48 protein-coding genes (1 of these 48 cut by a window edge) are annotated in these 57,494 nt (G+C 71.3%); 33 read left to right on the top strand and 15 right to left on the bottom strand.

All coding sequences use genetic code 11. The features are described 5' to 3' along the window. From ABZT02_RS28995 to ABZT02_RS28985, 3 genes are all read left to right on the top strand, one after another. Window positions 1–110: the 3' portion of an exodeoxyribonuclease III gene (locus ABZT02_RS28995; protein ID WP_356022433.1), read on the top strand. It extends 670 nt beyond the left edge of the window; only the last 110 of its 780 coding nucleotides appear in the window; its start codon lies beyond the left edge, outside the window; it ends in the stop codon at window positions 108–110. A 384-nt stretch (window positions 111–494) separates the two neighbouring features. Beyond that, window positions 495–902 (top strand): DUF6278 family protein, encoded by a 408-nt coding sequence (locus tag ABZT02_RS28990; protein ID WP_356022430.1) that lies wholly within the window; start codon window positions 495–497, stop codon window positions 900–902. A gap of 126 nt (window positions 903–1,028) precedes the next feature. Further along, window positions 1,029–1,775 (top strand): amino acid ABC transporter ATP-binding protein, encoded by a 747-nt coding sequence (locus tag ABZT02_RS28985; RefSeq protein ID WP_356022428.1) that lies wholly within the window; start codon window positions 1,029–1,031, stop codon window positions 1,773–1,775. A gap of 170 nt (window positions 1,776–1,945) precedes the next feature. Here ABZT02_RS28985 and ABZT02_RS28980 read toward each other — a convergent pair whose 3' ends face one another. After that, complete coding sequence (locus ABZT02_RS28980; protein ID WP_356022426.1) at window positions 1,946–3,511, bottom strand: CocE/NonD family hydrolase; 1,566 nt, start codon at window positions 3,509–3,511, stop codon at window positions 1,946–1,948. 116 nt (window positions 3,512–3,627) lie between these two features. After that, window positions 3,628–4,386 (bottom strand): hypothetical protein, encoded by a 759-nt coding sequence (locus ABZT02_RS28975; RefSeq protein ID WP_356022423.1) that lies wholly within the window; start codon window positions 4,384–4,386, stop codon window positions 3,628–3,630. A 144-nt stretch (window positions 4,387–4,530) separates the two neighbouring features. On the opposite strand from ABZT02_RS28975, the gene ggt reads away from it, so the two are divergent. Next, a complete protein-coding gene (gene ggt / locus ABZT02_RS28970; RefSeq protein ID WP_356022421.1) occupies window positions 4,531–6,327 on the top strand; it encodes a gamma-glutamyltransferase in 1,797 nt (598 codons plus the stop codon). A gap of 45 nt (window positions 6,328–6,372) precedes the next feature. On the opposite strand, the gene ABZT02_RS28965 is transcribed toward ggt, so the two are convergent. After that, a complete protein-coding gene (locus ABZT02_RS28965) occupies window positions 6,373–8,892 on the bottom strand; it encodes an ATP-dependent Clp protease ATP-binding subunit (protein ID WP_356022419.1) in 2,520 nt (839 codons plus the stop codon). A gap of 212 nt (window positions 8,893–9,104) precedes the next feature. Continuing rightward, window positions 9,105–9,872 (bottom strand): type I methionyl aminopeptidase, encoded by a 768-nt coding sequence (gene map / locus ABZT02_RS28960; protein WP_356022417.1) that lies wholly within the window; start codon window positions 9,870–9,872, stop codon window positions 9,105–9,107. A gap of 32 nt (window positions 9,873–9,904) precedes the next feature. On the opposite strand from map, the gene ABZT02_RS28955 reads away from it, so the two are divergent. From ABZT02_RS28955 to ABZT02_RS28915, 9 genes are all read left to right on the top strand, one after another. Next, on the top strand, window positions 9,905–10,156 hold the full coding sequence (locus ABZT02_RS28955) for a helix-turn-helix transcriptional regulator (RefSeq protein WP_356022415.1): 252 nt from the start codon (window positions 9,905–9,907) through the stop codon (window positions 10,154–10,156). A 135-nt stretch (window positions 10,157–10,291) separates the two neighbouring features. After that, window positions 10,292–12,700, top strand: coding sequence for a hypothetical protein (locus tag ABZT02_RS28950; RefSeq protein ID WP_356022412.1), 2,409 nt, complete (start codon window positions 10,292–10,294; stop codon window positions 12,698–12,700). 181 nt (window positions 12,701–12,881) lie between these two features. Continuing rightward, window positions 12,882–13,724, top strand: a complete 843-nt coding sequence (locus tag ABZT02_RS28945; protein WP_356022410.1) for a nitrilase-related carbon-nitrogen hydrolase — start codon at window positions 12,882–12,884, stop codon at window positions 13,722–13,724. Then, a complete protein-coding gene (locus ABZT02_RS28940; RefSeq protein ID WP_356022407.1) occupies window positions 13,721–15,010 on the top strand; it encodes an aspartate aminotransferase family protein in 1,290 nt (429 codons plus the stop codon). Before ABZT02_RS28945 ends, ABZT02_RS28940 begins: the two co-directional genes overlap by 4 nt. Before the next feature lie 23 nt (window positions 15,011–15,033). Continuing rightward, complete coding sequence (locus tag ABZT02_RS28935; protein ID WP_356022405.1) at window positions 15,034–16,590, top strand: PucR family transcriptional regulator; 1,557 nt, start codon at window positions 15,034–15,036, stop codon at window positions 16,588–16,590. Window positions 16,591–16,745: 155 nt separating this feature from the next. After that, window positions 16,746–17,588 carry a nitrilase-related carbon-nitrogen hydrolase gene (locus ABZT02_RS28930; protein WP_242763426.1) on the top strand — a complete coding sequence of 281 codons (843 nt, stop codon included), beginning with the start codon at window positions 16,746–16,748 and terminating at the stop codon, window positions 17,586–17,588. A gap of 31 nt (window positions 17,589–17,619) precedes the next feature. After that, on the top strand, window positions 17,620–19,014 hold the full coding sequence (gene hydA, locus ABZT02_RS28925) for a dihydropyrimidinase (RefSeq protein ID WP_356022401.1): 1,395 nt from the start codon (window positions 17,620–17,622) through the stop codon (window positions 19,012–19,014). An 11-nt stretch (window positions 19,015–19,025) separates the two neighbouring features. After that, on the top strand, window positions 19,026–20,045 hold the full coding sequence (locus tag ABZT02_RS28920; RefSeq protein ID WP_356022399.1) for a TIGR03842 family LLM class F420-dependent oxidoreductase: 1,020 nt from the start codon (window positions 19,026–19,028) through the stop codon (window positions 20,043–20,045). 161 nt (window positions 20,046–20,206) lie between these two features. Beyond that, window positions 20,207–21,757, top strand: coding sequence for an NCS1 family nucleobase:cation symporter-1 (locus ABZT02_RS28915; protein ID WP_356022396.1), 1,551 nt, complete (start codon window positions 20,207–20,209; stop codon window positions 21,755–21,757). A gap of 52 nt (window positions 21,758–21,809) precedes the next feature. Here ABZT02_RS28915 and ABZT02_RS28910 read toward each other — a convergent pair whose 3' ends face one another. Further along, window positions 21,810–22,478, bottom strand: a complete 669-nt coding sequence (locus ABZT02_RS28910) for a hypothetical protein (protein ID WP_356022394.1) — start codon at window positions 22,476–22,478, stop codon at window positions 21,810–21,812. A 148-nt stretch (window positions 22,479–22,626) separates the two neighbouring features. Beyond that, window positions 22,627–23,631: a carboxymuconolactone decarboxylase family protein gene (locus ABZT02_RS28905; RefSeq protein ID WP_356022392.1), complete on the bottom strand. Its 1,005-nt coding sequence runs from the start codon at window positions 23,629–23,631 to the stop codon at window positions 22,627–22,629. A 167-nt stretch (window positions 23,632–23,798) separates the two neighbouring features. Between ABZT02_RS28905 and ABZT02_RS28900 the strand changes: the two genes are divergently transcribed. From ABZT02_RS28900 to ABZT02_RS28890, 3 genes are all read left to right on the top strand, one after another. After that, window positions 23,799–24,917 (top strand): sensor histidine kinase, encoded by a 1,119-nt coding sequence (locus ABZT02_RS28900; protein ID WP_356022390.1) that lies wholly within the window; start codon window positions 23,799–23,801, stop codon window positions 24,915–24,917. A 274-nt stretch (window positions 24,918–25,191) separates the two neighbouring features. Next, the gene (locus tag ABZT02_RS28895; protein ID WP_356022387.1) at window positions 25,192–25,854 is read left to right on the top strand and encodes a response regulator transcription factor; all 663 of its coding nucleotides are present in this window, start codon (window positions 25,192–25,194) and stop codon (window positions 25,852–25,854) included. Window positions 25,855–25,897: 43 nt separating this feature from the next. Beyond that, window positions 25,898–26,722 carry a class I SAM-dependent methyltransferase gene (locus ABZT02_RS28890; RefSeq protein WP_356022385.1) on the top strand — a complete coding sequence of 275 codons (825 nt, stop codon included), beginning with the start codon at window positions 25,898–25,900 and terminating at the stop codon, window positions 26,720–26,722. A 27-nt stretch (window positions 26,723–26,749) separates the two neighbouring features. Here ABZT02_RS28890 and ABZT02_RS28885 read toward each other — a convergent pair whose 3' ends face one another. Next, entirely contained in the window at window positions 26,750–27,742 is a 993-nt protein-coding gene (locus ABZT02_RS28885; protein WP_356022383.1) for a phospholipase D-like domain-containing protein, read from the bottom strand. Between the two features lie 288 nt (window positions 27,743–28,030). On the opposite strand from ABZT02_RS28885, the gene ABZT02_RS28880 reads away from it, so the two are divergent. From ABZT02_RS28880 to ABZT02_RS28855, 6 genes are all read left to right on the top strand, one after another. Next, the gene (locus tag ABZT02_RS28880) at window positions 28,031–29,860 is read left to right on the top strand and encodes a gamma-glutamyltransferase (protein ID WP_356022381.1); all 1,830 of its coding nucleotides are present in this window, start codon (window positions 28,031–28,033) and stop codon (window positions 29,858–29,860) included. A 232-nt stretch (window positions 29,861–30,092) separates the two neighbouring features. Then, window positions 30,093–30,938, top strand: coding sequence for an inositol monophosphatase family protein (locus tag ABZT02_RS28875; RefSeq protein ID WP_356022379.1), 846 nt, complete (start codon window positions 30,093–30,095; stop codon window positions 30,936–30,938). Window positions 30,939–31,849: 911 nt separating this feature from the next. Further along, window positions 31,850–33,262 carry an NAD(P)/FAD-dependent oxidoreductase gene (locus ABZT02_RS28870; RefSeq protein ID WP_356022377.1) on the top strand — a complete coding sequence of 471 codons (1,413 nt, stop codon included), beginning with the start codon at window positions 31,850–31,852 and terminating at the stop codon, window positions 33,260–33,262. Window positions 33,263–33,303: 41 nt separating this feature from the next. After that, window positions 33,304–33,813, top strand: a complete 510-nt coding sequence (locus ABZT02_RS28865) for an O-acetyl-ADP-ribose deacetylase (protein WP_356022374.1) — start codon at window positions 33,304–33,306, stop codon at window positions 33,811–33,813. A gap of 213 nt (window positions 33,814–34,026) precedes the next feature. After that, the gene (locus tag ABZT02_RS28860) at window positions 34,027–34,590 is read left to right on the top strand and encodes a hypothetical protein (protein ID WP_356022372.1); all 564 of its coding nucleotides are present in this window, start codon (window positions 34,027–34,029) and stop codon (window positions 34,588–34,590) included. A 224-nt stretch (window positions 34,591–34,814) separates the two neighbouring features. Then, complete coding sequence (locus tag ABZT02_RS28855; protein WP_356022369.1) at window positions 34,815–38,672, top strand: glycoside hydrolase family 2 TIM barrel-domain containing protein; 3,858 nt, start codon at window positions 34,815–34,817, stop codon at window positions 38,670–38,672. 42 nt (window positions 38,673–38,714) lie between these two features. On the opposite strand, the gene ABZT02_RS28850 is transcribed toward ABZT02_RS28855, so the two are convergent. Further along, window positions 38,715–39,848, bottom strand: a complete 1,134-nt coding sequence (locus ABZT02_RS28850; protein ID WP_356022543.1) for an MFS transporter — start codon at window positions 39,846–39,848, stop codon at window positions 38,715–38,717. A gap of 16 nt (window positions 39,849–39,864) precedes the next feature. Continuing rightward, window positions 39,865–40,227, bottom strand: a complete 363-nt coding sequence (locus ABZT02_RS28845) for a metalloregulator ArsR/SmtB family transcription factor (RefSeq protein ID WP_356022367.1) — start codon at window positions 40,225–40,227, stop codon at window positions 39,865–39,867. A 68-nt stretch (window positions 40,228–40,295) separates the two neighbouring features. Here ABZT02_RS28845 and ABZT02_RS28840 point away from each other — a divergent pair, with 68 nt between their 5' ends. The 5 genes from ABZT02_RS28840 to ABZT02_RS28820 all read left to right on the top strand — a co-directional run bounded on the left by ABZT02_RS28840 (window position 40,296) and on the right by ABZT02_RS28820 (window position 45,702). Further along, entirely contained in the window at window positions 40,296–42,350 is a 2,055-nt protein-coding gene (locus ABZT02_RS28840; RefSeq protein ID WP_356022365.1) for a heavy metal translocating P-type ATPase, read from the top strand. A gap of 61 nt (window positions 42,351–42,411) precedes the next feature. After that, window positions 42,412–43,881 carry an AlkA N-terminal domain-containing protein gene (locus tag ABZT02_RS28835; protein ID WP_356022541.1) on the top strand — a complete coding sequence of 490 codons (1,470 nt, stop codon included), beginning with the start codon at window positions 42,412–42,414 and terminating at the stop codon, window positions 43,879–43,881. Between the two features lie 9 nt (window positions 43,882–43,890). Beyond that, window positions 43,891–44,373, top strand: coding sequence for a methylated-DNA--[protein]-cysteine S-methyltransferase (locus ABZT02_RS28830; protein ID WP_356022362.1), 483 nt, complete (start codon window positions 43,891–43,893; stop codon window positions 44,371–44,373). Between the two features lie 87 nt (window positions 44,374–44,460). Then, complete coding sequence (locus ABZT02_RS28825) at window positions 44,461–45,294, top strand: FHA domain-containing protein (protein ID WP_356022359.1); 834 nt, start codon at window positions 44,461–44,463, stop codon at window positions 45,292–45,294. Window positions 45,295–45,315: 21 nt separating this feature from the next. Then, window positions 45,316–45,702 carry a hypothetical protein gene (locus tag ABZT02_RS28820; protein WP_356022357.1) on the top strand — a complete coding sequence of 129 codons (387 nt, stop codon included), beginning with the start codon at window positions 45,316–45,318 and terminating at the stop codon, window positions 45,700–45,702. Window positions 45,703–45,762: 60 nt separating this feature from the next. Here ABZT02_RS28820 and ABZT02_RS28815 read toward each other — a convergent pair whose 3' ends face one another. The 3 genes from ABZT02_RS28815 to ABZT02_RS28805 all read right to left on the bottom strand — a co-directional run bounded on the left by ABZT02_RS28815 (window position 45,763) and on the right by ABZT02_RS28805 (window position 48,312). Beyond that, window positions 45,763–46,500, bottom strand: coding sequence for a Sir2 family NAD-dependent protein deacetylase (locus tag ABZT02_RS28815; protein ID WP_356022355.1), 738 nt, complete (start codon window positions 46,498–46,500; stop codon window positions 45,763–45,765). Window positions 46,501–46,620: 120 nt separating this feature from the next. Further along, window positions 46,621–47,115, bottom strand: coding sequence for an NUDIX hydrolase (locus ABZT02_RS28810; protein WP_356022352.1), 495 nt, complete (start codon window positions 47,113–47,115; stop codon window positions 46,621–46,623). Window positions 47,116–47,238: 123 nt separating this feature from the next. Continuing rightward, complete coding sequence (locus ABZT02_RS28805; RefSeq protein WP_356022349.1) at window positions 47,239–48,312, bottom strand: ADP-ribosylglycohydrolase family protein; 1,074 nt, start codon at window positions 48,310–48,312, stop codon at window positions 47,239–47,241. A 167-nt stretch (window positions 48,313–48,479) separates the two neighbouring features. Between ABZT02_RS28805 and ABZT02_RS28800 the strand changes: the two genes are divergently transcribed. Further along, entirely contained in the window at window positions 48,480–49,598 is a 1,119-nt protein-coding gene (locus tag ABZT02_RS28800) for a glycerate kinase (RefSeq protein WP_356022538.1), read from the top strand. 31 nt (window positions 49,599–49,629) lie between these two features. On the opposite strand, the gene ABZT02_RS28795 is transcribed toward ABZT02_RS28800, so the two are convergent. Continuing rightward, on the bottom strand, window positions 49,630–50,826 hold the full coding sequence (locus tag ABZT02_RS28795; RefSeq protein WP_356022347.1) for a helix-turn-helix domain-containing protein: 1,197 nt from the start codon (window positions 50,824–50,826) through the stop codon (window positions 49,630–49,632). 181 nt (window positions 50,827–51,007) lie between these two features. Between ABZT02_RS28795 and ABZT02_RS28790 the strand changes: the two genes are divergently transcribed. Genes ABZT02_RS28790 through ABZT02_RS28770 form a run of 5 tightly spaced genes read left to right on the top strand, consistent with a single transcriptional unit; the run spans window position 51,008 to window position 55,799 of the window. Next, window positions 51,008–51,802 carry an ABC transporter ATP-binding protein gene (locus ABZT02_RS28790; protein WP_356022345.1) on the top strand — a complete coding sequence of 265 codons (795 nt, stop codon included), beginning with the start codon at window positions 51,008–51,010 and terminating at the stop codon, window positions 51,800–51,802. A 5-nt stretch (window positions 51,803–51,807) separates the two neighbouring features. Further along, window positions 51,808–52,572 carry an ABC transporter ATP-binding protein gene (locus tag ABZT02_RS28785; protein WP_356022342.1) on the top strand — a complete coding sequence of 255 codons (765 nt, stop codon included), beginning with the start codon at window positions 51,808–51,810 and terminating at the stop codon, window positions 52,570–52,572. Continuing rightward, window positions 52,569–53,459, top strand: a complete 891-nt coding sequence (locus ABZT02_RS28780; RefSeq protein WP_356022340.1) for a branched-chain amino acid ABC transporter permease — start codon at window positions 52,569–52,571, stop codon at window positions 53,457–53,459. Before ABZT02_RS28785 ends, ABZT02_RS28780 begins: the two co-directional genes overlap by 4 nt. Next, entirely contained in the window at window positions 53,452–54,534 is a 1,083-nt protein-coding gene (locus ABZT02_RS28775) for a branched-chain amino acid ABC transporter permease (protein ID WP_356022338.1), read from the top strand. Before ABZT02_RS28780 ends, ABZT02_RS28775 begins: the two co-directional genes overlap by 8 nt. Further along, entirely contained in the window at window positions 54,531–55,799 is a 1,269-nt protein-coding gene (locus ABZT02_RS28770; protein WP_356022336.1) for an ABC transporter substrate-binding protein, read from the top strand. Before ABZT02_RS28775 ends, ABZT02_RS28770 begins: the two co-directional genes overlap by 4 nt. A gap of 97 nt (window positions 55,800–55,896) precedes the next feature. On the opposite strand, the gene pssA is transcribed toward ABZT02_RS28770, so the two are convergent. Beyond that, complete coding sequence (pssA, locus tag ABZT02_RS28765; RefSeq protein ID WP_356022536.1) at window positions 55,897–56,715, bottom strand: CDP-diacylglycerol--serine O-phosphatidyltransferase; 819 nt, start codon at window positions 56,713–56,715, stop codon at window positions 55,897–55,899. 22 nt (window positions 56,716–56,737) lie between these two features. After that, window positions 56,738–57,394, bottom strand: coding sequence for a phosphatidylserine decarboxylase (locus ABZT02_RS28760; protein WP_037706416.1), 657 nt, complete (start codon window positions 57,392–57,394; stop codon window positions 56,738–56,740). Between the last annotated feature and the right edge of the window lie 100 nt (window positions 57,395–57,494).

Below are 57,494 nucleotides of genomic sequence, written 5' to 3'. Positions count from 1 at the left end.
GCAACGCGCCGTTCGCGAAGGCGGTCACCGACGCCTACGTCGACCGCGAGGAGCGCAAGGGCAAGGGCGCGTCCGACCATGCGCCGGTCGTCGTCGACCTGGACGTCTAGATCCTTCGACAACACCGGCGACAACACCGGGGTCGGCGACGAGGCCCGGCCCCGCAGGGCGGACCTCGACGGCTCGGCACCTCGCTGTCGGCACAGGGCCTCACGGCAGCCGACCGGACGCCGGGCCGTACCCTCACCGTGCCGGGTGCCGCGCCCACTTGGCCGGACCGGCGGTCGGACGCACAGGGACGCGAACAGAGGCCGCCGCACCACCCCGGACACGTCGGTGCCCACCCGTCTCCCGCTGCTCGCGAGGGACGAAAGGTGCATCACGCAGGCAAGGCGACATCAGCGGCACGTGCACGCGCCCTGCGTGAAGCCGACGGGCAACGACGGCCCGCGCGCCTGTGGTGCACGCGGCCGGGTGAGTGACACGCTGGGTGTATGAAGATCCCTTTTCTGGGCGGCTGGAGTGAGAAACCGGGGACCCGCGATCCCGAGGGAATCGCCGAACTCCTCTCCGAGTGCGAGCTCCTGCGCTCCCACGCCTCCCGTTCAGGTGTCCGACTGGACGACACAGCGGCCTCGTTGGAGGCGCTCGACCAGCTGGTGCCGGGCTGGCGGGACGACGAGGAGATCCTGCTCTGGCTCGGCAACGACGCGGGGCTCTACCTGGGCACGGTCATCGTGCGGACCGTCCCCGGGGCGGCCTGGGATCTGCGCGCGGACGGCCAGCCGGTGATCCGGCTGGCATCGGGCCGTGAGTTCGACGTCGTGGCCTCCGGTCACGAGTGGGCCGCGAGCGGGGTGCCCGAGCTGTCGCAGCTCTACGCCGAGGTCGCCGAGGAGTGAATCCCTGGCCGTAAGTACGGCGTAAATACGGCTAATGACCGAAAAGTGCGTGTCGTTCCTTAAGTGCGATCTTGCCTCGATAAGTTGCGGCAACCACGACACAGCTGAGAGTAAGTAGGGCTGGGTATGGCCGTCGTCGATCCGTTGATCGAACTGCGTGACGTCAACAAGTACTACGGGGAGCTGCATGTCCTGCAGGACATCAACCTCACCGTCGGCAAGGGGGAGGTGGTCGTGGTCATCGGCCCTTCGGGGTCGGGCAAGTCCACGCTCTGCAGGACGATCAACCGCCTGGAGACCATCAAGTCCGGTTCCATCACGCTCGACGGGCAGCCGCTGCCCGAGGAGGGCAAGGCCCTCGCGAAGCTCCGTGCCGAGGTCGGCATGGTCTTCCAGTCCTTCAACCTGTTCGCCCACAAGACGGTCCTGCAGAACGTCTCGCTGGCCCAGGTCAAGGTCCGCGGCCGCAAGAAGGACCAGGCCGACCAGCGTTCCCGCCAACTCCTCGACCGGGTGGGCCTCGCCGACCAGGCGGACAAGTACCCGGCCCAGCTCTCCGGCGGTCAGCAGCAGCGCGTGGCCATCGCCCGCGCCCTCGCCATGGAGCCCAAGGCCCTGCTGTTCGACGAGCCGACCTCGGCCCTCGACCCGGAGATGATCAACGAGGTCCTGGAGGTCATGCAGCAACTGGCCCGGGAGGGCATGACCATGGTCGTCGTCACCCACGAGATGGGCTTCGCCCGCTCGGCCGCCAACCGCGTGGTGTTCATGGCCGACGGCCGCATCGTCGAGGACCGCGCCCCCGACGACTTCTTCACCAACCCGGACAGCGAGCGCGCCAGGGACTTCCTCTCCAAGATCCTCAAGCACTGAGAGGGGCGACGGCCATGTCCTCGAGCCTCGACTACGATGGTTCGCTCACCCCCACAGTGGCGGCGGCCGATCCTCCAGGGGCGCTGCTGCCGGGTGGAGGTCCCCCCACGGCCCGTCAGCCGTAGGGGGCAGCAGTCACAGAGCCATACCCGCCCGGCGCCGGCCGGAGATCACTGCTCGCGCAGCGGAATCGACACGTACGACGGGTCGTTCGCCGGCGAGGAGAAGGTCAGCTGGGCGCCGGACGGGTTGTGCTCGATGTAGAGCGGGTCGACCGTGTCGACCACCAGGGCCAGACGGTGCCCTGCCGGGACGTCGTAGGCCGTGGAGAACAGCTCCAGGTCGACGTCGAACGGCTTCCCGGGTGTCTGTCCGTGGAAGGTGTACGGCGCGTTGGAGACCAGCTTGCCGAGGCCGAGCGGCCCCACGTCGTACAGGTAGGCGACGAGGGTGCCGCTCTCCTTGGTGGGGGTCAACGTGGTGTGCAACTTCGCGGTGCCGCGCACCTGTTGGGCGCTCGCGTACTTCTCCGACTGCCATACGGCGGCCCAGCGGCGGGGCAGCAGGGGGATCGAGGCGACCGGGGGAGCCTGGGCGATCTGGTCGAGGATGCTGGACAGGAAGACGATCCCGCCGTCCGCGCCCGAGTCGACGTTGGTGTGGATCGTGGTGGTGCCCGAGAGGGCGATCTTCTTCCGCGTGGCGCCGACGGACTTCCAGTCGGGATAGGCCTCGTAGCCGCCTGTGGAACGGGACTTGAGCCGGACCGGCTGCTCGCGGTCGATCCCGTTGTCCTCGCCCTTGAGGTAGTGGTCGAACCAGCGCCCGGTGTCGGTCCACACGTCGTTGGGGAGGCCGAACAGGCCGGTCAGCTCGGCCGTGGCGTGGTCGCCGGGTCGCAGCTCCAGTCTCTTCGGGCCGGTCAGCTTCTCGTAGAAGTCCGCGTACTGGTTGGGCGCGAAGACCGTGTCGCCCCACGCGTTGGCCATCATGACCGCCGCGCCGTTCTGGTTGAGTTGGTCCACGTATGTGGCGGCCGAACGTTTCTTCCCCCAGTCGATCATCTCCTGTTCCTTCGACAGGTTCGACGCGTAGAAGTTGTCGAAGATCTGCCGGATCTCGGCGCTCTGGCGGCCGGTGACCAGGCTCGCGCCGTCCAGCACGGCCGCCGCCTGGACATGCTGGGTGCGCCCGGAGTAGATCGAGTCGATCAGGTCGGCCCAGCCGCTGAGGGCGGCGACGGCCTTGATGCGCTTGTCGTGCGCGGCGGCGAGGAGGCTGATGCCGGCGCCGTACGAGACGCCCGCCATGCCGATGTGCCGTTCGTCCGCAGGGGTGTTGGCGAGCGCCCAGTCGATCACCTTGGAGGCGTCGGCGGTGTCGGGTGGGCCCGCCACTTCTATCTCCCCGCCCGACTGCCAGAACCCGCGGACGTTGTAACTGACCACGATGTACCCGGAGTTCGCGAGCTTCTGGGCCTGGGCGAGGTACTCGACCTGGGGCAGGCCCCAGCTCGTGGGCAGGACGAGCAGCGGGTAGCGCTGTGAGCCGTCGGCTCCGGCGGGCGTGATCACGTTCGCCTTGAGGACGGTGCCGCCGTCACCGGCGATGTCGACGAAGCGGACGGCGTCCGCGGCCTGGGCGGTGGGGGCGAGTCCGAGGGCGCTACCGGCGATCAGGGTCGCGGAGACGGCGCCCACGGTGGTCGTACGCAGGGCCTTGCGAGGGTGTCCCACGGGTCACTCCCTACTCGTGTCAATGCAAAGTGACCAGACGGTAACCTCGCTGCTTTACCGGAGGTAACCCGTCGGTAAGTTACGTGGGAGTAACGATTGTTGTGGTGTGAATCAATTCAGGAGGCGCGGTGGCTGTTCCGTGGAGCCGCGGGCGCCGGAAGGGGCGTCTTGGCCTCCCGCGTCACGTCCGCGACCAGCTCCACGACGTCCGGCCCGTACGCACCGGAGTTGACCACCTTCAGCAGCAGTACGAAGCTGCCGTCGCCGTACTTGCGGGTCAACCGCTCGTGGTTGCGGGCCAGATAGCGGGTCGTGGCCTGGTTGGTGATCGCGGTCTGGCCGCAGAAGAGGAAGACGGGCCGGGCGCCGTTGCTCTGCTCGACGGTGAGCCGGGCGAGGAGGGCGTACTCGGAGGTGCCGACCTCCACGCGGTAGCGCTCGGTGCCCACCTGGAAGGCGCCGCGGTCCGGGCTCGGTTCGGCGTCCACGTTCACCCGGACGCCGGGCAGCAGGGAGGAGAGATGGGCGGCCATACGGCGGTTGGAGGCCGGACCGCCCACGCAGAACTCGGTGCGCTCGCCGAAGCCCTGGCGTGCCGCGTCGTGCGGGAGGACCTGGGCGTGGGCGTTGCAGTCCTTGATGAGCGCGGCCAGTTCGAGGAGGGCGAACACGTCGTAGCGCATCACCGCGAGGTCCGGGCCGCTCGCACCGCGGTTCACGACCAGCAGTGACTCGGAGTTGTCCGGCAGCCCGAAGAACGCCTGCTTGCGGCGGAGTTTCCGCTTCCACAGATACGTCCGGGCGAGCCAGCCGAGCGCGGCGCTGATCCCCGCCGCCACCACGCCCAGGACGATGTTGCGCACGTCGTCTGTCATGTGCGCGCATGCTAGCGGGCCGACACGACTCCTACGTACCGGTGTTCGAAGTGTGGCATTCGTATGACACCTGACCCGAAGAGGGCTGTCGGGGCCCCGGCGATGTGGTTACGCTGCGCGGACGGTCCTGGACTGGAGGTACGGATGCGTCGCCCTGTCGCACGGAAACTGTCGGTCCTGGCGGTCTCGGCCGCCGTGGTGTCGGTGGGAGCGGCAGCACCGCCGCAGGCCACCTCGACACCCGAGAAAGTACCCGTCGCCGTCGGTTACGGCGGTGCCGTCTCCAGCGTCGACGCGGACGCCTCCGCCGCCGGCATCGAGGTCCTGAGGAAGGGCGGCAACGCGGTCGACGCGGCCGTCGCCACCGCCGCCGCGCTCGGTGTCACCGAGCCGTACTCCTCCGGCATCGGCGGGGGCGGTTACTTCGTCTACTACGACGCCAAGTCCCGTACGGTCCACACGATCGACGGCCGCGAGACGGCACCGCTGACCGCCGACTCCGACCTGTTCGTGGAGAACGGCAAGCCGCTCGCCTTCGCCGACGCCGTCAGCAGCGGGCTGAGCGTCGGCACCCCGGGCACGCCGGCCACGTGGGACACGGCGCTGGACGAGTGGGGCAGCAGATCGCTCGGCAGCGTCCTGAAGCCGGCCGAGCGGATCGCCCGTGACGGGTTCACGGTCGACGACACCTTCCGCTCGCAGACCGCGTCCAACGAGGCCCGGTTCCGGTACTTCCCGGACACCGCGAAGCTGTTCCTGCCGGGCGGACGGCTGCCGGTCGTCGGATCCACCTTCAAGAACCCCGATCTCGCCCGCACCTACCAGGAGTTGGGCCGCAGGGGCGTCGGCGCGATCTACCACGGCGACCTCGGCGACGACATCGTCGACACCGTGAACAACCCGCCGGTGGACCCGGGTTCGGGCTGGAACGCGCGGCCGGGCGAGCTGTCCGAGAAGGACCTCGCCGCCTACCGGGCCAAGCTCCAGAAGCCCGCCAAGACCTCCTATCGCGGACTCGGGGTCTACTCCATCGCGCCCTCCTCCTCCGGCGGTACGACGGTCGGCGAGGCCCTCAACATCCTTGAGCACACCGACCTTTCGAAGGCCAGTGAGGTCCAGTACCTGCACCACTACATCGAGGCCAGCCGGATCGCGTTCGCGGACCGGGGGCGCTGGGTCGGCGACCCCGCCTTCGAGGACGTACCGACGAAGGGGCTGCTGTCGCAGAAGTTCGCCGACTCGCGGGCCTGCCTGATCAAGGACGACGCGGTGCTCACGAGTCCGGTGGCGCCGGGAGACCCGCGTCATCCGGGGGCCTGCTCGGACCGGGGCACGGCGGCCCCGACGACGTACGAAGGGGAGAACACCACGCATCTGACGGTGGCCGACAAGTGGGGGAACGTCGTCTCCTACACCCTGACCATCGAGCAGACCGGTGGTAGCGCGATCACCGTCCCCGGGCGCGGGTTCATCCTCAACAACGAGCTGACGGACTTCTCCTTCACTCCGGCCAACCCGGCCGTCCACGACCCGAACCTGCCGGGGCCCGGCAAGCGGCCGCGGTCCTCGATCTCACCGACGATCGTGCTCGACCGCCACAACAAGCCGGTGGTGGCGCTGGGTTCGCCCGGCGGGGCGACCATCATCACGACCGTGCTCCAGGTGCTGACCGAGTTCGTCGATCGTGGGCTGCCGCTGGTGGACGCGATCGCCGCGCCTCGGGCGAGTCAGCGGAACGCCGCGCAGACCGAGCTGGAGCCGGCGCTGTACAGCAGTGGGGAGCGGTCTCAGCTGGAGGCCATCGGGCATTCGTTCAAGCTGAACCCGGAGATCGGGGCGGCGACGGGTGTGCAGCGGTTGCCGGGTGGGAAGTGGTTGGCGGCGGCTGAGACCGTGCGGCGCGGTGGAGGCTCGGCGCAAGTGGTCCATCCCGCTTCGTAGCCGTCTGCGGGTGCGTGGGGGCTGGTCGCGCAGTTCCCCACGCCCCTAAGGAGTCTCGGTGAACGTCAGACCGCCTGCTGCTGTGTCTACTGTGACCCTGCCGCCGTCCCTGATGGTGCCGTTCAGCAGCAGGCGGGACAGCTGGTTGTCGACCTCACGCTGGATCGTTCGGCGCAACGGGCGGGCACCGTACTCCGGTTGGTAGCCGTGCTCCGCAAGCCAGTCGACCGCCCTGTCCGTGAAGTCGACCGTGACGCCCTGCGCCCGGAGCAGGCGGCGGGTGTTCTCCAGCAACAGCTTGGTGATCTCGCGTAGTTGGTCGCCGGTGAGCTGGCGGAAGACGACGATCTCGTCGATGCGGTTCAAGAACTCCGGGCGGAAGTGGTCGCGCAGGGGGCGCAGGATCTGTTCCCGGCGAGCCTCCTCGTCCGTGCCACCCGACCCGAAGCCGATGCCCGCGCCCCTGCGAGTGATCGCCTCGGAGCCGAGGTTGCTGGTCATCACGATCACCGTGTTGGTGAAGTCGACCGTGCGGCCCTGGGAGTCGGTGAGCCGTCCGTCGTCGAGGACCTGGAGGAGGATGTTGAAGACGTCCGGGTGGGCCTTCTCCACCTCGTCCAGGAGCAGCAGCGAGTACGGATGCCTGCGGACCACCTCGGTCAGCTGGCCCGCCTCCTCGTGGCCGACGTATCCGGGCGGGGCGCCGATCAGGCGGCTGACCGTGTGGCGTTCCTGGTACTCGCTCATGTCCAGGCGGACCATGCGCTCCTCGCTGCCGAACAGGGACTCGGCGAGGGCGCGGGCCAGTTCGGTCTTGCCGACGCCGGTCGGGCCGAGGAAGAGGAAGCTGCCGATCGGCCGGTCCGGGCTCGCGAGGCCGGCGCGGGAGCGCAGCACGGCGTCCGAGACGACCCGTACGGCCTCGTCCTGGCCGACGACTCGTTCGTGCAGGTGGTTCTCCAGGCCGAGCAGGCGGTCCTTCTCCTCCTCGGTGAGGCTGCTGACCGGGATGCCGGTCAACCGGGACACCACCTGGGCGATGGCCTCCGCGGTGACCTCCAGGTGCTGGCCCTCGTCGGCCGCGTCGTGGTCCCCGGCCGCCTCGATCCGCTGCTTCAACTCGGCGATACGGTCCCGCAGTTGGGTCGCCTGCTCGTACTGCTCGGCGGCGACCGCCTGATCCTTGTCGAGGGTCAGCTGCTCGACCTCGCGCTCCAGGGTCCGTACATCTGTGCCCTTGGTGCGAGCCCGCAGTCGTACGCGCGCCCCCGCCTGGTCGATGAGGTCGATCGCCTTGTCCGGCAGACGACGGTCGCTGAGATAACGGTCGGACAGCTCCACGGCGGCCACCAGGGCCTCGTCGGTGTAGCGGACCTGGTGGTGGGCCTCGTAGCGGTCGCGCAGCCCGCGCAGGATCTCGATCGCGTCCGGCGCGGTGGGCTCCGGGACCAGGATCGGCTGGAAACGGCGGGCCAGGGCCGCGTCCTTCTCGATCCGGCGGAACTCCTCCAGCGTGGTCGCGCCCACGATGTGCAGCTCGCCGCGGGCCAGGGCGGGCTTGAGGATGTTGCCGGCGTCCATCGAGCCGCCCTCGCCGCCCCCGCCCGCGCCGACGACCGTGTGCAGCTCGTCGATGAAGACGATCAGCCGGTCGGAGTTGTCGCGGATCTCGCCGACGATGTTCGTCAGGCGCTCCTCGAAGTCGCCCCGGTAGCGGGTACCCGCGACCACCCCCGTCAGGTCGAGGGCGACGACCCGACGCCCGATCAGCACGTCGGGCACGTCCCCGTCGACGATCCGCTGGGCCAGGCCCTCCACGATGGCGGTCTTGCCGACGCCCGCGTCACCGATGAGCACCGGGTTGTTCTTGCCGCGGCGGGACAGCACCTCGATGGTCTGCTCGATCTCCTCGTCCCGGCCGATCACCGGATCGATACGGCCCTGGCGGGCCAGGTCGGTGAGATCGCGGCCGTACTTGTCGAGGGTGGGTGTGCCCGTGCTGCGCGGTGCCTCGCCGCCGCGGGGCTGCCCGGCATCCGGGGCCGCCTCGGGAGGCAGACCGGTGGGGGCGAACCGGGCCGAGTTCAGGATGTGCCCGGCGGCCGAGTCGGGGTTCGCGGCCAGGGCACTGAGCACATGCTCCGGGCCGATGTAACCGGCGCCCCGGGCCCGGGCCAGTTCGTGTGCGTCGAGCAGGGCGCGCTTGGCGGCCGGGGTGAGGGACAGCGACGTGGGGGGAGGGGCCTCCTCCGGCTGGTGCTGGACGGGGCCGGAGCGTTCGTCGATCTCCGAGGCCAGCGAGTCGGGATCGGCACCCGCCCGGCTCAGCAGGGTCCGGGTCGGCTCGGCGGCGACCGCGGCCCGCAGCAGGTGCTGGGTGTCCAGATCCCGGCTGCCGTGCTCGGCGGCGTACTGTGCGGCGCCCCGCACCAGCTCCCTGGCCGGCTGGCTCAGCAACTGGCCGATGTTGATCTGCCGGGGGCCGGGGCGCGGTCCGCCGAAGAAACGGGCGAGGAACTCTCCGAAGGCGTCATAGCCTTCCGGTCCGCTGAATCCGCTGGTCATGGGCGTTCCCATCCGGCATCCCCATGGGGGTCCCCCCGGGCTGAGCCCGTTCGAGGTCTGGGGGAGGGCCGGGGACACCCTCGCTGATCGACGTGCCGGGGCCGGGTAACCCGGGTGTCAGCCTGTTACACCTTCGCACGGATGGGGGAGTGGGGCACTTTCAGCGGTGGGTCGGCCACGCCGGTTTCACCGAGCCCTCGCGGAGAGCCGGCTCAGCGTGCCGTCAGTACTCGTGGCCCCGCGTCGGTGATGGCCACGGTGTGCTCGGTGTGCGCCGCGCGCGAGCCGTCGTTCGTCTTCAGCGTCCAGTCGTCCGGCGCCGTGTGGTACTCGTCCGTGCCGCCGGCGATGAGCATCGGCTCGATCGCGAGCACCATGCCGTGCCGCAGTGCGAGCCCTCGCCCCGGGCGCCCTTCGTTGGGCACCGGCGGGTCCTCGTGCATACGGCGGCCGATGCCGTGTCCGCCGAAGTCGTCCATGATGCCGAACCCGCCGCCCCGGCACACCGTGCCGATCGCGTGCGCGATGTCGCCGATGCGGTTGCCCACGACCGCCGCCGCGATCCCGGCCGCCAGTGCCCGTTCCGCGGTCTCGATCAGCCGTACGTCGTCGGCGCGCGGCCTGCCCACCGTGAAACTGATCGCCGAGTCACCGGCCCAGCCGCCGAGTTGGGCACCGCAGTCGATCGAGACGAGGTCGCCGTCGCGCAGCCGGTAGCCGGTGGGGATGCCGTGCACGATCGCGTCGTTCACGGAGGCGCAGATGACGGCGGGGAAGGGCGTGGAGGCGAAGGAGGGGCGATAGCCGAGGAAGGGCGAGGTCGCCCCGGCCTCCCGCAGCACCCCACGCGCCACCTCGTCCAGCTCCAGCAGGGAAACACCCACGTCAGCGGCCTTTTGTACGGCGGTCAGGGCGCGCCCGACCACCTGTCCCGCCTCATACATGGCATCGATCGATGTGTTCGTCTTCAGCTCCACCATGCCAATTACTATACCGGTATTAGAATGGGGGCATGGTGCGCACCCCTCTCACTCCCGAAGAACACGAACGCGGCCAGCGGCTCGGCCGGCTGCTGCGCGAGGCCCGCGGCGGCCGCAGCATGGCGGAGGTCGCGGCGAGCGCCGGGATCTCTCCGGAGACGCTCCGGAAGATCGAGACCGGGCGGGCTCCGACCCCGGCGTTCTTCACGGTGGCCGCGCTCTCCCGGGCGCTCGGGCTGTCCATGGACGAGCTGGCCGGACTGTGCGAGTTGGCGGGCGTGTGACGGGAGTTCGCTCACCGGCCGGGAGTGGCGCCAGGAGACTCCTGCTGCTCCTTCGCAAACTGGCTGTAGCCCGTTCGTAACACTGCTGGTGTTGCCTTACGGACCGGAGTGCTCCGGTCTAACGGGAGTTGAGCGATGGCAGTGGATCAACTCCCGGGTCGAATGCGGGAGTTCGTGGCCTACCTGGAGGGTGTGCTGGCGCGCCTGGATCAGGGTGCCGGTTGGTGCGCGGTGTTCTGGCAGCGCGACCCGGACGGTATGCAAGCCTGCCTCGACGGCCGCGAAGTGCCGCCCTGGGACGTGGTCGAGGCCCTCCTGCAGGACCTCGCCGCGGAGTACGGCTCCGAGGTGGCCCACGCCGAGGCGGAACGCGCCCGCCCCCTGCATGCCGCCGCCCAGGCCGCCCACGACGCCCGCCCCGGCGGCCGGGACGCCCTCGGTGACCGCTTCGACGTCATGCTCCGCGAACAGCGCTACGCCGCGGAACGGCAGGCCGAACTGGGCCGCCGACTCGCCACCGCCGCCACCCACGAGGAGGCCGACGCCATCCGCCTGGACCTCGCCTGGGCCCGCGACGACCACGAACGCGCCGTCCGACGCTGCGCCGAACTCCAGTCCCGGATGACCGAGTTGGACCACCGCGCGATGGACGAACAGGCCCAGGCGATCCGCCGGGGGAAGGTCGCGGAGGGTGGGGTGTTCCGGAGGGCGTACGGGGGCGGGGCGCGGGGGGATCGCGGCTGGGACGACGGGGGCGGTGTGGGGGGCTCCGGCGCCGGTGGTTTCGGGGGTGACGCTGCCGGCGGCGGGCACGTGGTCGGTGGGCGCGGGCTCGGTGGTGACAGGGGTGAGCCTGCTGAGACCGGCGGGCATGTGGCCGGTGGCTCTGAGGTCGGTGGGCTCGGGCGCGGGCTCGGTGGAGGTTACGGGGAGGGCCCCGCTGGGGGTGGTGAGCACGCGGCGGGCGGTGCTGGGAGCGGCGGGCTGGTAGCCCGTGGCACAGGGGGCGGTGGGCGGGAGCCCGGCCGCTACGGGGATGCGGCCGCTACCGGGGGTGGTGGCCACGGGGGCGCACTGCATGGGCGCGGTGGCCACGAGGCCGCACCTCACGGACGCGGCGGTCACGAGACCAGCGACCGCGGAACCGACGGCCGTGGGGTCGAGTTCCCGGACATGCCGCAGCAGCGCGACGCCACGTCGGCCACGCACGCCGAAGCGCCCCACGCCGGACACGCGCCGCAGTGGCCCACCCCAACCGGAGCAGCCCGTTCGGGACAGGCGCTGCACTCGACGGTTCCCTCTTGGGCGGAGGTTGCCGGAGACGCGCCGCAGAGTCCCCGTCCTGCCGAAGCGGCGCATCCGGGACACGCCCCGCTGTCGACGACTTCTGCCTGGGCGCAGGCTCCCGGGCACGCCCCGCGGGGCTCCGGTGACGTTGAAGCAGGCGGCACCGAACACGCGCCGCAGCCGCCGACTCCCGTCTGGGCGGAGGCCCTCGGACACGCACCGCAGCGCCCCAGTCATGCCGAAGCGGCGCATCCGGGACACGCCCCGCAGCCGCCGACTCCCGCCTGGGCGGAGACACCCGGACATGAGCGGCAGCGTCCCGGCCCCGCTGAAGCGCCCCGTCCCGGATACGCCCAGCGCCCCGGGGCCCCCGCCGAGGTCGATCCCCCCGGCCCGCACCAGTTCCGTCGGCTCGACGCCTCCCACCCGGCCTACACCCCGTACCAGCAGGCCCCGGCCCCGGTCACCCGCCCCGACATCGTCCCCCCGCAGCAGCCCACCCCCACCGCCCCACCGCCGGAGGCAAAGCGCAAGCGTCGGCGAGGCGGTGCCCGTTTCGCCGGTGTGGCCGAGGAGGGCGGCGCCGCCGTCGTCGTACCCCCGGCTGCCGTGCCCGATCCGCCGACCGCGCCGGTGGCGAAGGGGCGGACTCCGCGCGGGGCTCGTTTCGCGGGGGCCGCGCAAGCGCCGGAGGCGAGTTCGCGGCAGGGGGGCGAGCCGTCGGACGTGGTGGCGCGGCGGGAGACCGCCGAGACGGTCGCGACGCTGGTGCGGCTGCGCGCGGAGGGGCGTACCGGCGAGGCGCACGCCGTGCTCGTCGAGGTCGCCCACTGGTCCGCCGACCGCTTCCCGCTGCTCGCCGCCGAGCTTCAGCACGCCGGGCTCGGTGCCGACTGGTCGACCCTGATGTGGGAGGCCGCCTCGCTGCCCGCCGACCGGCTGGTGGCCGCGGCGGACGCGCTGGTCGCGGCCGGGCGGAGTACGGACGGGGAGCAGGTGCTCAGGCAGGGGGTGGCGCGGCCCGCCGGTGAGATCGGCGCGGCGGTGCTCGAACTGGTCGCCGAGGGCCGCCGCCGTGAGGTCACCGCGCTGCTCGACGCCTACGTCCGCGTCCGCACCCCCGAGGAGGCCGCCCGCAGTGCCGAGCCGGGTCCGGGGATCCTCGTACCGCTCCTCCTGGCCGCCGCGCGAGGCGTCTCGGACGAGCGGCACTGGGACCTCGTGCACGCCCTGCGGGTCGCCGGATTCTCCGCCTGACAGGTCCCTCACAACCCCGCTGACCGGGCACGTCACTCCTCCACTGGAGTGTGAAACGTGATCGACTTCGCCGGTTAACGACGATGGTCTTGGCAAGCCTCTCCAGGAGGCTTACGTTCGTCCCTCTACGGCCCCTTCTACGGGCGTAGAGGCTCTGACGTCCCCGCCGAAGGAGCAGCTCATGGCCAACGTCGTACGTGCCGCTCTGGTCCAGGCCACCTGGACCGGCGACACCGAGTCCATGGTGGCGAAACACGAGGAGCACGCCCGCGAGGCGGCCCGACAGGGCGCGAAGATCATCGGGTTCCAGGAAGTGTTCAACGCCCCCTACTTCTGCCAGGTCCAGGAACCGGAGCACTACCGCTGGGCCGAGCCGGTGCCCGACGGCCCCACCACGAGTCGTATGCAGGAACTCGCCCGCGAGACCGGCATGGTGATCGTCGTGCCGGTCTTCGAGGTCGAACAGTCCGGCTTCTACTACAACACCGCGGTCGTGATCGACGCCGACGGCAGTGTCCTCGGCAAGTACCGCAAGCACCACATTCCGCAGGTCAAGGGCTTCTGGGAGAAGTACTACTTCAAGCCCGGCAACCTCGGCTGGCCGGTCTTCGACACCGCCGTGGGCAAGGTCGGCGTCTACATCTGCTACGACCGCCACTTCCCGGAGGGCTGGCGACAGCTCGGCCTCAACGGCGCCCAGCTCGTCTACAACCCCTCCGCCACGCACCGGGGGCTCTCCTCCCACCTGTGGCGACTGGAACAGCCCGCGGCAGCCGTCGCCAACGAGTACTTCGTCGCCGCCATCAACCGGGTCGGCGTCGAGGAGTACGGCGACAACGACTTCTACGGGACGTCGTACTTCGTCGACCCGCGGGGTCAGTTCGTGGGGGACACGGCGAGCGACAAGGAGGAGGAACTGGTCGTCCGCGACCTGGACTTCGACCTCGTCGAAGAAGTGCGGCAGCAGTGGGCGTTCTACCGCGACCGCCGCCCGGACGCCTACGAGGGGCTGGTGCAACCGTGACCGACGACCTGCTGGGACGTCACCGGGCCGTGCTGCCCGACTGGCTCGCCCTCTACTACGAGAACCCGCTGGAGATCACGCACGGCGAGGGCCGGCACGTGTGGGACGCCGAGGGCAACAAGTACCTCGACTTCTTCGGCGGCATCCTGACGACGATGACCGCGCACGCGCTCCCCGAGGTCACCAAGGCGGTGAGCGAACAGGCCGGGAGGATCGTCCATTCGTCCACTCTCTACCTCAACCGGCCGATGGTGGAACTGGCCGAGCGTATCGCCCAGTTGTCCGGCATCCCGGACGCCCGCGTCTTCTTCACGACTTCCGGCACCGAAGCCAACGACACCGCCCTGCTGCTCGCCACGACCTACCGCCGCAGCAACACCATCCTGGCGATGCGCAACAGCTACCACGGCCGCTCCTTCAGCGCGGTCGGCATCACCGGCAACCGCGGCTGGTCGCCCACCTCGCTGTCCCCGCTCCAGACGCTGTACGTCCACGGAGGCGTGCGGACCCGCGGCCCGTACGCCTCCCTCGGTGACGACGACTTCATCGCGGCCTGCGTCGACGACCTCAAGGACCTCCTCGGTCACACCCGCCCGCCCGCGGCCCTGATCGCCGAGCCGATCCAGGGCGTCGGCGGCTTCACCTCCCCGCCCGACGGCCTCTACGCCGCCTTCCGCGAGGTGCTTCAGGAGCGGGGCATCCTCTGGATCGCCGACGAGGTGCAGACCGGCTGGGGCCGCACCGGCGACCACTTCTGGGGCTGGCAGGCACACGACCAAAGCGGCCCGCCGGACATCCTCACCTTCGCCAAGGGCATCGGCAACGGCATGTCCATCGGCGGGGTCGTCGCCCGCGCCGAGATCATGAACTGCCTCGACTCCAACAGTATTTCGACGTTCGGCGGCACCCAGATCACCATGGCGGCCGGCCTCGCGAACCTGGCGTACCTGCTGGAGCACGACCTCCAGGGCAACGCCCGGCGCGTCGGCGGGCTGCTGATCGAGCGGCTGCGGGGCGTCGCGGCGCAGATCCCGGGCGTACGGGAGGTGCGTGGGCGCGGGCTCATGCTCGGCGTCGAGCTGGTGAAGCCCGGTACCGACGAGGCCGACCCGCAGGCCGCGGCCGCCATCCTGGAGACGGCCCGCGCCGAGGGGCTGCTGCTCGGCAAGGGCGGCGGACACAACACCAGTGCCCTCAGGATCGCCCCGCCCCTGTCCCTGACCGTCGCGGAGGCCGAGGAGGGCGCCGCGATCCTCGAACACGCTCTGAGGAGCACCATCCAGTAGGTCCACAGCAAGGGAACACCGTCATGAGCACCACCTTGGAGCCCCTGGAGTCCCTGGAGCCGACCCTGTCGGTCCGCCAGGTCCTCTTGCTGGAACGGGTCCTCGCCGGGGAGCCCGAGGTGGTGGCCGGTGCGAGCCAGCTCGACCGGGCCGTGCGCTGGGTGCACGTGGCCGAGGCCGCCGACGTCGGCGTGATGCTCAGCGGCGGCGAGATGGTCCTGACCACCGGCGTGCTGCTCGCCGGTGACGACGACAAACAGGCCGAGTACGTCCAGTCCCTGCACCGCGCGGAGGCCGCGGCCGTGGTCCTCGGACTCGGCCGCGCCTTCCCCGCCCCGCCGGACGTGATGCGCCGGGCCGCCGAGCGGTGCGGGCTGCCCATGGTCGTCCTGCACCGGCCCTTCCCCTTCGCCGAGCTGACCGAGGAGGTCCAAGCCCGGTTGATACGGCGGAAGTTCGCCGCCGTCAGCATGTCCGAGGCGGTACGCACCGCCCTCACCGGACTCATCACCGCGGGCGCCCCGCTCCAGCGGCTGCTGGACGAGATCGCCCACCACAGCGGCTGTCCCGTCGTCGTCACCAACCTCGCCCACCGCGTCCTCGCCACCGCGGGGGAACGGTCCGCGGTGGACGACGTGCTGCGCGACTGGGAGCGCATCGCCCGCCAGGCCGGCGGCAGCGAGGGCGACGGCTGGATCCGCGCCGAACTGGGCGGCCGCGGGGAACGCTGGGGCCAGATCATGCTGTGCGGCTACCGGGGCGACACCGCGACCGGCCGTCTCCTCGCCGACCGCGCCGCCGAGTCCCTCGTCCTGCACCGCATGCTCGGCGGCACCTCCGCCCACACCTGGGAGGAACAGTCCGCGCAGAGCCTGCTCACCGACCTGGTCAGCGGGGTCGTACCGGCACGACAGCTGCTGCCCCGCGCGCGGGCGGCCGGGCTACCCGTGAACCGGCGCACCTTCGTGCCGCTCGTCGTACGGGACGGTGATCCGGCCGAACTCGACCGCGTGCTACGGCTGTTGGGGCTGCCCGGAATCGTCGCCGAACTCGCCGACGGGGCCACCGCCGTCCTGCTGAGCCTGGCCCGCGACCAGGACGCCACGGTGCTCACGGCGAACTTCGCGGCGCGGCTGACGGGGACGGTGGTGGCCGCCGCCGACCCCAGGAGCGCCTGGGACGACGTCCCCGCCGGGATGCGTGAGGCCCGGCACGTCGCGGACGCCGTCGCCTCGGGAGCACTCGACCTCCCGGCCGTCGTCCGCCTCAAGGACGTCCATCTGCGCGGTCTGGTCCGGCTGCTGCGCGACGACCCGCACGTCCAGTCCTTCGCGGAGCGGGAGCTGGACGGGCTGCTGTGCGACTCGGGCTCCGGGGAGGGCCTGCTGGCCGTCCTGCGCACCTATCTCGCCACCGGCCGCAACAAGTCCCGCACCGCCCAGCTCCACCACGTCTCCCGGCCCGCGCTCTACCGCCGGCTGGAAGCGATACAGGGCCGGCTCGGCGTCGACCTCGACGACTTCGAGCAGGCCGCCTCGGTGCACATCGCGCTTCTCGCGCACGACGCGCAACAGAGCTGAAACACGCTACGACCTGGGAAAACGGTGGTGAAACATGAGCTCACGACAGAGTGACACCGTGGCACGCCCAGGCCCCTCAGACGTGACACGCTGCAACTCAAAGCCTGCTTTCGGACTTCCTAGCCTTCTCGCACACCGAGCGACCGGAGGTCCCGATGAGCAGAGTGATTCGCGCCGCCCTCTTCCAGACCGCGTGGACGGGCGACAAGGAGTCGATGATCCAGGTACACGAGCAGGCGGCCCGGGACGCGGCCGCGCAGGGTGCTCAGGTCCTGTGCTTCCAGGAGCTGTTCTACGGGCCGTACTTCTGCCAGGTCCAGGACAAGGCGTTCTACGAGTACGCCGAGCAGATCCCGGACGGCCCGATCGTCAAGCGGTTCCAGGCGCTCGCCAAGGAGCTGGGCATCGTCCTCATCCTGCCGATGTACGAGGAGGAGCAGCCCGGCGTCCTCTACAACACCGCCGCGGTGATCGACGCGGACGGCTCCTACCTCGGCAAGTACCGCAAGCACCACATCCCCCAAGTGCCGGGATTCTGGGAGAAGTTCTACTTCCGCCCCGGCAACCTCGGCTGGCCGGTCTTCGACACCAAGGTCGGGAAGATCGGTGTGTACATCTGCTACGACCGCCACTTCCCGGAAGGCTGGCGGGCGTTGGGTCTCGCTGGCGCCGAGATCGTCTTCAACCCGTCGGCCACCTCGCGCGGACTGTCCGCCTACCTGTGGCAGCTGGAGCAGCCCGCGGCGGCCGTCGCCAACGAGTACTTCGTCGGCGCGATCAACCGGGTGGGCGTCGAGGAGCTGGGCGACAACGACTTCTACGGGACGACGTACTTCGTCGACCCGGAGGCCCAGTTCGTCGGCGAGGTGGCGAGCGACAAGGAGACCGAACTCGTCGTCCGCGACCTGGACATGGCCAAGCTGCGGGAAGTCCGCGACCGCTGGCAGTTCTACCGGGACCGCCGTCCGGACGCGTACCCCCCGCTGACCGCACCCTGACCGAACCGACCACCCTGGCAGGAGAGGGAACATGAGCAGCCGTACCGTCATCAGCGGTGGCCTCGTCATCACCGCGTCCGACGAGATCCACGCCGACGTGCTGATCGAGGACGGCCGCATCGCCGCCCTCGCCGTGCCCGGCACGCAGAACTGGACCGCGGACCGCACGATCGACGCCACCGGGAAGTACGTCATCCCCGGTGGCGTAGACGCCCACACCCACATGGAGCTGCCGTTCGGCGGCACCTTCGCCTCCGACACCTTCGAGACCGGCACCAGGGCCGCCGCCTGGGGCGGAACGACGACGATCGTCGACTTCGCGGTGCAGAGCGTCGGCCACTCCCTGCGCGAGGGCCTGGACGCCTGGCACGCCAAGGCCGAGGGCAACTGCGCCATCGACTACGGCTTCCACATGATCGTCTCCGATGTGAACCAGGAGACGCTCAAGGAGATGGACCTGCTGGTGGAGGAGGGGGTGACCTCCTTCAAGCAGTTCATGGCCTACCCCGGCGTCTTCTACTCCGACGACGGCCAGATCCTGCGCGCCATGCAGCGCTCCGCCGAGAACGGCGGCCTGATCATGATGCACGCGGAGAACGGCATCGCGATCGACGTCCTGGTGGAGCAGGCGCTGGCGCGCGGGGAGACGGACCCCCGCTACCACGGGGAGGTCCGCAAGGCGCTCCTGGAGGCCGAGGCCACCCACCGTGCCATCAAGCTCGCCCAGGTCGCCGGCGCGCCCCTCTACGTCGTGCACGTCTCGGCCATGGAGGCAGTGGCCGAGCTGGCACGGGCACGCGACGAGGGGCTCAACGTCTTCGGCGAGACCTGCCCGCAGTACCTGTTCCTCTCCACGGACAACCTCGCGGAGCCCGACTTCGAGGGCTCCAAGTACGTGTGCAGCACCCCGCTGCGCCCGAAGGAACACCAGGCCAAGCTGTGGCAGGGCCTGCGGACCAACGACCTCCAGGTCGTCTCCACCGACCACTGCCCCTTCTGCTTCGTGGGCCAGAAGGAACTCGGCCGCGGCGACTTCTCGAAGATCCCCAACGGCCTCCCCGGCGTCGAGAACCGCATGGACCTGCTCCACCAGGGCGTCGTCGACGGACACATCTCGCGCCGCCGCTGGATCGAGATCGCCTGCGCCACCCCGGCCCGGATGTTCGGCATGTACCCGAAGAAGGGCACCATCGCCCCGGGCGCCGACGCCGACGTCGTCATCTATGACCCGCACGCCGTGCAGATCGTCTCCGCCGAGACCCACCACATGAACGTCGACTACTCGGCCTACGAGGGCAAGCGCCTCACCGGCCGGGTCGAGACGGTCCTCTCGCGCGGCGAACTCGTCATCACCGAGCGGGAGTACACCGGGCACGCCGGGCACGGCGCCTACACCCCCCGCTCCACCTGTCAGTACCTCAACTAGGAGTGGCGCCCATGGACTTCGGACTCGTCCTGCAGACGGATCCGCCCGCCTCGAAGGTCATCAGCCTGATGAAGCGGGCCGAACGCAACGGCTTCACCTACGGCTGGACCTTCGACTCCGCCGTGCTCTGGCAGGAGCCGTTCGTGATCTACAGTCAAATCCTGTCGAACACCTCGAAGTTGAAGGTCGGCCCGATGGTCACCAACCCGGGCACCCGCACCTGGGAGGTGACCGCGTCCACCTTCGCCACCCTCAACGACATGTTCGGCAACCGCACGGTGTGCGGCATCGGCCGCGGCGACTCCGCGATGCGGGTCGCGGGCCGTACGCCCAACACCCTGGCCCGTATCAGCGAGGCCATGAAGGTCATCAGGGCGCTCGGCTCGGGTCAGGAGGCCGACCTCGGCGGCACGGTGATCAGGTTCCCGTGGATCAAGGAGGGCGCCGAACTCCCCGTATGGATGGCGGCCTACGGCCCGAAGGCCCTGAAGATGACCGGTGAGGAGGCCGACGGGTTCATCCTCCAGCTGGCCGACCTGTATCTCACCGAGTACATGGTGAAGGCGGTCAAGGACGCCGCTGTCGCCGCGGGCAGGGATCCCTCAGAGGTCAAGATCTGCGTCGCCGCCCCCGCCTACGTCACCGAGGACGACTCGCCCGAGGCGCTCGCCCACGCGCGCGAGCAGTGCCGCTGGTTCGGCGGGATGGTCGGCAACCATGTCGCCGACCTGGTGTCGAAGTACGGTGAGCACTCGGCCGCCGTCCCCGACGAGCTCACGGACTACATCAAGGCGCGCGAAGGGTACGACTACTCGCACCACGGGCGCGCCGACAACCCGGACACCGCCTTCGTGCCCGACGAGATCGTCGACCGGTTCTGCGTCATCGGACCGGTCGAGAAGCACATCGAGAAGCTGAACGCGCTGCGCGAGCTGGGGGTCGACCAGTTCGCCGTCTACGACATGCACGACGCGCAGGAAGCGACCATCGACGCCTACGGTTCCCAGGTCATCCCCGCCCTCAACTCCTGACCCGGATCGCACACCGCACGACCGACCCCCACTCCTTGTCCCCCCTTCCCGCCGTCCCGGGGAGGGGTGGCGGGGCCGGGAAAGGCCTCCCCGCCCGTCCCGGTCCCGCCCGAGGCCCCCGCACGGCCTATCCCGTTCCGTCCTGATCGATTGGCCTGCCCATGACCGAAACAGTCCCCACGGGGTCGCCGATACCGCAGTCCGCCGGCGGCCGCGTCGAGCTCGCCCCCGAGGCGTTCCCCGCCGACAGCCCCTTCGCCAACGAGGACCTGCGTCCCGTACCGGTCTCCGAGCGCAAGTGGACGACGTACAACTTCGCGGCCCTGTGGATCTCCATGGCGCACTGCATCCCCAGCTGGACCCTGGCCTCCGGCCTGGTCGCGCTCGGCATGGACTGGAAGCAGGCCGTCTTCACCATCGCCCTGGCCAACATCATCGTGCTGCTGCCGATGCTGGCCACCGGGCACGCCGGACCCAAGTACGGCATCCCCTTCCCGGTCCTCGCCCGCGCCTCCTTCGGGCTGCGCGGCGCCAACATCCCGGCGCTGATCCGGGCGGCCGTGGCGTGCGGCTGGTTCGGCATCCAGACCTGGATCGGCGGCAGCGGCATCTTCGCGCTGGGCTCCAAGCTCACCGGCGGCCACTGGGAGGACGCGGGCCAGATCGCCGGTAATCCATGGCCTCTGTGGCTCTGCTTCCTGCTGTTCTGGGCGCTCCAGATCGCGATCATCTACCGGGGCATGGACTTCCTGCGCCACTTCGAGAACTGGGCCGCGCCCTTCGTGATCGCCGGCGCGCTCGTGCTGCTGATCTGGATCGCGGTCAAGGCGGACGGCTTCGGCGCGCTGCTCGACCAGCCGTCCAAGCTCGGCTGGGGCGCCGACTTCTGGCCGGTCTTCTTCCCGTCGCTCATGGGCATGATCGGTTTCTGGGCCACGCTGTCGCTGAACATCCCTGACTTCACCCGCTTCGGTGCCAGTCAGAAGGCGCAGACCTGGGGGCAGGCCCTGGGGCTTCCCACGACGATGACCCTCTTCGCGGTCCTCGCCGTACTGGTCACCTCCGGCTCCGAGGCCGTCTACGGCGAGGCCATCTGGGATCCGGTCGCGCTGGCCGCCAAGACGGACAACGCCTTCGGGCTGCTCTTCGCGCTCGTCATCGTGCTGGTCGCCACCATCTCCGTGAACATCGCGGCGAACGTGGTCTCACCGGCGTACGACCTGTCCAATCTGGCTCCGAAGTTCATCAACTTCCGTACGGGCGCGTTGATCACGGGTGTCGTCGGCATCCTGATCTTCCCGTGGAAGCTGATCTCCACGCCGGAGTTCTACATCTTCACCTGGCTCGGGGTGGTCGGGGGTCTGCTCGGCACGGTCGCGGGCATCCTCATCGCCGACTACTGGATCGTCCGGCGTACGGTCCTGCACCTCGTGGACCTCTACACACCCGGCGGCCGGTACTGGTACACCAACGGCTGGAACTGGCGGGCGATCGTCTCCTTCGTGGTCGGCGGTCTGCTCGCGGTCGGCGGCTCGTACTCGGCGGTGGGCGCGGACGGCAAGAAGACCGGGCCGTTCCCGGCCGACGGTCTGATCCCGTTCCTCAAGCCGCTGGCCGACTACGGCTGGGCGGTGGGCCTCGGCGCGTCCCTGCTGCTGTACATCGCGCTGATGCTGCCCAAGGGCAGGGAACAGGAGGGCATCGCGGCCTGACGGGTCACCACGCGCGCGGAGGGCGGTCGGGCTCGGCCCCCGATCTGCCGGATCAGGCCTTCTGGCCGCTCTCCAGCGCCGCGACCGCCTCCTTGGCGGCCTTGATGGCACCCTTGTTGATCTCGTCGGTGCTGGGCGCCTTCTTCGACTCGAAGTCGCTGCCGTTGTACGTCACGGTCACCAGCGCGTTGGACGCCTGGATCATGACCACGCCCTCACGGGTCTGCTGCTTGTTCTCGGTGGTGAGGTTCACCACCGAGTAGCCCGCGTCGCCGACCCCGGGCACGGTCCCGCCGCCGCTCTTCTCGGCGATGTTCTCCTTGTACGACTTGGCGGCCGCCGCGTCGGACTCCGTGATCTCGAAGGACACGTCGAGCCAGCGGTAGTCGTACCCCTTGAGCGCGTTCCAGGAGCACGTGCGGCGCAGTGCCGTGTCCGTCGAGGGGATCTCCTTGCCGGCCGTCTTGGCGCCCGGGACCAGCGACTTGATCGTCGCCGCGGTGATGCTGCCGCAGGGCGCGGGCGCGGCGGCGTACTGCTTCGAGGCGGCAGCCGTGGACGCGCCCGAAGGGGTCTCGCCGGCGGCGGACCGCGGCGCCGACTCCTTCTCGGCGGCCGGCGTCGTGGCAGGCCCCGACGTCAGCGCCCAGCCCGCCGCGGCGAGCACGACGACGGGCGAGATGCGCGCGGTGAGCGCGAGCGGCAGGGAAAGAGTTCGCACGGCGCACTTTTCGTGGGGGACGGGGTGCGGAGGGGTCCGCACTGCGGACGGACGCCAGTTTCACATGTCTCCCTGTGGGGCGGAAGTGCGAACTCGCTCCGTACCTGTACCGTCACCGAGCCCCGCCGTCGATGCGTCATGTGTCCGTTTATGTCCGGGCGATGGGCCGGTGGAGGGCCGATTCGATACGGTCCACGGCCAGGAACGCCCCGTAGGCCACGAGGTGCACCAGACAGTGGTCGGTGTGCTCCGGCCGCCGCCAGGCCGCCACGTCCTCGTCGGTGATCCGGTACGGCGCGAGCGCGGCCAGCAGCACCAGACGCGCACCGGGACGGTCCCGCCGGTCCGGAAAACCGCTCAGGTCGAGCGGCGGGTGCGACCCGTCCCAGTCGAGCAGTGTCTCCTCCACGAGGTCCTGGTCGTCGGTGCCGAGCAGGCCGGCGCCCGCCATGGCCGCCCGGAGCAGCGCCGCGTACGCGAGCCCGACGGGCGTACCGCCCGCCCACGCGGGGGCCTCGCCGGGGTCGGGCAGGTCGAGCAGCGCGAGGGACGCGCCGGGCCGGGCGGGTCGGCGCACGGTCCGGGCGAGCGTACGGCCCGCGAGGCTGCGAACGGCCCGGAAGCGCTGGACGTTGCCCGGCAGCAGGTTCTCGGTGAGCAGGGCGGACGCGATCCGGTTGATGAAGTGGAAGGCGAACGCGGTGCCGAGGTAACCCGGAGCGTGCTCGTGCGGGAAGGGATACGGCGCCGCGCCGAGGCCGCCCGGCACGCGCGTGTGCCTGCCCCACTCCAGCACGCGCGCGTGCTCCTCGTTCTGCGGCCGCTCCCCTCGGGCGAGGTGTTCGGCGAGTGCGTGGTCGCCGGTGGCGTGCAGCAGCATGGTGTGCGCGTCCACGCAGAACGGACACCGGTTGGCCAGTGAGACCCCGAGCGCCGCCAGCTCCTTGCCGGTGCGGCTGCCGGGGCCGGCGATCAGGGACTCGCGCATCAGCGCCCACGCGGGGGCGAGGAGCTCCGGCGCGGAGGAGAGGACCACGAAGGTGACGGGTTCGTCGATGCCGAAGTCGCGGGACAACTGCTCGTAGACCTCGGCGACACGGCCGGTGGCGGCCTTGGGCGGCAGGGGCCGGGTGTAGCGGAAGGGTGTGGACATGCACAGCAGCGTGCGCCACGACCTCGGGCGCGGTCGTCGTACGGCCGAAGGGAGTTGGCGCTGCGCCCGTGAGCGCGGGGCGGGTCGGGGACTACTACGGGGGGAGTAGCGGAGGAGTTGTCCACAGGGCTGACGCCGGTGTCGGTGCGGCGGTCTAGCGTGTGGGCATGAGCGGGCACCCGGTCGATGCGGCCATCTCCCAGCGGCTCGCCGATCTGGCCCTCGTGGTCGTGGTCGGCGCCCTCGTCGTGACCGTGGCGGCTCTCGACGCGGACACGACCGCCCTCGACTACGGGCTCCTGGTGGTGAGTGCGGGCGCTCTCGCGTTCTATCGCGCGGTTCCGCTGGTGGTGCTGGCCGTGGCCACGGCGAGCGGGGCCGCCTACGTCCTGCACGCGAACCCGGGCCCTCTCGGCGCCCTGTCCGTCTTCGCCGCTGTGCACCTGGCGTCGCAACTGGGGCAGCGGGGCTGGGCAGCCGGGGCGAGCGGGGTCTTCCTCGCGGCGTACGCGATCACCGGCCCGACGGTCCAGGAGGCGGTCGAGAAGACGGGGCTGCTCGCGGGCTGGTTCGTGTGCGCGGTGGTGACGGGCCTCGCCGGCCGCAACTGGCAGGCGTATCTGCGCCAGACCGAACAGCGCGCGCTGGAGGCCGAGCGGACCCGGGAGGAGGCCGCCCTGCGCCGCGCGGGGGAGGAACGGCTGCGGATCGCCCGGGAGTTGCACGACTCCCTCACCCACAGCATCTCCATCGTCAAGCTCCAGGCGGGCGTGGCCGTGCACCTCGCGCGCAAGCGGGGTGAGGAGGTGCCGCCCGCGCTGCTCGCCATCCAGGAGGCGGGCGGCGAGGCCATGCGTGAGCTGCGCGCCACGCTGGAGATCCTGCGCACCGACGAGCCGACCGGCACCCCGGCGCTGCTCGTGGAGCGGGCGCGGGCGGCGGGCCTCGCCGTCGAACTGAGCGTGACGGGCGAGGAGTGCGCCCTGCCCGCCCCCCTCGACCGGGCTGTGTACCGGATCGTGCAGGAGTCCCTGACGAACGCGGCCCGGCACGCGGGACCGGCGAAGGTACGGGTCGAACTGGCCTACAACAAGGATGACTTGGCGATACGCGTCGACGACGACGGAGCCGCGCGTCCGGACCGCCCACCGCGACCCGGCCACGGCCTCACCGGCATGCGCGAACGCGTCACGGCGCTGGGCGGAACCCTCCGCACCGGGCCGCGGGAGGAGGGCGGCTTCTCGGTACGGGCGGAACTGCCGTTGCGGGCGGGGGAGTCGGTGTGACGGGGGCGCGGGCCTGCTCGGTGTGCGGGGGGTCGGTCGGGGGAGTAAGGGGCGGCTCTCGGGTGTGGTGCGGCGGGGAGGGGCTGCGAGAGCGTACGGCGTTCGCCGGTGTGGGGTGGTTTTGGTTGCCCGGGTGTGGGACGGGTTCCCGGCGGGAGCGGGATCGGGCGCGCCGGGGTGACGGACCGCTTCCCGGTGGGCCCTGTGCCGGTCTCGGGGAAGCCGGGGTGACCGGCGCGGGGGACGGCTTCGTCGGGCGTGTGGAGGTGTGGGCGTGATCAGGGTGGCGCTCGTGGACGATCAGGCGTTGATGCGGGCCGGGTTCCGGGCCCTGCTCGACGCCGAGGACGGCATCGAGGTGGTCGGGGAGGCGGCGGACGGGGAGCGGGGTGTGGAGCTGGTGCGCGCGCAGGTGCCCGACATCGCGCTGATCGACGTACAGATGCCGGTGATGACGGGCATCGAGGCGACCCGGCGGATCGCCGCGGATCCGGAGCTGGCGGGAGTCCGCGTGGTGATCCTCACCAACTACGGCGTCGACGAGTACGTCTTCGAGGCGCTGCGGGCGGGCGCGAGCGGTTTCCTGCTGAAGGACACCGAGCCGGCCGACCTCCTCCAGGCCATCGAGGTGGTGGCCCGGGGTGAGGCGTTGCTGTCCCCCGCGGTCACCCGCACCCTGATCGGCGAGTTCGTCTCCCGTCCCCCGGACCGGTCCACCGCCCCCGGCCTGGAGTGCCTCACCCGCCGCGAACGCGAGGTCACGGCCCTCGCCGCCCGCGGGCTGACCAACGAGGAGATCGCCGAGCACATGGTGATCAGCCCCCTCACCGCCAAGACGCACATCAGCCGCGCGATGACGAAGCTGGGCGCCCGGGACCGGGCCCAACTGGTCGTGTTCGCCTACGAGTCGGGGCTGGTGACGGCACGCGGCCGCTGAAATTCCGTTGCCGGCGCAGGCCCTGGATCAGCACTCTGAGGCGATGACCGAGACACCACCGCGGATGCACGAGGAGATCCTCGCCTACTACGCCCGGGGCAAGGAGGACGCCCGGCTCAAAGAGGGCGGAGCGCCCGCCGGGCGGCTGGAGTTCTGGCGCACCCAGGACGTACTGCGCAGGCTGCTGCCCGCCGCACCCGCGCGCGTACTCGATGTCGGTGGCGGCAGCGGGGTGCACGCGCAGTGGCTCGTGCAGGACGGACACGCGGTCGAACTCGTCGACCCCGTACCGCTCCACGTCGAACAGGCCTCGCGGCTTCCGGGGGTGACCGCCCGCCTCGGGGACGCGCGCGAACTGGCCGCCCCCGACGCCTCGTACGACGTGGTGCTCCTGCTCGGCCCGCTCTACCACCTGCCCGAACGGGCCGATCGGCTCAGGGCGTTGGCCGAGGTACGGCGAGTCCTCAGGCCGGGCGGCCTCGTGGTCGCGGCCACCATCAACCGGTACGCGCAACGGCACGACCTGCTGCGCGAGGAGCGCTACTTCACCCCGGAGCACCGCGAACGCACCGACGCCGTCCTCGTGGACGGCGGCCGGCACCCCCACCACGACGAGGGCTTCTTCACCGTCGCCCACTTCGCCGCGCCGGACGAGGTGACCGCGGAGTTCACCGACGCGGGACTGGCCGTGGAGGGCAGGTACGGCATCGAGGGCGTGGCCTGGCTGATGGGCGGCGTCGAGGAGTGGCTGGACGACCCGGACCGGCGCGCGACCGTGCTGGCCGCGTGCCGGCACATCGAGTCGGAGCCGACGCTGCTGGGGGCGAGCGGGCATCTGCTCACGGTGGGCAGACGGCCGTCGGCGTGACAGGGCGGCCGTCTGCCCGGCGGGCGGCTACGCGGCCGTACCGCCCGTGTAGTCGCTGTCGAAGGTGGTCTCGACGGTACCGGCCACGGACTGCGCCACCCCGGTGCCGGTGAGGACGATGCCCAACTCGCGGTTGCTGGACAGCGAGTTGCCGCTGAGGTTCATGGAGCCCGCCTCCACCTCCTGGGTGGCGAGGCCGTAGTCGGCGACCATGGCCTTGGCGTGGATGTAGAAACCGTCCGGGTCGGAGTACCCGACGACGGCCCCGCCCGCCGCCTCGATCTCGGAGACCTCGCTCGCGTAGTCGCCCGGGGTCTCCAGCACCACCCGTACCTTCACCCCCGCCTTCGCGCGCGCCGCGATGGCGTCCACCACCGTGCTGTCGCTGAACTCCAGTTCCTCGATGTCGAGCGTCTTCGTGGCGGCGTTGACCACGGACAGCAGACGGTTGCGCGAGTCGGTGGGGGACCAGAGCAGGTGGTCGCCGTCCGTGGGGGTGACCGCGGTGCCGGCGTAGTCCGCGGCGAAGACCTTCTCGATCGCGGCGACATCGCGGGTGTCGTCGGTGAACACGCCGTAGTCACGGCCGGTCGCGTAGTACTGCGAGGTGAGATTGCCGGTCAGGACCAGCGACTTGGCGCCGTCCACGGTGATCGTCTTCTGGTGGGTGTAGACGAAGCTCGACGGCGACCACACCACGCCGACGCCCGCGTTGGTCAGCGCCGTGTACGCCGGGCTGTTGGCACTCTGGTGCGCACGGTCGAGGACGACCCGCACGGTGACGCCCTTGTTCTTGAGGGCTATCAGGTCGTTGACGGCCGTGGTGTCCTCCAGTTCGTACATGGTCATGTCGAGGGACGTCGTCGCCGAGTTGATGAAGTCGTAGATCGTGGGCTGGCCGCTGCTTCGCGAGAAGGCGAAGGCGGTGTAGCTCGCAGCGCTGGCGGGGACGGAGGCGGCGAACACGGTGGCACCGGCGGCGAGAGCGACACCGGTACGGGTGAGGACCTTCCACAACATGCGTGACTCCTGGTCGAGTTGGCGCCCGCGTGGGGGGCGCGGGCATCCGCATGGCACCACGCGCGTAGAACGCGGAGGAAGGGAAGGTGGGTGAACTCGGCGTTACCGACGGTCCGCACAGTCGGGCAAAGGGGACTTCGTGCAGGTGGGACGCGGTTCATGGAGTTCTCGTGTGATCGCAAAATCTTCGTGCGGTCCCCTGGCCGGCCGGTCGGTGTGGAATGAAAGGATCCGTGGACGCGACCGCTTCGGACCGGCCGAGGCGCGCCCGACCCAGCGAGGTGAGAGATGTCGTTCACCACCCGGCCGACCCTCCAGGGCACCTTCGGTATGGTGTCCTCCACCCACTGGCTGGCCTCGCAGACGGCGATGGCGGTACTGGAGGACGGCGGCAACGCGTACGACGCCGCGGTGGCCGGCGCCTTCGTGCTGCACGTCGTCGAGCCGCACCTCAACGGGCCGGCAGGAGAGGTGCCGATCCTGCTGGCGCCCGCCGGCGGGGAGGTTCGGGTGCTGTGCGGACAGGGCGTCGCACCGGCCGGGGCGACCGTGGCCCACTACAAGCGGCTGGGCCTGGATCTCGTCCCCGGCACCGGACCCCTCGCCGCCGCGGTCCCCGGCGCCTTCGACGCCTGGATGCTGCTCCTGCGTGACCACGGCACCAAGCCCCTCGCCGACGTCCTCGGGTACGCCGTCGGGTACGCCGAGGACGGGCACGCGCCCGTGGAGAACGTCGGCGCGACCGTCGAGAGCGTGCGGGAGCTGTTCGAGACGGAGTGGACCTCGTCGGCGGAGGTGTACCTGCCGGAGGGCGAGGCTCCTCGGCCCGGTTCGCTGTTTCGCAACCCCGCCCTCGCCGCCACCTGGAAGCGGCTGATCGCCGAAGTGGCCGGGGCGGGCGACCGGGTCGCGCAGATCGAGGCGGCGCGCGAGGTGTGGCGTACCGGATTCATCGCCGAGGCGCTCGTACGGCAGGCGCGGCGCCCCACCATGGACACCAGCGGCAGGCGGCACACCGGCACGCTCACGGCCGCCGATCTCGCCGGGTGGTCCGCCACCTACGAGGCGCCGGCGACGTACGACTGGAAAGGCTGGACCCTGTGCAAGGCCGGCCCCTGGAGCCAGGGCCCGGTCCTTCTCCAGCAACTCGCGCTGCTGCCGCCCGAACTTCCGCGGTACGGGTCCGCCGAGTACGTCCATCTGCTGGTCGAGGGCTGCAAGCTGGCCATGGCCGACCGGGAGGCCTGGTACGGGGACGCCGCCGAGGTGCCGCTCGGTGAACTGCTGTCGGCGGAGTACAACGCGGCCCGGCGTGAACTCGTCGGCGACAAGGCCTCGTACGAGCTGCGGCCGGGCAGCCCCGGTGGGCGCGCCCCGCGGCTCAGCGCACACGCGCGTGTGGTCGTCACCGACGAGCCCGGGTTCAGTCCGATGGGGGTCGGGGAGCCGACGGTCGCGAAGAACCCCGCGTCGCCCGTGCCGGGTGAGCCCGAGATCGGTCCCGACGGCACCACCCGGGGAGACACCTGCCACCTCGCCGTCGTCGACCGCTGGGGCAACATGGTCGCCGCCACGCCCAGCGGCGGGTGGCTCCAGTCCAACCCGGTCGTGCCCGAACTGGGTTTCCCGCTCGGTACCCGGCTCCAGATGACCTGGCTGGAGGAGGGCCTGCCGAACTCCCTCACACCCGGCCGTCGCCCCCGCACCACCCTCACGCCCTCCATCGCCCTGCGCGCCGGGGTGCCCGTCCTGGCCTTCGGCACGCCCGGCGGGGACCAGCAGGACCAGTGGCAGCTCCACTTCTTCCTCGCCGTCGCCCTGCGCCCGCCGGTCCGCGGCGGCCTCGACCTCCAGGGCGCGATCGACGCCCCGAACTGGCACAACGACAGTTTCCCGGGCTCCTTCTACCCGCGCGGCATGCGTCCGGGGAGCGTCACCGTGGAGGCCCGGATGGATCCCGGTGTGGTCGAGGAACTACGGCGGCGGGGGCACGACGTGACGGTGGGGGAGCCGTGGTCGGAGGGACGGTTGTGCGCGGTGGGGCGGGATCCGGAGACGGGGGTGCTGTCGGCGGGGGCCAATCCTCGGGGGATGCAGGGGTATGCGGTGGGGAGGTGAGTGACGGGCCTCGGCGGGGCTTGCCGTGGCTTGCCGAGGGCTCGGCGCGGGCTCGGCGCGGGCTCGCTGAAGGCTCGGCGGGGGCTTTGACCGGGCGGGGGCGTTGGTCCGGATCACGTAATTTGTGGCGAATTGAGTGTCCGTCGCCTCGGGATCCCGGTGTTCACGGCGATTCCACTCGCCCTCCATCAGGCGGGTGGGGATTGTCAGTCCCGCGTGCTCTCATGGAGTCATGATCGAAGAGACGGAAACCATCGACGAGTTTCTCGACCGGCACGCGGGCGACGTGGAAGAGGCGGTGCGCAAGGCCGCCGCGGCCGAAATCATGCCGCGCTTCCGGCGGCTCGCCGCGCACGAGGTCGACCAGAAGGCCGGCCCGCACGACCTGGTCACGGACGCCGACCGGCTGGCCGAGCAGTACCTCACCGAGGTGCTCGGCGCGCTCCTGCCCGGCTCCGTCGTGGTCGGTGAGGAGGCGGTCCACGCCAACCCGGCTTCGTACGAGGCGCTGCAGGGCGACACCCCGGTCTGGATAGTCGACCCCGTCGACGGCACCCGGCAGTTCGTGCACGGCGACCCCGGCTTCTGCACGCTGGTGGCGCTCGCGAGGAGCGGCGTCCTGCTCGCCTCCTGGACCTATGCGCCGGTCGGGGACCAACTGGCCACGGCGATACGCGGCCGGGGCGCGTTCCTCGACGGCGAGCGGCTGCACGCGGGCGCCCCCGACCAGGGGCGCGACCTCCAAGTGGCCACCTCCCACCCGGACTACACGACGGAGGACCAGAAGCGCGGCCTGCTGGGACTGTGGACGGACGGTGTCGCACCGCGCCCGTGCGGATCGGCCGGACTGGAGTATCTCGCCGTCGCCCGGGGTGAGTTGGACGCCGTGGCGTTCTCGTGGGAGGCGGCCTGGGACCACGCGGCGGGACTGCTGCTGGTCGAGGAGGCGGGCGGCGCCCATCTAACCCTCGCGGGCGATCCGTTCAGCATCAAGGGCGGCAACACCCTTCCCTTCGCAGCGGCCCGCGATGCGGCGACGGCCGCGAGGGTGAGAATCCTGCTGGCGGGCGAGGGCTGACGCGACGGCTGGGCCGGAGACGGGTCCGGAGACCGCAGTCCTGGCGTGGGCCGACGGAACCGTGGCCGGGAGCCGGGAGCCGGGAGCCGGGAGCCGGGAGCCGTGAGCCGGGAGCGGGTCCGGGGCCGGGGTCTGAGCCGGGGCGCGGGGCGGGGCAGGCTCGGAGTCGCGGACGCGGCCGGGTCAGAGGCCGGCGCCGGAGCAGGCGCGGAGGCGCAGCCGGAGCCGGCGGGCCGGGGCCAGGATCACGACCGGGGGCCGCGTGAGCCTCTCCTCGGCTCAGGCCGCCACGCCCGACATCTTGGCCTGGTGTGCTGGACCCGGCCTTCTGGCCTCATGCGTCAGCCTCGGCCTTCTGGCCTCTGCGTTAGCCCCGGCCTCCGGGCCTCGCGCGCGCCAGCGCCGGCCTCCTGGGCCTCGCGCGTCAGCTCCACCGGGCCGCGCGCGCCAGAACCGCCCCCGGGCCTCGCGTGCGCCAGACTCGGCTTTCTGGTCCTCGCGCGCCAGAACCGCCCTCCTAGGTCTTGTGCGGCAGCCCCAGGGCCACGCGCGCACGAGCCCCGGCCTCCTGGTACTCGTGCGCCAGCCCCGCCCTGGGACTCGCAGATCCAGGAGCCGCCCCCGTACCAACCCCCCTGGCCTCACTGACCGGACCGGCGCCCGACCAGCCCCCGACCGGCTCCGCACCGGCCCGGACCGACTCCGCTCCTCGCCGCCCCTCCTGCCCGCCGCCCCAAGACCGCCCCCGCCCCTGCCCACCCCCCAAAGCCGCTCCCCCCGCCCGCGTCCCCGACCCCCCTCCCCGCCCCCCCGCCTCCCCCGACTTACCCCCGCGCCCCGAGACTGTCGGTCCCCCGGCATATCCTGATCCTCTGGCCATCGGCTGACGAAGGGGTCCGAAGGTGCCGTCGATGCTCGATGCGGTCGTGGTGGGTGCGGGGCCGAACGGACTGACGGCTGCCGTGGAGCTGGCTCGCCGCGGCTTCTCCGTGGCCGTCTTCGAGGCGCGCGGCACCGTGGGCGGGGGAGCCCGCACCGAGGAGCTGACCCTCCCCGGCTTCCTGCACGACCCGTGCTCCGCGGCCCACCCCCTCGGCATCAACTCCCCGGCGTTCCGCGCCCTGCCCCTGGAGCGATACGGCCTGGAGTGGTTGCACGCCGAACTGCCCATGGCGCACCCCTTCACCGACGGCACCGCCGCCGTGCTGTCGCGGTCGGTCGCCGAGACGGCCGCCTCGTTCGGGCCGCGTGACGCGGGGACGTACCGGAGGCTCGTCGAACCGTTCCTGCCCAAGTGGGACACCCTGGCCCGCGACTTCATGTCCCTGCCGGCGACCGCGCTGCCCCGCGACCCGGTCACCCTGGCCCGCTTCGGTCTCGTCGGCCTGCCCCCGTCGACCTGGCTGATGCGCCGCTTCCGCGACGAGCGCGCGAAGACCCTGTTCGCGGGACTCGTGGCGCACGTCATGGCCCCGCTCGGCGGTTTCGCCACCGGCGCCATCGGCCTGGTCTTCGCCCTCGCGGCACATGCGCGCGGCTGGCCCGTGGCGCGCGGCGGCTCCCAGTCCATCTCCGACGCGCTCGCCGCCTACCTCAAGGACCTCGGCGGCACCGTCCACACCGACTACGAGGTGAAGCGGCTCGACGACCTGCCGCCCGCCCGCGCGTACGTCTTCGACACGTCGCCCACCGCCCTGGCCCGTATCGCCGGCTTCGGCAACTACTACGAGGGCTACCGCTACGGCCCGGGGGTCTTCAAGGTCGACTACGCCCTCGACGGCCCGGTGCCGTGGACCGCGAGGGAGGCGCGCGACGCGGGCACCGTGCAGATCGGCGCCGACACCGCGGAGATCGGCACCGCCCTGCGCGCCGCGTCCCGGGAGGGCCGCGCACCCGACAGGCCGTTCATGATCACTGTGCAGCCGAGTGTCGTCGACCCGGGCCGGGCCCCCGCCGGAAAGCACGTCTTCTGGGCCTACGGCCATGTCCCCAGCGGCTGGACGGGCGACCTCACCGACGCCATCGAGCGCCAACTGGAGCGTTTCGCCCCGGGCTTCCGCGACCGCGTCCTGGCCCGTGCCACCGCGGGCCCACCCGAACTGGCCGCCCGCAACGCCAACTACGTCGGCGGTGACATCGCCTCCGGCGCGGTCAGCGGACTCCAGATCATGCTGCGCCCCAAGCTCTCCCTGTCCCCGTACGGCACCCCGCACCCGGCCGTCTTCATCTGCTCGTCGGCGACCCCACCGGGACCGGGCGTGCACGGCATGTCGGGACACAACGCCGCGAAGGCCGTGTGGCGGAGGCTGCGAGAGCAGACCTGAGGGTCCGCGAGTCCTCCACAGGTGGTGCGAGAGTGGTGGTCATGACCACCATCAGGCTCGTCCAGGGCGACATCACCCGAGAGAGCGCCGACGCGATCGTCAACGCCGCGAACTCCTCCCTCCTCGGTGGAGGAGGAGTCGACGGTGCCATCCACCGCCGCGGCGGCCCCGCGATCCTGGCGGACTGCCGGAAGCTGCGTGCCTCTCACTACGGCAAGGGGCTGCCCACCGGAAAGGCGGTCGCCACCACCGCGGGCGAGCTGGACGCGCGCTGGGTGATCCACACCGTCGGCCCTCGCTACAGCCGCGAGGAGGACCGCTCGGAGCTACTGGCGTCCTGCTATCGCGAGTCCCTGCGCGTCGCCGACGAGCTGGGCGCCCGCACCGTCGCCTTCCCGGCCGTCTCCGCCGGCATCTACGGCTGGCCGCTCGACGACGCCGCCCGGATCGCGGTGGAGACCGTACGGGAGACGGAGACCGCGGTCGAGGAGGCCCGGTTCGTGCTGTTCGACGAGAGGGCGTACCAGGCGTTCGCACGGCAGGTCGGCTGACCTCGCCGGGCCCGTGGGCCCCCGGCCGAACGGCCCACACCCTGACGGCCGAACGTCCCACCGCCTGAAAAAAGGGGGAGGGTGCGGGGAAAAGTGCCTGTTCAGAGCCGCCTGGAGGCAGTGACCGGCCGGTCACCCGGCCCCGGTACCGGTTGCGGGACATCCGGCCGGTTCTCACGGTGGGCCCTACGAAGCTCTTCGAAAGGACCCTGCATGCGCCCCCTCGTCTCCCGCGGCCTCCTCCTGCCGTCTCTGGTCTGTGCCGCGCTGATCCTCGGCCCGGTCGGCACCGCGGCCGCCGCCGTCGACGCAGGCCGCGGCGCGTCGGACCACGGTGTGGCCCACACGGTCACCGGCTACGGCACCGCCGACGCGGACACCCTGACGGACCGCCTCGACGCACTGGACCGGGCCGAGCACGGCAGTGTCCTGCGGCCCCTCCTGGACGCCGTCACCGACATCACCGCCCAGGACGGCAACCGGCTCGACGCGAGCGAGGCGGCCGCCCACGCGAAGGCCGTGGCGGCGGCGAACGCCGAGGTCCAGGAAAAGCTGCGGCAGCCGAGCGGCAGCGGCACGGACCGGTCCGCCGCGGCCGACCCGGTCTCCGACCTCCTGGACTCTCTCCAGTCCACGATCGACGACCTGCTCAAGTCGCTGACCTCGCTGGATCTGAACGGTGTGGTGGGCGCGGTCACCGGCCTCCTGGGCGCCGTGGTCGGGACCGTCACCGGACTCCTCGGCGGCGGACTGCCCTCCTTGCCGGCCACCACCTGACACCACCGCACCTCGCCCCACGGCACCCCCGCGTGAGCGCACGCGGGGGTGCCGCATGTCGTCATGTCCCCAGGACCACACAAAGTCCGACAGAGTCATTGCCTCGCACGTCTTCGGGATCTAGGTTGAGTCGCATCCTGTGCCTCAAAGTCACCAATAGTGCACAGGAATTGACGCTCCCTCAGTACGTACACCGCACTGTCGTCCCGAGGAAGGTTCCACCGATGCCCCACCCGTATCTGCCTGCCCCCATCAGCCGCCGGCGTCTGCTGGAGTCGGGGGCCGCCGTCCTCGGCGCCCTCGCCCTCTCCTCCGGGCCTCTGGCCGGCCGCGGACACGCGGCGGAGGGCGCCCCGGAGTGGAACGGCGCCATCGACCTCTTCCGGGTGGGTACCGAGCCCCCGCACACCACCCTCATGCCGTACGCCAACGTCGGCCAGGCGCTCGCCGCCGACCGCACCCGCTCGCCGTACCGCGTGAGCCTCGACGGCAAGTGGAAGTTCGCCTACGCCGACCGCCCCGACGACCGCGACACCGACTTCTACCGCACCGACGTGGACGACAAGGACTGGGACACCATTCCGGTCCCCTCGGTGTGGCAGGTGCATGGCTACGACTTCCCGATCTACATCAACATCACCTACCCCTGGTGGGGCCCCAACGGCCTCGGCGAGGAGGCACAGCCGCCCGCCGCCCCGACCCGCTACAACCCCGTCGGCCAGTACCGGCGCACCTTCACCGTCCCGAAGGACTGGTCCGGGCGGCGGACCTTCCTGCACTTCGAGGGCGTCAAGTCCGCCCACTACGTGTGGGTCAACGGTGAACTCGTCGGCTACCACGAGGACTCCTACACCCCCGCCGAGTACGACATCACCCCGCACCTCAAGCCGGGCACCAACCAGATAGCGGTCGAGGTCTACCGCTACTCCGACGGCGACTGGCTGGAGGACCAGGACATGATCCGGCTGAGCGGCATCTTCCGCTCGGTCTACCTCTACTCCACCCCGGCCGTCCACCTGCGCGACTTCAAGCTGGACACCCCGCTCGGCGACGACTACACGTCCGCCGAACTCTCGGTCACCGCGAGCGTGCGCGACTACGGCGGCGGCAACCAGGGCCGCTACACGGTCGAGACGCAGCTCTACGACGCGGGCGGCCACGCGGTCTGGTCCCGCCCGCTCCAGCAGGCCGTCGCCCTGGACTCCGGCGACGAGACGACCGTCCAGGCGGCGAAGGCCGTGCCCGGGCCGAAGCTGTGGTCGGCAGAGCACCCGAATCTCTACACCGCCGTCCTGCGGCTGCGCGACCCCGCCGGCAAGGTGATCGAGACGCTCTCGCACCGCGTCGGCCTGCGTGAGTTCGCCCTGAAGGACGGGCTGATGCGCATCAACGGCAAGCCCGTCTCCTTCCGTGGCACCAACCGTCACGAGATGCACCCGGACCGCGGCACCGCGCTCACCCGCGCGGACCTCGTGAAGGACATGACGATCATCAAGCGGCTGAACATCAACTCGGTCCGCACCTCGCACTACCCCAACAACCCCCTGTGGCTCGAACTCGCCGACGAGTACGGCCTCTACCTCGTCGACGAGACCAACCTGGAGACCCACGGCATCCGCGGCGAGTACCCGGGCAACCACCCCGACTGGAGCGCGGCCTGTGTGGCGCGTGCCCAGAACATGGTCCACCGCGACAAGAACCACGCCTCGGTGGTGATCTGGTCGCTGGGCAACGAGGCGGGCGGCGGCAGCACGTTCGTCAACATGCGGGACTGGATCAAGTCGTACGACACCACCCGCGTCGTCCAGTACGAGGGCGACGACCGGCCCACCATCAGCGACATCCGCTCCGAGATGTACGACAGCCCCGCACGCGTGGAGCAGCACGCCAAGGACACCGCGGACACCCGGCCGTACGTGATGATCGAGTACTGCCACGCGATGGGGAACTCCAACGGCAACTTCAAGAAGTACTGGGACATCGTCCGCCGCTACCCCGTTCTCCAGGGCGGCTGGATCTGGGACTTCGTCGACCAGTCACTCACCGAGCCGGTCCCGGTACGCCAGTTGCTGACCGAGAGCGGGCCCGGCGCGCTGCAGGGTGAAGTCCTGCCCGCGAGCGCCGGGTTCGACCGTGTCAAGGGTGTCTCCGGTGCCACGGTCTTCGCCCGCGACGCCCGCCTCGACCTCACCGGCTCGCTGACCCTGGAAGCATGGGTCACCCCGAAGGTGACGGGCTATCACCAGCCGATCATCGCCAAGGGCGACACCCAGTACGCCCTCAAGCAGTCCGAAAGGACACTGGAGTTCTTCATCTACGGCGGCGGCCAGTGGATCACCGCCACCTGGGCGCTCCCGGACGACTGGACGGGCAGGGAGCACCATGTCGCCGGTGTCTTCGACGCGGCCGCGGGCACGCTGACCCTCCATGTGGACGGCCAGGTGAGGTCGACCAGGGCCACGACACAGCGGCCGAGCAGCAACACCGCGCCGCTCGCGCTGGCCGTCGATGTCGACAACCCCACAAGGGAGTTCAGCGGCACGATCAGGAAAGCGCGCGTGTACGGCCGTGCCCTGAGCGCCGCCGAACTGGCCTCCGACAGCAGGGGGCCCGGCGACGAGGGCGTGCGGTTCTGGTTCGACGCGGCGACCGTGGGGCTCAGCGAGAAGCGGCCCGCCCAGAAGACCTTCTTCGCCTTCGGCGGCGACTGGGGTGACAACCCCAACGACGGCGCTTTCGTCGCGGACGGCATCGTCACCGCCGACCGCGGCCACACCGGAAAGGCCGCCGAGGTCAAGCAGATCTACCAGGCCGTCAACGCGTCCTGGGCCCCGGACGGCTCGGTGGCGCTGACCAACGAGTACCTGTTCACCAACCTCCGGGAACTCGGCGGAAGTTGGACGCTCTCCGCCGACGGGAAGGTGGTGCAGCGCGGGAAGCTGACACGGGACCAGCTGAACGTGGCACCGCTGTCGAGCAAGAACATCACCGTCCCGTACAAGCTCCCGAGCGCCCCCGCGCCCGGCACGGAGTACTTCCTCCAACTCTCCTTCACCACCAAGGAGTCCACGCCCTGGGCGAAGGCCGGCTTCGAGGTGGCCAAGCAGCAGCTGGCCGTCGACGCGGACAGCCCGGCGGTGACGCCGGTGCCGCTCGCGAAGGTCCCGGCCCTGACGTACAAGGACGCCTCCGGCCAAGTCACCGTCAACGGCAAGGACTTCTCCGTCACCGTCGACAAGGGCACCGGGACCATCACGTCGTACAGGGCCCATGGCACGCGTCTGATCACCTCGGGCCCCGTCCCGAACTTCTGGCGGGCGCCCACCGACAACGACCACGGCAACGGGCAGCACACCCGCAACCAGACCTGGCGCGACGCCGGTGCCAACCGCAAGGTGACCGACGTGAGCGTGCGGGCGCTGCGGGACCGGGCCGTCGAGATCAAGGTGAGCGGCACCCTGCCGACGACGACCGAGTCGGCGTACACCACGACCTACACGGTCTTCGGCAACGGTGAGATCAAGGTCGACAACACCCTGCACCCGGGGGCGAGTTCACTGCCGTACATCCCGGAGGTCGGCACGATCCTGTTCCTGCCGCGCCGCCTGGACCGGCTGCACTACTACGGCCGCGGACCCGAGGAAAACCACTGGGACCGCAACGACGGTACGGACGTGGGCCTTTGGTCCGGGACCGTCGCCGAGCAGTGGACCTCCTACATCCGCCCGCAGGAGAACGGCAACAAGACGGATGTGCGCTGGGCGGCCCTGACCGACCGTGACGGCGTGGGACTGCTCGTCTCGGGTGAGCCGCTTCTGGAGGTCAACGCCTCGCACTTCACGCCGGAGGACCTGTCCAACGGGGTGCGCCACGACTACCAGCTCACCCCGCGCGACGCGGTCGTGCTGCGGGTGAACCACCGGCAGATGGGCGTCGGCGGCGACAACAGCTGGGGCGCGCACACCCACGACGAGTACAAGCTGTTCGCCAACCGGGACTACTCGTACACCTACCGGCTGCGGCCGCTTACGGACGTGGCCCGGGCGACGGCGGCCTCGCGGCGGCCGACGGCCTCCGCCTAGCGCACCGCGCGGGTGGGGCGTCCCCGGTTTGCCGGGAACGCCTCACCCCCGTCGGCGCAGCAGGCCCACCGCCACCAACGGGCCGCACGCGAGGAGCACCGCCAGCACCCCGTACCCGTACGTCAGACTCGCCGCGGTGGCCACTCCGGCGACCAGCAACGGGCCACCGGCGTCGCCCAGTTCGCGTCCCAGCTCGGCCGCCCCCATCGTCTGCCCCAGCCGCTCCCGCGGAGTCGAGGCCGCGAGCGCCGCGAACCCGAGGGGGGTGATCAGCCCCGTCCCGACGCCGATCAGCGCGGCCCCCAGCAGCACACCCGCGAGCCCGGGCAGCATCGCGCAGCCCAGACCGGCCGCCGCCAGCAGCAACCCGGCACTCAACCCGCCCCGAACCGTGATCCGTCCCGCGTCCAACGCCCGCCCGGCACGCGGCTGGACGGCCGCCGTGCAAGCCGCGAGCACCGACACCGCGGCACCCGTCGCCACGGTGCCGAGCCCCGCCACCGCACCCGACACGGGCAGGAAGCCCACACCCACCGAGAGCGCGGCGGTCGCCCCGGCGAGCGCGGCCGTCGGGATCAGGAACACCGGGTCGGTCAGCCGCCGCGCCAGGTCGAGGACAGTCTGCCGGGCCCGGGGGAGGGGCGGTACGACGGGAACGGCGAGCAGCGCCCACACGGCCACGGCCGCGCCCAGCACCGCCAGTACCGTGAACAGCAGGCGCAGTCCGCCCGCCCACACCAGGACGCCGCCGAGCAGCGGCCCCAGGGTGTAGCCGACGGACTTGTAGAAGCCGTAACTCCCGAAAGCCCGCCCCTGTTTGGCCGCCGGGTTCAGCCGGGCCACCAGCGCGGACGCGGCGGGGGAGAAGGCGGAGGCCGCCGCGCCCTGCCCGAGTCGTGCGGCCCACAGCCGGCCGGGGCTGTCGGCGAGGGCGTAGAGCGCGGACGCGACGGCGAAGGCCAGCAGTCCGCCGAGGAGCACGGGGCGCGCCCCGATCCGGTCGGCGATCGTGCCGAACAGTGGCTTGAGCAGCACCTCGGCACCGTCGTACAGGGCGAGCAGGCCCCCCAGCACGAGCAGTGAGGTGACCGCGTCCTGCGAGTCCGCGCCGAGGTTCGCGGCGATGCCGTGCGCGCCGAAAGCCGTGGTGAACCCGGCCGCGTACAGCGGCCACATCAGCTGCCGGGGAGGCTCACTCGGTGGCGTCACTGAGCCCCAGCCGCAGGTGTTCCACGTGAAAGACGGCCTGGTCGAGCAGCTCGGCGACATGGTGGTCGTGCAACGTGTACACCACCGACCGGCCCCGGCGCTCGCCCACGACCAGGCCCAGGTTGCGCAGCAAGCGCAGTTGGTGCGAGCACGCCGACTGCTCCATGCCCACTTCGGCGGCCAACTCCGTGGCCGGCAGCGGACCTTCGCGCAGCCTCGCGAGGATGAGCAGGCGGGAGGGCGTGGACAGGGCCTGGAGGGTGGTGGCCACCTTGGCCACGTTCGCCGCGTCCAGGCGTACGCGCTCGGCGGTTTCCTGCGCGGTGGTGACGGCTCCATGACCCATGGGCGGTATCTTACCCATCGCACATGAACAGATGAACGAGTCTTCATGTGTTCCTGTATGGTGCTCGGGTGTCCACGACTCTCACCCCCGTTCGTGTCCCCCCACCCACTCGGTCGGCACCCCGCCGCACCCGGGTGCTGGCCCTCCCCGAGACCCGCTGGGCGCTGGCGTCGACCGCCGCGTTCCTGCTCGGTCTCGCGCTGGACCTCGGCGGCCTGCCGTGGTGGGCGTACGGCCCGCTGTACGCGCTCGCCTATGCCACCGGCGGCTGGGAACCGGCCCTCGAAGGGCTCAGGGCGCTGCGCGGGAGGACCCTGGACGTCGACCTGCTGATGATCGTCGCGGCGCTCGGCGCGGCCGCGATCGGCCAGGTCCTGGACGGCGCCCTGCTCATCGTCATCTTCGCCACGTCCGGCGCCCTGGAGGCCCTGGCCACCGCCCGCACCGCCGACTCGGTACGCGGCCTGCTCGACCTCGCGCCGACGATGGCGACCCGGGTCACGGGGAACGGCGAGGAAACGGTCCCGACGGGAGAACTCACCCTCGGAGACGTCCTGTTGATCCGGCCGGGCGAGCGCATCGGCGCCGACGGCCGGGTCCTGGACGGCGCGAGCGAGGCCGACCAGGCCACCATCACCGGTGAACCCCTCCCGGTCGCCAAGGGCCCCGGCGACGAGGTCTTCGCCGGCACCCTCAACGGCACCGGCGTGCTGCGCGTGCGGGTCGAACGCGACCCCGCCGACTCCGTGATCGCCCGCATCGTGACCCTGGTCGAGGAGGCCTCCAGGACCAAGGCGCCGACGCAGCTGTTCATCGAGAAGATCGAACAGCGGTACGCGGTGGGCATCGTGATCGCCACGCTCGCCGTGTTCGGCGTGCCGATGCTGTTCGGCGCCGACCTCACGGACGCGCTGTTGCGCGCGATGACCTTCATGATCGTCGCCTCGCCGTGCGCGGTCGTCCTCGCGACCATGCCGCCCCTGCTGTCCGCCATCGCCAACGCCGGGCGGCACGGCGTCCTGGTGAAGTCGGCCGTCGCGATGGAGCGGCTCGGGGAGGTGGACGCCGTGGCCCTCGACAAGACGGGAACGCTGACGGAGGGGGCGCCGGAGGTCTCGGAGGTACGGCCGCTGCCGGGCTCGGGGCTCGCCCCGGACGACCTCCTCGCCCTGGCCGCCGCGGCCGAGCATCCCAGCGAGCATCCGCTGGGGCGGGCCGTGGTGCGTGCGGCCGGGGAGCGGGGGCTGCGGATCGCGGACGCGCGGAACTTCGTCGCCGTGCCCGGGAGCGGGGTGACGGCGGTGGTCGGAGGGCGGAGGATCGAGGTCGGCCGGGCGGGTGACCCGTCGGACCTCGTCCCTCCGGACACGGGAGTGGGCCGCCCCGAGGCCATGGATGCCCGCCGGACCGGGAGCGCGGGTGCCGACAGCAAGGGGAGCGCGGGCCCCGGGAGCCCTGCGGCGGTCGTCCCCGGCGCGGAGGCCGGCGCCACCGTCGTCCTCGTGACCGGCGACGGCATCCCCCTCGGCACCCTCGCCCTCACCGACCGCCTCCGCCCGCAGGCCGGCGCCGCCACCGCCGCGCTCACCGCCCTGACCGGCACGGCCCCCGTCCTGCTCACCGGCGACAACGCGCGGGCCGCCGCGAGGGTCGCCGAGGCCACCGGCCTGACGGACGTCCGCGCCGACCTGCTGCCCGAGGGCAAGGTGGAGGCCGTACGCCGGCTCCAGGACGCCGGGCGCAAGGTCCTGTTCGTCGGGGACGGCGTCAACGACGCCCCCGCGCTCGCCGCCGCCCACTCCGGCATCGCGATGGGCCGTGCGGGCGCCGACCTCGCGCTGGAGACGGCGGACGCGGTCGTCGTACGCGACGAGCTCGCGACCGTTCCGGCGGTCGTACGACTGTCCCGGGCCGCCCGCCGGCTGGTCCTGCAGAACCTGGTGATCGCGGGTGCCTTCATCACCGGACTCGTCCTGTGGGACCTCCTCGGCCACCTGCCGCTGCCGCTCGGGGTGGCCGGGCACGAGGGGTCGACGGTCCTCGTCGGCCTCAACGGGCTGCGGCTCCTGCGCGAGTCCGCGTGGCGACCGGGCCGAGTCCCGTTCCAGGGCACGCGAGGTTGATGTCGGATTCTCGCCAGCCGAGCTCCGCCGGGTGGCCGATGCTGGACGCATGCAGACGGGGATGTACACCGAGACCGAGCGCTGTGTGCGCGCCGTGCGGTCCAAGGACGCGCGGTTCGACGGATGGTTCTTCACGGCCGTCCTGACGACCCGTATCTACTGTCGGCCGAGCTGTCCGGTCGTCCCGCCCAAGCCCGAGAACATGACCTTCTACCCGAGCGCGGCGGCCTGCCAGCAGGCGGGCTTCCGCGCCTGCAAGCGGTGCCGGCCCGACACCAGCCCGGGCTCGCCGGAGTGGAACCAGCGCGCCGACCTCGTGGCCCGCGCGATGCGGCTGATCGCCGACGGCGTGGTCGACCGCGAGGGCGTGCCCGGCCTCGCCGCCCGCCTCGGCTACAGCACCCGGCAGATCGAACGCCAGCTGCTCGCCGAACTCGGGGCCGGACCGCTCGCCCTCGCCCGGGCCCAGCGCGCCCAGACGGCGAGGATCCTCATCGAGACGACCGCGCTCCCGATGGCGGACATCGCCTTCGCGGCCGGGTTCTCCGCGATCCGCACCTTCAACGACACCGTGCGCGAGGTCTTCGCGCTCCCACCGAGCGACCTGCGCACCCGCGCCGCGAAGAAGTCCGCGCCGGACACCCCCGGCTTCCTCTCCCTGCGCCTGCCGTTCCGCACCCCCCTCAACCCCGACAACCTCTTCGGCCACCTCGCGGCCACCGCCGTGCCGGGCGTGGAGGAGCGGCGGGACGGCGCGTACCGGCGCACGCTGCGACTGCCGTACGGACACGGTGTCGTGGCTCTGACACCCCAACCGGACCACATCGCCTGCCGGTTGACGCTCAGCGACCTGCGCGACCTGACCGTCGCCATCAGCCGCTGCCGCCGGATGCTCGATCTGGACGCCGACCCCGTCGCGATCGACGACCAACTGCGCACGGACCCGCTGCTGGCCCCCCTGGTGGACAAGGCGCCCGGCCGACGCGTCCCGCGCACCGTCGACGAGGCGGAGTTCGCCGTACGGGCCGTCCTCGGCCAGCAGGTCTCCACAGCGGCGGCCCGCACCCACGCGGCCCGCCTGGTCACGGCCCACGGCGAACCCGTCGACGACCCCGAGGGCGGACTGACACACCTCTTCCCGTCCCCCGAGGCCCTGGCCGCGGTGGACCCCACCTCGCTCGCGATGCCCCGCACCCGCCGTACGACCTTCACCACCCTGGTGAGCCAACTGGCTGACGGAGCCCTCCAGTTGGGTGTGGAGAGCGACTGGTCGGAGTCCCGTGCCCGCCTCCTCGGCCTGCCCGGCTTCGGCCCCTGGACGGTCGACGTGATCGCCATGCGCGCCCTCGGCGACCCGGACGCCTTCCTCCCGACCGACCTCGGAATCCGCCGCGCCGCCCAGGAGTTGGGCCTGCCCTCGACCCCGGCCGCGCTCACGGCCCGCGCGGCGGCCTGGCGGCCCTGGCGGGCCTACGCGGTCCAGTACCTGTGGGCGACCGACAGCCACCCGATCAACTTTCTTCCCGTGTAAGGACGTTCCGTGAGACAGCACACCGTGATCGACAGCCCCTACGGCCCTCTGACCCTCGTCGCCGACGACGGCGTCCTGTGCGGCCTCTACATGACCGACCAGCGCCACCGCCCGTCGGAGGAGACCTTCGGCGAGCCGGACGACGCATGGTCCAAGGAGGCCGAGGACCAGCTCAAGGCCTACTTCCAGGGCGAGTTGAAGGAGTTCACCCTGGAACTGCGCCTGCACGGAACACCGTTCCAGCGCACGGTCTGGGACCAGCTGCGCCGGATTCCGCACGGCGAGACCCGCACCTACGGCGAACTCGCCGACGCCCTAGGCAACCCCAAGGCCTCCCGCGCGGTCGGCCTCGCCAACGGCAGGAACCCCATCGGCATCATCATCCCCTGCCACCGCGTGGTCGGCGCGGACGGCAGCCTCACGGGCTACGGCGGCGGACTGGAGCGCAAGCAGCGACTGCTGGACTTCGAGCGAGGGGCGGCGCTGTTCTGAACGGGCGCCCCCAGCAGCGCGTGAACACAGTTCCGGTGTATTATGGTGGGGAATAGTAGGTTCTGTGCGGGTCGTCAATAAACCGCCATGGATAACATGATTCCTCCATCCAGTTCTTACGGGGGTGGGATTATGGCGAGTTATCCCGATCGCTCCGGTCCCCAGCTCACGTTCATTCATCCATCGCACCTGTATGGATCTCCTCTCCGCCTGGCCGCTGCCAGATCGGTCCTCGGTCGAGATCCCGGTTGTGACATTCGGATAGACGATCCGTATGTGAGCGGCAGGCACGCGATCTTGAGTCGCTCGGGAGCGAACGTGGTCTTGGAAGACCTCGGCTCAGCCAACGGCACCTCGGTGAACGATCGTCCTCTCGCCGCCCCTCAGACGCTGCACGACGGTGATGTGCTTACGTTGGGCAGCGTGAGCATCCGCTACGAATGGCCCGGCAGTGCTCCGCGAGAGCATGAGGCCGCCCAGGGCACCGTCCTGATGTCGGAAGTGAGCAGTGCCCCGCGATTCGATGTGGGTCAGCAGTACGGTGCCAACATCAACAATGTGGGTGGGCACCAGTATGTCGATCAAAGGCAGGAGAGCTTTCTCCGGCAGATCGCCGCAGCTCGCACGAGAGCTCGACGAATCATTCTGTTCGGGTTCGTGCTCTTCTTGAGCGGCTTCGCTGTCTTCGCCTATGGAATTCTGCGATTCATGGGCCACATAGGGGATCCCGTATCCGAGGATCCCAATGAATGGCCAGGCCCGGGAGATATGTTCGGCACGGAGATCGGTGGCTTTCCGGTGTTCCTTCTCGGCTGGGCGGCCGCCGGCGTCGGCACGGTCCTGATGATGACCGGGCTGGTGATGCACGTCATCGCCGCATCCCGTCAACGCTCGTTCGACGCGGCCGTGCGCCGCCGGTGACTCATGCGAGGGGACATCCAAGTGACATTCCATATCGGCAGCCAGCAGGGCAACATCAACAACGTCGCCGGTGACCAGACCATTCACGGTGGCCAGCACGGACAATTCGCGACGGCCACGGATCCGCGTGCCATGCTAGGGCTGCTGCGCTCGGAGCTCGACCACCTGGCCCTCCCGCCCGATGTCGCGAGCGAGGTGAACACCGAAGTCGCGTCCCTCGATGCCGAACTCGCTTCCCCTTCTCCGGATCGCACCACCACGGCCCAGCGTCTGGTGCGGATCACCAGGCTGGTGACCGCGGCGGGTGCGGCCGTCACCGCCGGCGGGACCCTCGCGGGAGCCCTGTCCTCGTTCGCGGGCTGGCTGGGGCCGATCGGTGACTCCGTCCTCCGTGCCATCGGGCAGTAACTCTCGACAGTGGATGCGAGATCCGCCCGCCGGCTTGCCGCCGGTTTCGGCGGCAAGGGATCACAGCCCCCCGAACGACCTGACCCTGCGCATGAGTTCGGGCAGCGCCGTGCCGATCGGCTCCCGGATCACCTCGTCGGCGCGGTCGTCGTACGGGGTCGGCTCGGCGTTGACGATGACGAGACGGGCGCCGTGGTCGGCGGCGACGCCCGCGAGGCCCGCAGCCGGCTGGACCTGGAGCGTGGAGCCGACGGCGATGAAGATCTGGCACGCCTTGGTGATGGCGACCGCCTCGCCGAGCACGACAGGGTCCAGACGCTCGCCGAACATCACCGTCGCCGACTTGAGGATGCCGCCGCAGTCCAGGCACGGCGGGTCCGCCTCGCCGGCCTCGACCCGGGCGAGCGCGTCCTCCATCGAACCGCGGGCGTGGCACTTCGTGCACACCACCTGCCGCGCGGTGCCGTGCAGTTCGAGAACCTTGCGGGCGGACAACCCGGCCAGCTGGTGCAGCCCGTCCACGTTCTGCGTGATCACCCGCACCGGCACCCCGGACCTCTCCAGCTCGGCCACCGCCACGTGCGCCGCGTTGGGCTCCGCCTTCAGCGTGCGGTTCGCCCGCCGCATCTGCCACGAGCGGCGGCGGATCTCCGGATCGCCCATGTAGTACTCGTACGTCACGAGCTTCTCGGCCTCGGGATCCTTGCGCCACAGGCCGTTCGGGCCGCGGTAGTCGGGGATCCCGGAGTCGGTCGAGATACCGGCGCCGCTGAGGAGGGCGACGAGGGGCTTGGTCATGGCACCGAGGGTAGGGCGGGTGATCGGGATGGAGCGAACGGATATGCGTACCGCACGCCACGCCACGCCACGCCACGCCACGGCCGTGGCGTGCCGCACCGGCCGCTGGACGCGTCCGCGTCAGCCCGCCCGGTGGCCGTTCTCCAGCTCCACCGTGCCCGAGCCGTCCGCCAGCGCGTCCAGCGCGGCCACGACCCGGCGGCCGAGGGCGCCCGGAAGGTACTCGGCGAGCTCCTCGCGCGGCACCAGCCGCCAGGACAGCAGCTCCTCCTCCTGGAGGCGGATCGCCTTGAAGTCGTCCTCGGCGAGCACCCCGCCGTCGTACAGGTACGCGACCAGCGGCGGGCGGGCCGTCCCGTGCACCCAGTCCACGGCCAGCAGCCGCCCGAGCTCACGGTCCAGGCCGATCTCCTCGGCGGTCTCACGGCGCGCGCCCTGGCGCGGGGTCTCACCCTCGTCGGACTCGACCGTGCCGCCCGGAAGCGCCCAGCCCTCACGGTAGTTGGGCTCGACGAGCAGCACCCGGCCGGCCTGGTCACGGAAGAGGGCGGCGGCACCGGCGAGGACACGGGGGAGACCGGCGATGTACGTGGCGAAGTCTTGGGTGGTGGTCACCCTTCGAAGGGTAACCAGCCGACGGGGTGCCCTGGGACGGCTCAGCAGTCGGTCACACGCACGGGTGTGGTCCCGTGCCTGTCGCTGTCGCCCTCGCCTTCCGCACACCTCGGCCCGGTTGCCTCAGGCCTCCGCTCCCGCCAACCGCACCGTCCGCTCGGCCAGTTCGCTGATGTGCACCCCGTCGAAGCCGAACACCGCGCTGCGCACCCTGTCCTCCAGCGGCTCCTTCCACTGGTCCGGGATCGCGTCCGCCCCGGTGAGCACCCCGGCCACCGAGCCCGCGGTCGCGCCGTTGGAGTCGGTGTCCAGGCCGCCCCGGACGGTGAGCGTGATGGTGCGGGTGAAGTCGCCGTCGCCGTAGAGCAGTCCGGCGGTCAGGACGGCCGCGTTCGGGATGGTGTGGATCCAGCCGAGACCGGCGGTCTCCTCCGCGACCGTGGTCAGCGTGTCCTCCCAGGTCATCCGAGTGTCGTGCAGGGACGTCACCCGGCGTACCGTGCGGGCGAGGCGACTGCTCGCGGGAATCACCGCGAGCGCCTGGTCCACGGCCTGCCGCACGGTGTCGACGGTGAACGCCGCCGAGATCAGCGCCGCCGCCCACATCGCCCCGTACACGCCGTTCCCGGTGTGCGAGAGCACCGCGTCCCGGCGGGCCAGTAAGGCGGCGCGGCGCGGGGCGCCGGGACAGGTCCAGCCGTAGATGTCGGCGCGGATGAGCGCCCCGATCCACTCCTGGCAGGGGTTGTCGTACGTCGCCGTCAGTGGCGGTTTCAGCCCGTTGGCGAGGTTGCGATAGGCGGCCCGCTCCGCGGTGAACGTCTGCAGATACGGCAGTCTCAGCAGCCACAGGTCGCCCACCTGCTCGGTGCTGAAGCCGAAGCCGTGGGTCTCCAGGAGGTCGAGGCCGAGGATGGCGTAGTCCACGTCGTCGTCACGGCAGCTGCCGTGGATGCGGCCGCGCACGCACTCGCGCCACTCGGGCCGCAGCTCGAAACCGTCGCTCTCGCCGACGGGCTCGGGAAGGTAGTCGGTCAGGGGCAGGGCGGCGGCCTGCCGGAGATAACGGTCGATCCGGTCCCGCGTCCACAGGTCGCCCTGCTCGACCGGCTTGCCGAGCATGTTGCCCGCGATCCGGCCGAGCCAGCCCCCGAGGATGCGGTCGGCGAGCTCTGGGTCAGTGCCCACAAGGGTCATAGCTCCGGTTTACCCCATTCCGGAGCACCGCACAGAGGGTTCGCAGGGCCTTCTCAGGGGCTGGGCGGTGCATGACTCCGGGGGCGTCTGCGGTTAAGGTCGCAACGGCGCGACTGGCCTTGACGTGCGCGAGGCCCGGAGAGCAAGGGGAAAACGTGACACAGCGCGTGCTCATCGCCGCGGACAAGTTCAAGGGCTCGCTCACGGCCGTGCAGGTCGCCGAGCGGGTGACGGCCGGGCTGCGCCGGGTCGTGCCGGACCTGGAGGTCGAGGCGCTGCCCGTCGCGGACGGCGGTGACGGCACCGTCGCCGCGGCCGTAGCGGCCGGTTTCGAGCGCCGGGAGGTGGCGGTCGCCGGGCCGCTGGGCCAGGAGATCACCGCCGCCTTCGCGGTCCGCGGTGACACGGCCGTCGTCGAGATGGCCGAGGCCAGTGGCCTGCAGCGGCTGCCCGCGGGCGTCTTCGCGCCGCGCACGGCGTCGACGTACGGCTCCGGGGAGCTCCTGCGCGCCGCGCTGGACGCCGGCGCGCGCACGATCGTGTTCGGGGTCGGCGGCAGCGCCACCACCGACGGCGGCGCCGGAATGCTGTCCGCGCTCGGCGCCCGCTTCCTGGACGCCGACGGCGAGCCCGTGGCCCCCGGCGGCGGTGGCCTCGCCGACCTGGCCTCGGCCGACCTGTCCGGCCTGGACCCGCGGTTCGCGTCCGTCGAGTTCATCCTGGCCAGCGACGTCGACAACCCGCTGACCGGCCCCAAGGGCGCCGCCGCGGTCTACGGCCCCCAGAAGGGCGCCTCCCCGGACGACGTCGAGGCCCTGGACGCAGCGCTGGCCCACTACGCGAAGGTGCTGGAGGAGGCCGTCGGTGCGAAGGCCGCCGAGTACGCCGCCTCGCCGGGTGCGGGGGCCGCCGGCGGCATCGGCTACGCCGCCCTGCTCGTCGGTGCCGCGTTCCGCCCCGGCATCGAGGTCATGCTCGACGTCCTGGGCTTCGCGCCCGCGCTGGAGTGGTCGGACCTGGTGATCACCGGCGAGGGCTCCCTCGACGAGCAGACCCTGCACGGCAAGGCCCCGGCGGGTGTCGCCGCGGCCGCCCGCGCCAAGGGCAAGGAGGTCGTCGCCGTGTGCGGCCGCCTCGCCCTGCCCCCGGAGGCCCTCGGCCGGGCGGGCATCCGCCGCGTCTACCCCCTCACCGACGCCGAGCCCGACATCCAGAAGTGCATCTCCGAGGCGGGCCCGATCCTGGAGGACGTGGCGGAACGGATCGGCCGGGACTTCCTGGTCTGAACGCGGTTTCGAGGGGCGCGGGCCCCGCCCCTCACCCCCGCACCCCCGACAACCGGTACGCGTCCAGCGCCAGTGTCAGCTCGATCAGGTCCCGGGGGCGGGCCAGCGACCGGGACGTGAGCTGTTCCAGCCGCCGTAGCCGGTTGAAGACCGTGTTGCGGTGGCAGTACAGGCGTCCGGCGGCCCGCCCCGCCGACCCCTCGCACACCAGCCACACATCGAGGGTCTCCAGCAAAACGGCCCGGTCGGCGGGCTCCAGCTCCAGGAGCGCGCCGAACACGTCCTTCACCAGCCGGTCGGCCAGCTCCGGCTGGCTCACCACCAGCGCGGTCGGCATCCGCTGATCGAGGCGTACGACCGCGGTGGCGTCCGGCGGACACGTGCGCAGCGCCAGCTCGGCGAGCCGCCGGGCCCGGCCCAGCTCGGCGAGCCCCGGCACCACCGGACTGATCCCGCCCGGCCCCGAACAGCGCCCCTCCAACGCACGCGCCACGCCGTCCAGCCCCTGACCGGGCGCGAGCGCCACGACCGCCACCTCACCGTCGGCCCGCATCCGCCAGATGAACCGGAACCCGGCACCCCGCACCGGCCGCTCGGCCGCCTCCCGCCGCTCGGCCCGCAGCACCACCACCGCGTACGGCCCGTGCTCCGGCAGATCGAGCCCCGCCGCCGCCCGCGCCGCGAGCCCCGGGGTCGCCTGCCCCTCCAGCAGCGCGTCGAGGAGCGCCTGCAACTGTTCGTCCGTTCGCCGTCTGAGCTCCGCCTCGGTGGCCCGGTACGCCTCCGACGCCGCCTGCGCCTGCGCGTCCACCGCCGACCACACCATCGTCGTCGACCGCATCAGCGCCGCGAGCCGCTCCGGCTCCCGCCCGGCCGTCCCCTCCACGAGCGCGTCCCACACCAGATAGCCGGCGTTCCGGTACGCGTGCACCAGGAGGTCCAGCGGCAGCCCCTGGTGGGCCCGGCGCCGGCCGGCGTCCTCGGCGTACTCCAGGTCGCGGCGCGGCGAGTCCCGGGGCGCGGAGATCGTCTCGATGCCGATCCGTATCGCCTCCTCCGCCTCCCGCCACTGCTGGTCGTACGCCAGCACCTGTCCGTAGACGGGGGAGTGGTCGGTGAGTTGCCTCAGGTGCTCGTCGACCAGCTCCGGCACCCGATCCAGCAGAGCCGTGCAGGACTCCGCGAGCAGCTTCCAGTCATGACCGGTCCGCGGCCGTCGCGCTCCCATGGCCCGGAGGATGCCACCAGGACCCGGCCGCGCACAGGCCCCTGACACGCGGTGTTGTGCGCGTGCACAACGGCGGCACCGGCCCGCTGGGCACCCGCAGCGATTCCGCCGCGGGCCGTGGACGCACGCCCGCGCCGGTGCTGGGGTGAGCGCCACACCGAGTACGGACAAGGGGGATTCCATGACCGGAGCCGGACTGGTCGTCCGAGACCTGTCGGTCGGGTACGGCCCCGTGCGCGCCCTGCGCCGGGTGTCCCTGGAGGTGCCCGAGGGAGCCGTGGTGACGGTGCTCGGCGGCAACGGCGCGGGCAAGTCCACACTGCTGCGCGCGATCAGCCGGACCCTCTCCTTCCACGGCGGCGCGGTCACCGAGGGCACGGTCACTCTGGACGGCCACCGCCTGCACGGTCTGGCACCCGACCGGGTGGTCGCCGCGGGAGTCTCCCAAGTGCCGGAGGGCCGACGGGTGTTCGCGCGCATGACGGTCGCCGACAACCTGCGCGCCGGCGCCCTCGGCGGCACCCGCTCGCGCCGGTCCGCAGCCCTCGACCGCGTCCACGAACTGTTCCCCGTACTCGCCGAACGCGCCGCGCAGCGCGCCGGACTCCTCTCCGGCGGCGAACAGCAGATGCTCGCCGTCGCCCGCGCCCTGATGGCCACCCCCAGGGTCCTCCTTCTGGACGAACCCTCCCTGGGTCTCGCCCCGCTCATGGCCCGACGGATCGCCGACACCGTCCGGGAGATCAACACCCAGGGCACCTCCGTCCTCCTCGTCGAACAGAACGCGGCCCTCGCCCTGCGGCTCGCCACGCGCGCGTACGTCCTCGAAGTCGGCGAGGTCACCCTGTCGGGTCCGGCCGCCGAACTGTCCGCCTCCGACGAGGTCCGCCGCCGCTACCTCGGCGTGGTCGACGAGGACGCGGCAGCCGACGCGGACCGGGCGACGGGCCGGAGCCTCACGAGATGGAAAGGGTGACCGCGATGGACTTGCTGGAGGTCCGCGGGCTGACCGTCCGTTTCGCCGGACTCACCGCCCTCGACGACGTCGGCTTCACCGTGGACCCCGGCACCGTCCACGCCCTCATCGGCCCCAACGGCGCCGGAAAGTCCACCTGCTTCAACGTCCTCTCCGGTGTCTACCGGGCCACCGCCGGCAGCGTCCGCTTCGGCGCGCACGAACTCACCGGGATGCCCGCGCACCGCATCGCCGCCCTCGGCGTCGCCCGCATCTTCCAGAACCTCGCCCTGCCGCCCCGCGCCTCCGTCGAGGAAAGCCTGCTTCTCGGCCGGTACCGGCTCACCCGGACCGGCTTCCTCGCCGCGGGACTCCGGCTGCCGTCGGCGGCCCGCGAGGAACGGCTCCACCGTGAACGCGTCCGGGAGATCGCCGAGTTCGTCGGCATCGCGGACTGCCTGGCACGCCCCGCGGGCTCCCTGCCGTACGGGCAGCAGAAGCTCGCCGAACTCGCCCGCGCGCTCTGCATGGAACCCCGCCTGCTGCTCCTCGACGAGCCGGTCGCGGGCATGACCGCCGACGAACGACGCCGGACAGCCGCCGTGATCGCGGGTGTTCGCGACTCCCTCGGCATCTCGATCGTCCTGGTGGAACACGACATGGGGGTGGTGATGCGGCTCGCGGACGCGGTGACCGTACTGGACTTCGGGCGCCGGATCGCGGGCGGCGCCCCCGCCGACGTACAGAACGATCCCGCTGTCGTGCGGGCGTACCTGGGGGCCGCGTCATGAGCACCTTCGCCGAAATCCTGCTGAACGGCGTCTCGTTGGGGTCGGTGTACGCGCTCATCGCGCTCGGCTTCGTGGTGATCTTCCGGGCCACCGAGGTCGTCAACTTCGCCCACGCGTCCCTGCTGTTGGCGGGCGGATACGTCACCGCCACCCTCCACGACGACATCGGCTTCTGGCCCGCGCTCCTCGTCGGGATCGCGGGTGCCGCGCTGGTCGGGGCCGCCGTGGAGTTCCTGGTGATGCGGCGCTACCGGGGCAGCGACCACAGCGTCCTGGCCATCGTCACCATCGGTGTGGACATCCTGCTCACGACCGAACTGACCCGCCGTATCGGCACGGACGTCCTGACACCCGGCGACCCCTGGGGAGACGCCGTGCTCAGGCTCGGACCGATCTCGCTCGCCCACACCCGGATCGCCGCGTTCCTGGCCGCCGCGCTGCTCATCACCGCGTTCCTGCTCGCTTTCCGGTACACGTCGTGGGGGGTCGCGATGCGGGCGGCGGCGGAGAGCACGGAGACGGCCGCGCTGATGGGGGTACGGCTGGGACGGGTGTCGCTGGGCGCCTGGGCGGTGGCGGGCGGACTCGCCGCCGTGGCCGCCCTGTTCCTGACCGTGTTCCCGACGCCGGGCCTGGAACGGGCCACCTCGCTGGCCGCCCTGAAGGCCTTCCCGGCGGCGATCCTCGGCGGCCTCGACTCGACGACGGGCGCGCTGGTGGGCGGCCTGCTGGTCGGGGTCACGGAGTCCCTCGCGACCGGCTACCAGAGCGATCTGACCTTCCTGGGCCGGGGGTTGGGGGACCTGGCGCCCTACCTCGTGATGGTCGCGATCCTGCTCGTCCGGCCCGCCGGGCTGTTCGGCACAAAGGAGCTCGCCCGTGTCTGAGGTCCTGGTGAAACCGTTGCGGATCGTCCGGACGCGCACGTGTCTCTGGGGTGCCGGCATCGTCGTCCTGCTGGCCCTGCCCTTCTACCTGGACCGCTTCTGGCTCCAGGCGGGCCTGTTCGCGATGGCCGCCGCCATCGGCGCGATCGGCATCAACCTCCTCACCGGCGCGACCGGGCAGCTCTCCATGGGGCACGCCTTCTTCCTCGCCGTCGGCGCCTACGGCTACTGCGTGTTCGCGGCCGACGGCGGCGACGGACTGACCGGACTGGGTCTGCCGACCTGGCTCGCCGCCATGCTCGCGGTGCTCGTCGCCGGCGCCGCGGGCGGGCTGTTCAGCCCCATCTCCGGGCGGCTCAGCGGCGCCTACCTGGGCATCGCCACGCTCGCGCTCGTCTTCATCGGCCAGCACGTGATGTTCAACGCCCACGACCTGACCGGCGGCGCCAACGGCCGTGACGTCCCGCCGCTGAGCCTGTTCGGCCTCACCTTCGACGACCGTGAACTCCTCGTCGCCGCCGTGCCGTTCGGATCGGCCGAGAAGCTCTGGTACGCGGGTCTCGTCCTGCTGGCGGCGGGCGCCCTCTTCGCCCGTGGCGTCCTGCGCGGCCGTCCGGGCCGGGCCATGAACGCCATCCGCGACCACCGCATCGCCGCCGGAGTGCTTGGCGTGCCGGTCGCCCGCCACCGCGCCGCCGTCTTCGTGCTGTCGTCGATGTACGCCGGCCTCGCGGGCGTGCTGCTCGCGCTGGTCTTCCAGCGGACCGTTCCCGACTACTTCGGCATCACGCTGTCGCTGGAGTACCTCGCGATGATCGTCGTCGGTGGGCTCGGCTCGGTCTCCGGCGCGGTGACGGGAGCCGTCTTCGTGTCCCTGCTGCCGCAGCTGCTGACCCGCTACAGCGACGCGCTGCCGCTGGTCTCCGCCCCCGGAACGGGCGGCATCGCACCGGGCGAGGCATCCCGGTACCTCTACGGCGCCGCCGTCGTGCTGGTGGTGCTGTTCCTGCCCGGCGGCCTGGTCGGGACGGCCGTACGGCGTCGAGTCACCACCCACACAGGGGAGGAACGATGATCAGGACACATGGCGCCAGAGCCGCCGCGGGCGCGCTCGCCGCGCTGCTGGTGCTGGCCGGATGCAGCTCCAAGGCGAAGGACTCCGACGGGGACGGCGACAAGGCGGCCGCCGGCGGCGTGAGGACCGGGGAGGGCGTCTCCGGGAAGACGATCACGCTCGGCGCGCTCACCGACATGACCGGCGTCTACGCGACCCTCGGCAAGAGCGTCACCCAGGCACAGCAGCTCTACGTGAAGCAGCTCAACGCCGCCGGGGGTGTCTGCGGCTACAAGGTGGCCCTCGCGGTCCGCGACCACGGCTACGACCCGCAGAAGGCCGTCTCCGGCTACACCGAGCTGGAACCGAAGGTGCTGGGCTTCACGCAGTTCATCGGCTCACCGTTCGTCGCCGCGGTCAAGCAGCGCGTCGACGGCCAGGACAAGGGGCTGGTGCTCCCGCAGGCATGGTCGGCCGCGCTGCTCGGCAGTCCGTACATCCGGGTCATCGGATCGACCTACGACATCGAGACGATCAACGCGGTCGACTTCCTGATCAAGGAGAAGGGGGTCAAGAAGGGGGACCGGATCGGCCACGTCTACTTCGAGGGCGACTACGGCGAGAGCGCCCTGGCCGGCTCGCGGCACATCGCGAAGGAGGCCGGACTGACCGTCGTCGAGCAGAAGATCAAACCCACCGACAACGACATGACCGCCCAGGTCACCGCCCTCAAGCAGGCCGGCGTCAAGGCGGTCGTGCTCAGCGCGGGCCCGCGGCAGGCGGCCTCGCTGGTGGGAGTGGCGGCGGCGAGCGGCTTCGACGTGCCGGTCATCGGCAACAACTCGGCCTTCGCACCGCAGCTCCTCGCCACCCAGGCGGGCCCGGCCCTGATGAAGAACTACTACGTGGCCTCCCCCTCGCTCCCCATCGGCGCGGACACCCCGCAGGCGAAGAAGCTGGTCGCCGACTACCGGGCCGCCTACCCGAAGGACGCCCTGGACAACGGGATCGTCGCCGGCTGGACCGCCGTGTCGGCCTTCGGAGCGGCCCTGAAGAAGGCCTGCGCGAACAAGGACCTCACCAGGGAAGGCGTGGACAAGGCCCTGTTGTCGATCGACTCCTACGACATCGGCTTCGGTGTCGCCCAGGACTTCACCGACCCCAAGGCCCCGTCCTCCCATGAGAGCGTGATCCTCCAGCCGGACAAGAGCGTCACGGGCGGCATGAAGGTCGTACGGGAAGCGGGGGCGTCGGAGGCGGCGCAAGGCTACACGCCGGGGGCCTGAGCAACCGGAGCGGAGGGCGCACGGCCGGGCCCGCCCAGACGACGAGGGGCCCGAACCGTCATCGGTTCGGGCCCCTCGGGAGCACTGCGGCGGAGCACTACGGCAGCTGCGCCGCCCGCGCCTCGCGCCTGTTGCCGCGGAAGTTGTTCACCCGGCGGGCCGTGGCGAACAAGGGGATCACCGCACCCATGACGAGCTGCAGGGCGCAGCCGGTCTGGAGGAGAAGCTGTCCGCTCGGGGCGCCGAAGGCCCAGGCCGCGAGCAGACCCATCGCCAGCACGATCCAGGCGAGCATCGCCCCCGCGAGCCGCCCCCGCGGCTTCGGGTACTCCACCCGGCTCACCATCAGCCACGCGGTGCCCAGGATCGCCAGGAGCGTCGCCACGAAGGGCAGCTCCAGCAACACGATCGCGACCACCGTCAGCGCGCCGAACGGGGACGGCATGCCCTGGAACATGCCGTTCGCCGGGGTCACACAGGAGAATCTCGCCAGCCTCAGCACCACAGCCAGCAGCACCACCACGGCCCCCACCGCCGCGACCCGCTGCGACGCGTCGTCGGCGACCATGCCGTAGACGAGCACGAAGTACGCCGGCGCGAGGCCGAAGCTGATCAGGTCGGAGAGGTTGTCCAGCTCGGCGCCCATCGGCGAGGAGCGCAGCTTGCGCGCCACCAGGCCGTCGAAGAGGTCGAAGACCGCCGCGCACAGCATCAGGATGACCGCCGTGGCCGCGCTGTTGCGGGCCATGCCGGATTCCTGGCTGTCGGTGAGGTGCGGGATCAGGATGCCGGTGGTGGTGAAGTACACCGCCATGAAGCCGCACGTGGCGTTGCCGAGGGTGAGGGTGTCCGCTATCGAGAGGCGGAGAGAAAGAGGCATCTCCTCCTCGTCGTCGACCTCGTCGGCCCCGGGCACCCAGCCCGCCTGGGTATCAGGATCAATCACGGTCAATGCGAGTCACCCCAGCCACCGTCTTCTGGCCGACCTCGACCGCGACCTCCACGCCCTCGGGCAGGTAGATGTCGACGCGCGAGCCGAAGCGGATCAGACCGATGCGGTCACCCTGCTCGACCTTCGTGCCCTGCGGGATGTAGGGGACGATACGACGGGCCACCGCGCCGGCGATCTGGATCATCTCGATGTCACCGAGTTCGGTGTCGAAGTGCCAGACGACGCGCTCGTTGTTCTCGCTCTCCTTGTTGAACGCCGGAACGAACCCGCCGGGGATGTGCTCGACCGAGGTCACCGTGCCGGAGAGCGGCGCGCGGTTGACGTGGACGTTGAGCGGGCTCATGAAGATCGCGACCCGGGTGCGACCGTCCTTCCACGGCATGATGCTCTGCACCACACCGTCGGCGGGCGAGATGACCCGGCCCGGGGCGATCTCACGCTCGGGGTCGCGGAAGAACCACAGCATGCCCGCCGCCAGCGCGGTGGCGGGCACGGCGACGGCCTTGGCGGCGCCGGACTTGCGCGCGCGTACCAGGCTCAGTGCTGCGGTGGCGACGGTCGGCAGGAGCCACGGCGATGCTCCGCGCGCGAGGCGTACGCCTGCCAGGCTGTCGCGAGGTGCAGAGGTTTGGCTGTGGGGCATGGATGACCTTCGTAGCGGATGATGCCGCGCACTAGACGGGGGACGGCGGCTTTCCGGGATCGTACCGGTCGCGGGCCACAACTGGGCAAGCCAGGAAGCC

The sequence above is a fragment of the Streptomyces sp. NPDC005402 genome (assembly GCF_040606575.1).
In the GTDB taxonomy this organism is placed as follows: Bacteria; Actinomycetota; Actinomycetes; order Streptomycetales; family Streptomycetaceae; genus Streptomyces.
This window is presented reverse-complemented; position numbering and strand designations above follow the sequence as displayed.

Bases quoted from the DNA above. Each gene is read 5' to 3' on its own strand.
- hydA (WP_356022401.1), top strand. From the start codon at position 17,620: ATGAGCAGCCGTACCGTCATCAGCGGTGGCCTCGTCATCACCGCGTCC.
- ABZT02_RS28965 (WP_356022419.1), bottom strand. From the start codon at position 8,892: ATGACCAGCGGATTCAGCGGACCGGAAGGCTATGACGCCTTCGGAGAG.
- ABZT02_RS28860 (WP_356022372.1), top strand. From the start codon at position 34,027: ATGCGCCCCCTCGTCTCCCGCGGCCTCCTCCTGCCGTCTCTGGTCTGT.
- ABZT02_RS28875 (WP_356022379.1), top strand. From the start codon at position 30,093: ATGATCGAAGAGACGGAAACCATCGACGAGTTTCTCGACCGGCACGCG.
- ABZT02_RS28760 (WP_037706416.1), bottom strand. From the start codon at position 57,394: ATGCCCCACAGCCAAACCTCTGCACCTCGCGACAGCCTGGCAGGCGTA.
- ABZT02_RS28845 (WP_356022367.1), bottom strand. From the start codon at position 40,227: ATGGGTCATGGAGCCGTCACCACCGCGCAGGAAACCGCCGAGCGCGTA.
- ABZT02_RS28950 (WP_356022412.1), top strand. From the start codon at position 10,292: ATGGCAGTGGATCAACTCCCGGGTCGAATGCGGGAGTTCGTGGCCTAC.
- ggt (WP_356022421.1), top strand. From the start codon at position 4,531: ATGCGTCGCCCTGTCGCACGGAAACTGTCGGTCCTGGCGGTCTCGGCC.
- map (WP_356022417.1), bottom strand. From the start codon at position 9,872: ATGGTGGAGCTGAAGACGAACACATCGATCGATGCCATGTATGAGGCG.
- ABZT02_RS28985 (WP_356022428.1), top strand. From the start codon at position 1,029: ATGGCCGTCGTCGATCCGTTGATCGAACTGCGTGACGTCAACAAGTAC.
- ABZT02_RS28815 (WP_356022355.1), bottom strand. From the start codon at position 46,500: ATGACCAAGCCCCTCGTCGCCCTCCTCAGCGGCGCCGGTATCTCGACC.
- ABZT02_RS28790 (WP_356022345.1), top strand. From the start codon at position 51,008: ATGACCGGAGCCGGACTGGTCGTCCGAGACCTGTCGGTCGGGTACGGC.
- ABZT02_RS28855 (WP_356022369.1), top strand. From the start codon at position 34,815: ATGCCCCACCCGTATCTGCCTGCCCCCATCAGCCGCCGGCGTCTGCTG.
- ABZT02_RS28850 (WP_356022543.1), bottom strand. From the start codon at position 39,848: ATGTGGCCGCTGTACGCGGCCGGGTTCACCACGGCTTTCGGCGCGCAC.
- ABZT02_RS28795 (WP_356022347.1), bottom strand. From the start codon at position 50,826: ATGGGAGCGCGACGGCCGCGGACCGGTCATGACTGGAAGCTGCTCGCG.
- ABZT02_RS28880 (WP_356022381.1), top strand. From the start codon at position 28,031: ATGTCGTTCACCACCCGGCCGACCCTCCAGGGCACCTTCGGTATGGTG.
- ABZT02_RS28865 (WP_356022374.1), top strand. From the start codon at position 33,304: ATGACCACCATCAGGCTCGTCCAGGGCGACATCACCCGAGAGAGCGCC.
- ABZT02_RS28935 (WP_356022405.1), top strand. From the start codon at position 15,034: ATGAGCACCACCTTGGAGCCCCTGGAGTCCCTGGAGCCGACCCTGTCG.
- ABZT02_RS28785 (WP_356022342.1), top strand. From the start codon at position 51,808: ATGGACTTGCTGGAGGTCCGCGGGCTGACCGTCCGTTTCGCCGGACTC.
- ABZT02_RS28825 (WP_356022359.1), top strand. From the start codon at position 44,461: ATGGATAACATGATTCCTCCATCCAGTTCTTACGGGGGTGGGATTATG.
- ABZT02_RS28945 (WP_356022410.1), top strand. From the start codon at position 12,882: ATGGCCAACGTCGTACGTGCCGCTCTGGTCCAGGCCACCTGGACCGGC.
- ABZT02_RS28835 (WP_356022541.1), top strand. From the start codon at position 42,412: ATGTACACCGAGACCGAGCGCTGTGTGCGCGCCGTGCGGTCCAAGGAC.
- ABZT02_RS28900 (WP_356022390.1), top strand. From the start codon at position 23,799: ATGAGCGGGCACCCGGTCGATGCGGCCATCTCCCAGCGGCTCGCCGAT.
- ABZT02_RS28990 (WP_356022430.1), top strand. From the start codon at position 495: ATGAAGATCCCTTTTCTGGGCGGCTGGAGTGAGAAACCGGGGACCCGC.
- ABZT02_RS28780 (WP_356022340.1), top strand. From the start codon at position 52,569: ATGAGCACCTTCGCCGAAATCCTGCTGAACGGCGTCTCGTTGGGGTCG.
- ABZT02_RS28885 (WP_356022383.1), bottom strand. From the start codon at position 27,742: ATGTTGTGGAAGGTCCTCACCCGTACCGGTGTCGCTCTCGCCGCCGGT.
- ABZT02_RS28915 (WP_356022396.1), top strand. From the start codon at position 20,207: ATGACCGAAACAGTCCCCACGGGGTCGCCGATACCGCAGTCCGCCGGC.
- ABZT02_RS28920 (WP_356022399.1), top strand. From the start codon at position 19,026: ATGGACTTCGGACTCGTCCTGCAGACGGATCCGCCCGCCTCGAAGGTC.
- ABZT02_RS28955 (WP_356022415.1), top strand. From the start codon at position 9,905: ATGGTGCGCACCCCTCTCACTCCCGAAGAACACGAACGCGGCCAGCGG.
- ABZT02_RS28890 (WP_356022385.1), top strand. From the start codon at position 25,898: ATGACCGAGACACCACCGCGGATGCACGAGGAGATCCTCGCCTACTAC.
- ABZT02_RS28905 (WP_356022392.1), bottom strand. From the start codon at position 23,631: ATGTCCACACCCTTCCGCTACACCCGGCCCCTGCCGCCCAAGGCCGCC.
- ABZT02_RS28805 (WP_356022349.1), bottom strand. From the start codon at position 48,312: ATGACCCTTGTGGGCACTGACCCAGAGCTCGCCGACCGCATCCTCGGG.
- ABZT02_RS28870 (WP_356022377.1), top strand. From the start codon at position 31,850: ATGCTCGATGCGGTCGTGGTGGGTGCGGGGCCGAACGGACTGACGGCT.
- ABZT02_RS28975 (WP_356022423.1), bottom strand. From the start codon at position 4,386: ATGACAGACGACGTGCGCAACATCGTCCTGGGCGTGGTGGCGGCGGGG.
- ABZT02_RS28930 (WP_242763426.1), top strand. From the start codon at position 16,746: ATGAGCAGAGTGATTCGCGCCGCCCTCTTCCAGACCGCGTGGACGGGC.
- ABZT02_RS28770 (WP_356022336.1), top strand. From the start codon at position 54,531: ATGATCAGGACACATGGCGCCAGAGCCGCCGCGGGCGCGCTCGCCGCG.